At 46.6% G+C, this 56,944-nt stretch carries 61 protein-coding genes, 4 tRNA genes, 2 pseudogenes and 1 CRISPR repeat array (1 of these 68 cut by a window edge); of the genes and pseudogenes, 6 read left to right on the top strand and 61 right to left on the bottom strand.

Annotated elements, in window-relative coordinates:
• The 3 genes from cas9 to cas2 form a co-directional block, all read left to right on the top strand.
• A protein-coding gene (cas9, locus tag ACTHTQ_RS07550) for a type II CRISPR RNA-guided endonuclease Cas9 (RefSeq protein WP_440363558.1) crosses the window boundary here: on the top strand, positions 1-1,820 show its 3' portion. The gene continues 1,429 nt to the left of window position 1, outside the view; the window shows 1,820 of its 3,249 coding nt (coding positions 1,430-3,249); its start codon lies off the left edge, out of view; the stop codon is at positions 1,818-1,820.
• 66 nt (positions 1,821-1,886) lie between these two features.
• Positions 1,887-2,801, top strand: coding sequence for a type II CRISPR-associated endonuclease Cas1 (cas1, locus tag ACTHTQ_RS07545; RefSeq protein WP_440363557.1), 915 nt, complete (start codon positions 1,887-1,889; stop codon positions 2,799-2,801).
• Positions 2,794-3,120 carry a CRISPR-associated endonuclease Cas2 gene (gene cas2 / locus ACTHTQ_RS07540; protein ID WP_033912916.1) on the top strand — a complete coding sequence of 109 codons (327 nt, stop codon included), beginning with the start codon at positions 2,794-2,796 and terminating at the stop codon, positions 3,118-3,120. Before cas1 ends, cas2 begins: the two co-directional genes overlap by 8 nt.
• 63 nt (positions 3,121-3,183) lie before the next feature.
• A CRISPR array of direct repeats spans positions 3,184-4,539; the repeat unit is 36 nt; unit sequence ATTGTAGCACTGCGAAATGAGAAAGGGAGCTACAAC.
• Between the two features lie 46 nt (positions 4,540-4,585).
• Here the strand turns inward: cas2 and rplQ are convergent.
• The 59 genes and pseudogenes from rplQ to def all read right to left on the bottom strand — a co-directional run bounded on the left by rplQ (position 4,586) and on the right by def (position 49,757).
• Positions 4,586-4,960, bottom strand: coding sequence for a 50S ribosomal protein L17 (rplQ, locus tag ACTHTQ_RS07535; protein WP_440363556.1), 375 nt, complete (start codon positions 4,958-4,960; stop codon positions 4,586-4,588).
• A gap of 24 nt (positions 4,961-4,984) precedes the next feature.
• A complete protein-coding gene (locus ACTHTQ_RS07530; RefSeq protein ID WP_003684706.1) occupies positions 4,985-5,971 on the bottom strand; it encodes a DNA-directed RNA polymerase subunit alpha in 987 nt (328 codons plus the stop codon).
• A 25-nt stretch (positions 5,972-5,996) separates the two neighbouring features.
• Positions 5,997-6,617: a 30S ribosomal protein S4 gene (gene rpsD, locus ACTHTQ_RS07525; RefSeq protein WP_003684796.1), complete on the bottom strand. Its 621-nt coding sequence runs from the start codon at positions 6,615-6,617 to the stop codon at positions 5,997-5,999.
• Between the two features lie 19 nt (positions 6,618-6,636).
• Entirely contained in the window at positions 6,637-7,032 is a 396-nt protein-coding gene (rpsK, locus tag ACTHTQ_RS07520) for a 30S ribosomal protein S11 (protein ID WP_002216249.1), read from the bottom strand.
• A 19-nt stretch (positions 7,033-7,051) separates the two neighbouring features.
• Entirely contained in the window at positions 7,052-7,414 is a 363-nt protein-coding gene (rpsM, locus tag ACTHTQ_RS07515) for a 30S ribosomal protein S13 (protein WP_003684758.1), read from the bottom strand.
• A gap of 67 nt (positions 7,415-7,481) precedes the next feature.
• Positions 7,482-7,595, bottom strand: coding sequence for a 50S ribosomal protein L36 (rpmJ, locus tag ACTHTQ_RS07510; RefSeq protein WP_003697674.1), 114 nt, complete (start codon positions 7,593-7,595; stop codon positions 7,482-7,484).
• A gap of 18 nt (positions 7,596-7,613) precedes the next feature.
• Positions 7,614-7,832, bottom strand: a complete 219-nt coding sequence (gene infA / locus ACTHTQ_RS07505; protein WP_003684714.1) for a translation initiation factor IF-1 — start codon at positions 7,830-7,832, stop codon at positions 7,614-7,616.
• A gap of 4 nt (positions 7,833-7,836) precedes the next feature.
• Positions 7,837-9,150, bottom strand: a complete 1,314-nt coding sequence (gene secY, locus ACTHTQ_RS07500; protein ID WP_440363555.1) for a preprotein translocase subunit SecY — start codon at positions 9,148-9,150, stop codon at positions 7,837-7,839.
• Between the two features lie 13 nt (positions 9,151-9,163).
• Positions 9,164-9,598 carry a 50S ribosomal protein L15 gene (gene rplO, locus ACTHTQ_RS07495; protein WP_003684730.1) on the bottom strand — a complete coding sequence of 145 codons (435 nt, stop codon included), beginning with the start codon at positions 9,596-9,598 and terminating at the stop codon, positions 9,164-9,166.
• 1 nt (position 9,599) lies between these two features.
• Positions 9,600-9,785 (bottom strand): 50S ribosomal protein L30, encoded by a 186-nt coding sequence (gene rpmD, locus ACTHTQ_RS07490; protein ID WP_003684808.1) that lies wholly within the window; start codon positions 9,783-9,785, stop codon positions 9,600-9,602.
• Positions 9,778-10,296, bottom strand: a complete 519-nt coding sequence (rpsE, locus tag ACTHTQ_RS07485) for a 30S ribosomal protein S5 (RefSeq protein ID WP_003684704.1) — start codon at positions 10,294-10,296, stop codon at positions 9,778-9,780. Before rpsE ends, rpmD begins: the two co-directional genes overlap by 8 nt.
• 17 nt (positions 10,297-10,313) lie before the next feature.
• Entirely contained in the window at positions 10,314-10,667 is a 354-nt protein-coding gene (rplR, locus tag ACTHTQ_RS07480; RefSeq protein WP_003684709.1) for a 50S ribosomal protein L18, read from the bottom strand.
• A 13-nt stretch (positions 10,668-10,680) separates the two neighbouring features.
• A complete protein-coding gene (rplF, locus tag ACTHTQ_RS07475; protein WP_003684811.1) occupies positions 10,681-11,214 on the bottom strand; it encodes a 50S ribosomal protein L6 in 534 nt (177 codons plus the stop codon).
• 13 nt (positions 11,215-11,227) lie between these two features.
• Positions 11,228-11,620 (bottom strand): 30S ribosomal protein S8, encoded by a 393-nt coding sequence (rpsH, locus tag ACTHTQ_RS07470; RefSeq protein ID WP_003684738.1) that lies wholly within the window; start codon positions 11,618-11,620, stop codon positions 11,228-11,230.
• 14 nt (positions 11,621-11,634) lie between these two features.
• Positions 11,635-11,940, bottom strand: a complete 306-nt coding sequence (gene rpsN, locus ACTHTQ_RS07465) for a 30S ribosomal protein S14 (RefSeq protein ID WP_003684736.1) — start codon at positions 11,938-11,940, stop codon at positions 11,635-11,637.
• A gap of 2 nt (positions 11,941-11,942) precedes the next feature.
• Positions 11,943-12,482 (bottom strand): 50S ribosomal protein L5, encoded by a 540-nt coding sequence (gene rplE / locus ACTHTQ_RS07460; RefSeq protein WP_003684750.1) that lies wholly within the window; start codon positions 12,480-12,482, stop codon positions 11,943-11,945.
• A gap of 9 nt (positions 12,483-12,491) precedes the next feature.
• Complete coding sequence (gene rplX / locus ACTHTQ_RS07455) at positions 12,492-12,815, bottom strand: 50S ribosomal protein L24 (RefSeq protein WP_003684754.1); 324 nt, start codon at positions 12,813-12,815, stop codon at positions 12,492-12,494.
• An 11-nt stretch (positions 12,816-12,826) separates the two neighbouring features.
• Positions 12,827-13,195, bottom strand: a complete 369-nt coding sequence (gene rplN / locus ACTHTQ_RS07450) for a 50S ribosomal protein L14 (RefSeq protein ID WP_002215434.1) — start codon at positions 13,193-13,195, stop codon at positions 12,827-12,829.
• A gap of 227 nt (positions 13,196-13,422) precedes the next feature.
• Positions 13,423-13,686, bottom strand: a complete 264-nt coding sequence (gene rpsQ, locus ACTHTQ_RS07445; RefSeq protein ID WP_003684766.1) for a 30S ribosomal protein S17 — start codon at positions 13,684-13,686, stop codon at positions 13,423-13,425.
• Entirely contained in the window at positions 13,686-13,877 is a 192-nt protein-coding gene (rpmC, locus tag ACTHTQ_RS07440) for a 50S ribosomal protein L29 (protein WP_003684705.1), read from the bottom strand. The genes rpsQ and rpmC overlap by 1 nt, the downstream gene beginning before the upstream one ends.
• On the bottom strand, positions 13,877-14,293 hold the full coding sequence (rplP, locus tag ACTHTQ_RS07435; RefSeq protein ID WP_003684741.1) for a 50S ribosomal protein L16: 417 nt from the start codon (positions 14,291-14,293) through the stop codon (positions 13,877-13,879). Before rplP ends, rpmC begins: the two co-directional genes overlap by 1 nt.
• The gene (rpsC, locus tag ACTHTQ_RS07430; protein WP_049329186.1) at positions 14,277-14,969 is read right to left on the bottom strand and encodes a 30S ribosomal protein S3; all 693 of its coding nucleotides are present in this window, start codon (positions 14,967-14,969) and stop codon (positions 14,277-14,279) included. The genes rplP and rpsC overlap by 17 nt, the downstream gene beginning before the upstream one ends.
• A 9-nt stretch (positions 14,970-14,978) precedes the next feature.
• Entirely contained in the window at positions 14,979-15,308 is a 330-nt protein-coding gene (gene rplV / locus ACTHTQ_RS07425; protein WP_049329185.1) for a 50S ribosomal protein L22, read from the bottom strand.
• An 8-nt stretch (positions 15,309-15,316) separates the two neighbouring features.
• On the bottom strand, positions 15,317-15,595 hold the full coding sequence (gene rpsS / locus ACTHTQ_RS07420) for a 30S ribosomal protein S19 (RefSeq protein ID WP_002215422.1): 279 nt from the start codon (positions 15,593-15,595) through the stop codon (positions 15,317-15,319).
• 5 nt (positions 15,596-15,600) lie between these two features.
• Positions 15,601-16,434 (bottom strand): 50S ribosomal protein L2, encoded by an 834-nt coding sequence (gene rplB / locus ACTHTQ_RS07415; RefSeq protein ID WP_003684813.1) that lies wholly within the window; start codon positions 16,432-16,434, stop codon positions 15,601-15,603.
• A 5-nt stretch (positions 16,435-16,439) separates the two neighbouring features.
• Positions 16,440-16,754, bottom strand: a complete 315-nt coding sequence (rplW, locus tag ACTHTQ_RS07410) for a 50S ribosomal protein L23 (RefSeq protein ID WP_440363554.1) — start codon at positions 16,752-16,754, stop codon at positions 16,440-16,442.
• The gene (gene rplD / locus ACTHTQ_RS07405) at positions 16,751-17,371 is read right to left on the bottom strand and encodes a 50S ribosomal protein L4 (RefSeq protein WP_003684798.1); all 621 of its coding nucleotides are present in this window, start codon (positions 17,369-17,371) and stop codon (positions 16,751-16,753) included. Before rplD ends, rplW begins: the two co-directional genes overlap by 4 nt.
• A complete protein-coding gene (gene rplC / locus ACTHTQ_RS07400; RefSeq protein ID WP_308111879.1) occupies positions 17,371-18,015 on the bottom strand; it encodes a 50S ribosomal protein L3 in 645 nt (214 codons plus the stop codon). Before rplC ends, rplD begins: the two co-directional genes overlap by 1 nt.
• A 250-nt stretch (positions 18,016-18,265) precedes the next feature.
• Positions 18,266-18,577 (bottom strand): 30S ribosomal protein S10, encoded by a 312-nt coding sequence (rpsJ, locus tag ACTHTQ_RS07395; RefSeq protein WP_002642322.1) that lies wholly within the window; start codon positions 18,575-18,577, stop codon positions 18,266-18,268.
• Positions 18,578-18,594: 17 nt separating this feature from the next.
• Positions 18,595-19,779 (bottom strand): elongation factor Tu, encoded by a 1,185-nt coding sequence (gene tuf / locus ACTHTQ_RS07390; protein WP_002215366.1) that lies wholly within the window; start codon positions 19,777-19,779, stop codon positions 18,595-18,597.
• An 88-nt stretch (positions 19,780-19,867) separates the two neighbouring features.
• Positions 19,868-21,973: an elongation factor G gene (gene fusA / locus ACTHTQ_RS07385; RefSeq protein ID WP_004565796.1), complete on the bottom strand. Its 2,106-nt coding sequence runs from the start codon at positions 21,971-21,973 to the stop codon at positions 19,868-19,870.
• Positions 21,974-21,991: 18 nt separating this feature from the next.
• Entirely contained in the window at positions 21,992-22,462 is a 471-nt protein-coding gene (gene rpsG / locus ACTHTQ_RS07380) for a 30S ribosomal protein S7 (protein WP_003745196.1), read from the bottom strand.
• A 117-nt stretch (positions 22,463-22,579) separates the two neighbouring features.
• The gene (gene rpsL, locus ACTHTQ_RS07375; protein WP_002218431.1) at positions 22,580-22,951 is read right to left on the bottom strand and encodes a 30S ribosomal protein S12; all 372 of its coding nucleotides are present in this window, start codon (positions 22,949-22,951) and stop codon (positions 22,580-22,582) included.
• A 329-nt stretch (positions 22,952-23,280) separates the two neighbouring features.
• Entirely contained in the window at positions 23,281-27,456 is a 4,176-nt protein-coding gene (gene rpoC, locus ACTHTQ_RS07370) for a DNA-directed RNA polymerase subunit beta' (RefSeq protein ID WP_049328666.1), read from the bottom strand.
• Between the two features lie 156 nt (positions 27,457-27,612).
• Complete coding sequence (gene rpoB, locus ACTHTQ_RS07365; protein ID WP_440363553.1) at positions 27,613-31,791, bottom strand: DNA-directed RNA polymerase subunit beta; 4,179 nt, start codon at positions 31,789-31,791, stop codon at positions 27,613-27,615.
• 189 nt (positions 31,792-31,980) lie between these two features.
• A complete protein-coding gene (gene rplL, locus ACTHTQ_RS07360) occupies positions 31,981-32,352 on the bottom strand; it encodes a 50S ribosomal protein L7/L12 (RefSeq protein WP_003677916.1) in 372 nt (123 codons plus the stop codon).
• A 57-nt stretch (positions 32,353-32,409) separates the two neighbouring features.
• On the bottom strand, positions 32,410-32,910 hold the full coding sequence (gene rplJ / locus ACTHTQ_RS07355) for a 50S ribosomal protein L10 (protein ID WP_440363552.1): 501 nt from the start codon (positions 32,908-32,910) through the stop codon (positions 32,410-32,412).
• A gap of 225 nt (positions 32,911-33,135) precedes the next feature.
• The gene (rplA, locus tag ACTHTQ_RS07350) at positions 33,136-33,831 is read right to left on the bottom strand and encodes a 50S ribosomal protein L1 (protein ID WP_440363551.1); all 696 of its coding nucleotides are present in this window, start codon (positions 33,829-33,831) and stop codon (positions 33,136-33,138) included.
• A complete protein-coding gene (gene rplK, locus ACTHTQ_RS07345; RefSeq protein ID WP_440363550.1) occupies positions 33,831-34,265 on the bottom strand; it encodes a 50S ribosomal protein L11 in 435 nt (144 codons plus the stop codon). The genes rplA and rplK overlap by 1 nt, the downstream gene beginning before the upstream one ends.
• A gap of 105 nt (positions 34,266-34,370) precedes the next feature.
• Positions 34,371-34,904, bottom strand: coding sequence for a transcription termination/antitermination protein NusG (gene nusG / locus ACTHTQ_RS07340; protein ID WP_003680697.1), 534 nt, complete (start codon positions 34,902-34,904; stop codon positions 34,371-34,373).
• A gap of 2 nt (positions 34,905-34,906) precedes the next feature.
• Positions 34,907-35,182 (bottom strand): preprotein translocase subunit SecE, encoded by a 276-nt coding sequence (gene secE / locus ACTHTQ_RS07335; protein ID WP_003680696.1) that lies wholly within the window; start codon positions 35,180-35,182, stop codon positions 34,907-34,909.
• A 131-nt stretch (positions 35,183-35,313) separates the two neighbouring features.
• A tRNA-Trp gene (locus ACTHTQ_RS07330) sits at positions 35,314-35,389 on the bottom strand.
• Between the two features lie 6 nt (positions 35,390-35,395).
• Positions 35,396-36,580: an elongation factor Tu gene (gene tuf / locus ACTHTQ_RS07325; protein WP_002215366.1), complete on the bottom strand. Its 1,185-nt coding sequence runs from the start codon at positions 36,578-36,580 to the stop codon at positions 35,396-35,398.
• 50 nt (positions 36,581-36,630) lie between these two features.
• Positions 36,631-36,705, bottom strand: a tRNA-Thr gene (locus tag ACTHTQ_RS07320).
• A gap of 9 nt (positions 36,706-36,714) precedes the next feature.
• A tRNA-Gly gene (locus tag ACTHTQ_RS07315) sits at positions 36,715-36,788 on the bottom strand.
• A 32-nt stretch (positions 36,789-36,820) separates the two neighbouring features.
• Positions 36,821-36,904 (bottom strand) — tRNA-Tyr (locus tag ACTHTQ_RS07310).
• Positions 36,905-37,002: 98 nt separating this feature from the next.
• The gene (locus ACTHTQ_RS07305; RefSeq protein WP_003679513.1) at positions 37,003-37,254 is read right to left on the bottom strand and encodes a YfhL family 4Fe-4S dicluster ferredoxin; all 252 of its coding nucleotides are present in this window, start codon (positions 37,252-37,254) and stop codon (positions 37,003-37,005) included.
• 122 nt (positions 37,255-37,376) lie between these two features.
• Positions 37,377-37,949, bottom strand: coding sequence for a 16S rRNA (guanine(966)-N(2))-methyltransferase RsmD (gene rsmD, locus ACTHTQ_RS07300; RefSeq protein ID WP_440363549.1), 573 nt, complete (start codon positions 37,947-37,949; stop codon positions 37,377-37,379).
• Positions 37,950-38,097: 148 nt separating this feature from the next.
• Positions 38,098-40,404, bottom strand: coding sequence for a type I DNA topoisomerase (gene topA / locus ACTHTQ_RS07295; RefSeq protein ID WP_440363548.1), 2,307 nt, complete (start codon positions 40,402-40,404; stop codon positions 38,098-38,100).
• Positions 40,405-40,477: 73 nt separating this feature from the next.
• Entirely contained in the window at positions 40,478-40,933 is a 456-nt protein-coding gene (locus ACTHTQ_RS07290) for a DUF494 family protein (protein ID WP_003679497.1), read from the bottom strand.
• Between the two features lie 24 nt (positions 40,934-40,957).
• Positions 40,958-41,158: pseudogene (locus ACTHTQ_RS07285) on the bottom strand (DNA-processing protein DprA); the annotation flags it as partial.
• Between the two features lie 59 nt (positions 41,159-41,217).
• Positions 41,218-42,148 (bottom strand): annotated as a pseudogene (gene dprA / locus ACTHTQ_RS07280) (DNA-processing protein DprA); the annotation flags it as partial.
• Between the two features lie 234 nt (positions 42,149-42,382).
• Complete coding sequence (locus ACTHTQ_RS07275) at positions 42,383-43,657, bottom strand: sigma-54-dependent transcriptional regulator (RefSeq protein WP_440363547.1); 1,275 nt, start codon at positions 43,655-43,657, stop codon at positions 42,383-42,385.
• Positions 43,644-45,770, bottom strand: a complete 2,127-nt coding sequence (locus tag ACTHTQ_RS07270) for an ATP-binding protein (RefSeq protein WP_440363546.1) — start codon at positions 45,768-45,770, stop codon at positions 43,644-43,646. Before ACTHTQ_RS07270 ends, ACTHTQ_RS07275 begins: the two co-directional genes overlap by 14 nt.
• 9 nt (positions 45,771-45,779) lie before the next feature.
• Positions 45,780-46,367 carry a DUF4390 domain-containing protein gene (locus ACTHTQ_RS07265; protein WP_440363545.1) on the bottom strand — a complete coding sequence of 196 codons (588 nt, stop codon included), beginning with the start codon at positions 46,365-46,367 and terminating at the stop codon, positions 45,780-45,782.
• Positions 46,333-47,592, bottom strand: coding sequence for a 16S rRNA (cytosine(967)-C(5))-methyltransferase RsmB (rsmB, locus tag ACTHTQ_RS07260; protein ID WP_440363544.1), 1,260 nt, complete (start codon positions 47,590-47,592; stop codon positions 46,333-46,335). The genes ACTHTQ_RS07265 and rsmB overlap by 35 nt, the downstream gene beginning before the upstream one ends.
• A 47-nt stretch (positions 47,593-47,639) precedes the next feature.
• Positions 47,640-48,158, bottom strand: a complete 519-nt coding sequence (locus ACTHTQ_RS07255; protein ID WP_371510082.1) for an O-acetyl-ADP-ribose deacetylase — start codon at positions 48,156-48,158, stop codon at positions 47,640-47,642.
• A gap of 33 nt (positions 48,159-48,191) precedes the next feature.
• Positions 48,192-49,118, bottom strand: coding sequence for a methionyl-tRNA formyltransferase (gene fmt / locus ACTHTQ_RS07250; protein ID WP_440363543.1), 927 nt, complete (start codon positions 49,116-49,118; stop codon positions 48,192-48,194).
• A 135-nt stretch (positions 49,119-49,253) separates the two neighbouring features.
• Positions 49,254-49,757, bottom strand: coding sequence for a peptide deformylase (gene def / locus ACTHTQ_RS07245; protein WP_003686244.1), 504 nt, complete (start codon positions 49,755-49,757; stop codon positions 49,254-49,256).
• Between the two features lie 234 nt (positions 49,758-49,991).
• Here def and ACTHTQ_RS07240 point away from each other — a divergent pair, with 234 nt between their 5' ends.
• Positions 49,992-51,257 carry a LysM peptidoglycan-binding domain-containing protein gene (locus ACTHTQ_RS07240; RefSeq protein ID WP_440363542.1) on the top strand — a complete coding sequence of 422 codons (1,266 nt, stop codon included), beginning with the start codon at positions 49,992-49,994 and terminating at the stop codon, positions 51,255-51,257.
• Positions 51,258-51,571: 314 nt separating this feature from the next.
• On the opposite strand, the gene ACTHTQ_RS07235 is transcribed toward ACTHTQ_RS07240, so the two are convergent.
• A complete protein-coding gene (locus ACTHTQ_RS07235; protein ID WP_440363541.1) occupies positions 51,572-52,987 on the bottom strand; it encodes an OmpP1/FadL family transporter in 1,416 nt (471 codons plus the stop codon).
• Positions 52,988-53,198: 211 nt separating this feature from the next.
• On the opposite strand from ACTHTQ_RS07235, the gene ACTHTQ_RS07230 reads away from it, so the two are divergent.
• The gene (locus ACTHTQ_RS07230; RefSeq protein WP_036473251.1) at positions 53,199-53,573 is read left to right on the top strand and encodes a hypothetical protein; all 375 of its coding nucleotides are present in this window, start codon (positions 53,199-53,201) and stop codon (positions 53,571-53,573) included.
• A 14-nt stretch (positions 53,574-53,587) separates the two neighbouring features.
• On the opposite strand, the gene ACTHTQ_RS07225 is transcribed toward ACTHTQ_RS07230, so the two are convergent.
• Positions 53,588-54,025, bottom strand: coding sequence for a hypothetical protein (locus ACTHTQ_RS07225; RefSeq protein WP_036473249.1), 438 nt, complete (start codon positions 54,023-54,025; stop codon positions 53,588-53,590).
• A 287-nt stretch (positions 54,026-54,312) separates the two neighbouring features.
• Here ACTHTQ_RS07225 and ACTHTQ_RS07220 point away from each other — a divergent pair.
• A partial coding sequence (locus ACTHTQ_RS07220; RefSeq protein WP_440363540.1) for an ESPR-type extended signal peptide-containing protein occupies positions 54,313-56,944 on the top strand: 2,632 nt, incomplete at its 3' end.

The raw sequence follows: 56,944 nt of genomic DNA, 5'->3' as shown, positions 1-56,944 counted from the left end.
TCTTGCGCGCCTTATCTCAAGCCAGAAAAGTCATTAACGGCGTGGTTCGGCGTTACGGCTCCCCTGCGCGTATCCATATTGAAACGGCAAGGGAAGTAGGAAAATCGTTTAAAGACCGCAAAGAAATCGAAAAACGCCAAGAAGAAAACCGTAAAGACCGGGAAAAAGCAGCCGCCAAATTCCGAGAGTATTTCCCCAATTTTGTCGGCGAACCCAAATCCAAAGATATTCTGAAACTGCGCCTGTACGAGCAACAACACGGCAAATGCCTGTATTCGGGCAAAGAAATCAGCTTAGGCCGTCTGAACGAAAAAGGCTATGTCGAAATCGACCATGCCCTGCCGTTCTCGCGCACATGGGACGACAGTTTCAACAATAAAGTGCTGGTATTGGGCAGCGAAAACCAGAACAAAGGCAACCAAACCCCTTACGAATACTTCAACGGCAAAGACAACAACCGCGAATGGCAGGAATTTAAAGCGCGTGTCGAAACCAGCCGTTTCCCACGCAGTAAAAAACAACGGATTCTGCTGCAAAAATTCGATGAAGATGGCTTTAAAGAACGCAATCTGAACGATACGCGCTACGTCAACCGTTTCCTGTGCCAATTCGTTGCCGACCATATGCTGCTGACAGGTAAAGGGAAAAGACGTGTCTTTGCATCCAACGGACAAATTACCAATCTGTTGCGCGGCTTTTGGGGATTGCGCAAAGTGCGTGCGGAAAACGACCGCCATCACGCCTTGGACGCCGTCGTCGTTGCCTGCTCGACCGTTGCCATGCAGCAGAAAATTACCCGTTTTGTACGCTATAAAGAGATGAACGCGTTTGACGGCAAAACCATAGATAAAGAAACAGGAGAAGTGCTGCATCAAAAAACACACTTCCCGCAACCTTGGGAATTTTTCGCACAAGAAGTCATGATTCGCGTCTTCGGCAAACCGGACGGCAAATCCGAATTTGAAGAAGCGGATACCCCCGAAAAACTGCGTACCCTGCTCGCAGAAAAATTATCTTCTCGCCCCGAAGCCGTGCACGAATACGTTACGCCACTGTTTGTTTCTCGCGCGCCCAATCGGAAGATGAGCGGGCAAGGCCATATGGAGACCGTCAAATCCGCCAAACGACTGGACGAAGGCATCAGCGTGTTGCGCGTACCGCTGACACAATTAAAACTGAAAGACTTGGAAAAAATGGTCAATCGGGAGCGCGAACATAAGCTATACGAAGGACTGAAAGCACGTTTGAAAGCACATAAAGACGATCCTGCCAAAGCCTTTGCCGAGCCGTTTTACAAATACGATAAAGCAGGCAACCGCACCCAACAGGTAAAAGCCGTACGCGTAGAGCAAGTACAGAAAACCGGCGTATGGGTGCGCAACCACAACGGCATTGCCGACAACGCAACCATGGTGCGCGTAGATGTGTTTGAGAAAGGCGGCAAGTATTATCTGGTCCCGATTTACAGTTGGCAGGTCGCAAAAGGGATTTTGCCGGATAGGGCTGTTGTAGCTTATGCAGATGAAGAGGACTGGACTGTAATAGATGAAAACTTCAGATTTAAATTTGTACTTTATTCGAATGATTTAATAAAAGTAACTGCCAAGAAAAACGTATTCTTTGGTTACTTTGTTAGTCTAAATAGAGCCACAGGAGCGATTGATATCCGTGTACATGACACAGATAGCACCAAAGGGAAAAACGGCATTTTCCAAAGTGTTGGTGTCAAAACCGCCCTTTCATTCCAAAAATACCAAATCGACGAACTCGGCAAAGAAATCAGACCATGCCGTCTGAAAAAACGCCCACCTGTCCGATAAATTAATCTATCCCTGTTTCAGACGGCCTGAAGCAGGGATTTTTTATATCAAAATAAGGGGAAAAACATGACTTGGCGCAGCCTGCTTATTCAAAATGGCGGCAAACTATCCTTGCAACGCCGGCAACTACTGATTCAACAAAACGGCGAGTCCCACACCGTACCATTAGAGGACATCGCCGTTATCATCATTGAAAACCGCGAAACCCTGATTACCGCCCCGCTCTTATCAGCCTTAGCCGAATATGGCACAACCCTGCTGACCTGCGACGAGCAGTTCCTCCCCTGCGGACAATGGCTGCCTTATGCCCAATATCACCGCCAACTTAAAATCCTCAAGCTGCAACTGAACATAAGCGAACCCTTAAAAAAGCAAATCTGGCAACATATCGTCCGCCAAAAAATCCTGAATCAAGCATTTGTCGCAGACGAAACAGGCAATGATCTTGCTGCCAAACGGCTGCGCACTTTGTCATCTGAAGTCCGTTCAGGCGATACAGGAAACCGTGAAGCCCAAGCTGCCGCCCTCTACTTCCAAGCCCTCTTTGGAGAAAAGTTTACTCGCAGTGACAACAATGCCGTCAATGCCGCATTGAACTACACCTACGCCGTACTCCGTGCAGCAGTTGCACGCACCCTGACCTTATATGGCTGGTTGCCTGCATTAGGCTTGTTTCATAGAAGCGAACTAAATCCATTCAACCTCGCCGATGACTTTATCGAACCCTTACGCCCATTGGCTGACCTGGTCATTATACATTTGTATGAACAAGGCCGTCTGAAAACTGATCTGACACCCAATATAAAACAAAACCTTATCAAGACCCTTCACTGTCAAATCTGCGTCGAACAGCAACATTTCAGCACCTTGGCTGCCATAGACCAAATGATTTCCTCATTTCAAGCCAGCGTAACCAATAAAAACGCCAAACAGCTGAAACTGCCTGAAATCTTGCCATTGAAAGAATACCAATATGAGTGAGGCCAAATTTATGAGGATTATTGTCTTCTTCGACCTACCGGTTACCACTGCAGCAAAACGCAAAGCCGCCAATCAATTCCGCCAGTTTCTATTAAAAGATGGATACCAAATGCTCCAGCTTTCCGTATACAGTCGTATTGTCAAAGGCCGCGATTCGTTGCAAAAACACCACAATAGGCTATGTGCAAACCTACCGCAAGAAGGGTCAATTCGCTGTTTGGAAGTAACAGAAAAGCAATATGCCACCATGAAGCTACTGTTGGGAGAGCTAAAAACCCAAGAAAAAAGAGTAAATTCAGACCAACTATTATTATTTTAAGTCCTATTTTTCAGACCAAATAAAATGGGAAACCCTTATAGAATAAGGGTTTCCCGTTGAGGTATTGTAGCACTGCGAAATGAGAAAGGGAGCTACAACAATTTGACTGAAATTTATAAGAACTCTTATATTGTAGCACTGCGAAATGAGAAAGGGAGCTACAACCATATATGCCAAATATGCGTCTTCCCCGTCATTGTAGCACTGCGAAATGAGAAAGGGAGCTACAACACGCGTTAACATAACGTAAATTTGTTAACGATTGTAGCACTGCGAAATGAGAAAGGGAGCTACAACTTATCTAAATTGGATATAACAGGTTTAGGGATTGTAGCACTGCGAAATGAGAAAGGGAGCTACAACCTCAACGCTACAAACCTGCATAGAGTTTGCATTGTAGCACTGCGAAATGAGAAAGGGAGCTACAACACCAAGGTACACCACTGAAAGAAATCACAAATTGTAGCACTGCGAAATGAGAAAGGGAGCTACAACCACGGATATAACGAGCGGCCGGAAACCAAAATTGTAGCACTGCGAAATGAGAAAGGGAGCTACAACACTTCCGCTGCTTGTGCCTGCATAGCCGTAATTGTAGCACTGCGAAATGAGAAAGGGAGCTACAACTTATTATGTGGCGTTTTATATAATCTGATTATTGTAGCACTGCGAAATGAGAAAGGGAGCTACAACACATTTGCCGACGACGTACAAGACGTCAAAATTGTAGCACTGCGAAATGAGAAAGGGAGCTACAACGAAGCTAACACCTTGGCGAATACCTGCTTCATTGTAGCACTGCGAAATGAGAAAGGGAGCTACAACACCGCCGCCGATGATCAGCAGTTTGCCCGGATTGTAGCACTGCGAAATGAGAAAGGGAGCTACAACTTGATGTTCTTTTGCGGCAATTAAAAAAAGATTGTAGCACTGCGAAATGAGAAAGGGAGCTACAACTTGTAGCGTTTGCGCCTTGCAAGGCCTCATATTGTAGCACTGCGAAATGAGAAAGGGAGCTACAACTGTAACGCCTCATGCGCCATAACCTCTTTGATTGTAGCACTGCGAAATGAGAAAGGGAGCTACAACTCCCAACGATATCGATTTGCTTGCGCTGGCATTGTAGCACTGCGAAATGAGAAAGGGAGCTACAACATAAATTGGGCGTATTGCTCAAAGGTTGTAATTGTAGCACTGCGAAATGAGAAAGGGAGCTACAACTGACACACCAGCTTGCCGTATTTTCCCCTCATTGTAGCACTGCGAAATGAGAAAGGGAGCTACAACTTCGCGCGGTCATCCCTGATTTGCGCCGGCATTGTAGCACTGCGAAATGAGAAAGGGAGCTACAACGCCTGATCCTGTCAGCCGTATGAAATCTGAATTGTAGCACTGCGAAATGAGAAAGGGTCTATCCAAATAAAAAAGCACCACCTAAACAGGTAGTGCTTTCATATTAATTTGCTTATTCAGCAGAATTAGCTGCTTTATCAACCAATTCAACCAATGCCAAAGGAGCATTGTCGCCTTTACGGAAACCGTATTTCAGTACACGAACATAGCCGCCGTTACGAGCAGCAAAGCGTGGACCCAATTCGTCAAACAATTTAACTACAACATCACGATCGCGAGTGCGGTCAAAAGCCAAACGACGGTTTGCCAAAGAAGGTTTTTTACCCAAGGTAATCAAGGGCTCAACTACGCGGCGCAATTCTTTTGCTTTAGGCAAAGTTGTCACGATGGTTTCGTGAGTCAACAAGGAATTCGCCATATTGCGCAGCATCGCAGCACGGTGGCTGCTAGTACGGTTTAATTTGCGGTTGCCATTACGATGACGCATGTCATTATCCTTTAATCTTCAAACTTACGGCTTTTCTAAGCCTACAGGCGGCCAAGCTTCTAATTTGGAACCTAATGTCAGACCTTTAGAGGCCAACACTTCTTTGATCTCATTCAAAGATTTACGACCCAAATTAGGGGTCTTGAGAAGCTCGGTTTCAGTACGTTGAATCAAATCGCCAATATAGTAAATATCTTCAGCTTTCAGACAATTAGCTGAACGTACGGTTAATTCCAAATCATCTACAGGACGCAGCAAGATAGGATCGATAGGAGGCGCTTTTTCTTCAACCTCTTCAACCGGAGTACCTTGCAGATCTGCAAAAATAGACATTTGGTCAATTAAGATACGTGCGGCACTACGTACAGCTTCTTCTGGATCAATAGAACCATTGGTTTCAATATCCAAAACCAATTTATCCAAATCCGTGCGTTGCTCTACGCGTGCAGGTTCAACTTCAAAGCTAACACGACTGATGGGCGAAAAGCTCGCATCCAACTGAATCGCACCAATCTGTTTGTTCTCATCACGCAATACGCGACGGCCTGAAACAGATTGATAACCACGACCTTGCTCAACTTTAATTTCCATGTCGATTTGGCCATTGTCAGCCAAGTGGCAAATAACATGTTCAGGATTGATGATTTCCACATCGTGTGGCAAATCAATATCACCGGCTACAACAGCACCGGCACCTGTTTTTTTCAAAGTCAACTGAACTTGGTTACGACCGTGAAGCTTGAATACGATACCTTTAATGTTCAAGAGAACGTCGACAACATCCTCTTGAACACCATCAATAGTAGAGTATTCGTGCAATACGCCGGAAATAACTACTTCAGTTGGGGCAAAGCCATTCATGGATGACAGTAAGATACGACGCAAAGCATTACCTAAAGTATGACCAAAACCACGTTCAAATGGCTGCATAGACACCTTGGCCCGAGTGGAAGACAAAGTATCTACATCGATTTGACGAGGTTTCAAAAATTCGGTTGTGCTATTTTGCATTTAACTGTCCCTCATTGAGCTAGCATTATTTAGAGTAGAACTCTACCACCAGCTGTTCATTAATATCGCCAGACAATTCTGAGCGATCCGGCATATTTTTGAATACGCCTTCCAATTTATCGGCATCAACAGATACCCAGCTTGGCAAGCCAATTTGAGTAGCCAGGCTCAATGCTTCTTGGATACGTACTTGTTTCTTAGCTTTTTCACGAACAGCTACAACATCACCTGCTTTAACTTGGAAAGAAGGGATATTAACAACTTGACCGTTTACAATGATAGCTTTGTGAGAAACCAATTGACGTGCTTCGGCGCGAGTAGAGCCAAAACCCATACGGTAAACGACATTGTCCAAACGAGACTCCAGCAATTGAAGCAGCAATTCACCGGTAGAGCCTTTACGACGATCTGCTTCCGCAAAGTAACGACGGAATTGACGCTCTAATACGCCATAAATACGACGGATTTTTTGTTTTTCACGCAATTGCAAACCGTAGTCTGACAAACGTGGTTTTTTCGCACCGTGTTGACCAGGTGCAGAATCCATTTTACATTTGGAATCCAAAGAGCGACGTGCACTCTTCAAAAACAGATCCGTACCTTCGCGACGTGCTAATTTACATTTAGGGCCAATATAACGTGCCATGTTTTAAATCACTCCAATATTAAATACGACGTTTTTTAGGCGGACGGCAACCGTTATGAGGCAACGGGGTAACGTCAGTAATGCTGGTAATCTTGAAACCAAGAGCGTTTAAAGCACGTACAGAAGATTCGCGACCAGGGCCAGGGCCTTTAATGCGAACTTCTAAATTTTTAACGCCATACTCTTGGGCAACTTTACCAGCTGCTTCTGCTGCAACTTGTGCTGCAAATGGTGTACTTTTACGAGAACCTTTAAAACCAGCGCCGCCAGAGGTAGCCCAAGACAATGCATTGCCTTGACGGTCAGTGATTGTAATGATGGTATTGTTGAAAGATGCATGAACGTGCACAATACCTTCGCTTACGGTTTTACGTACTTTTTTACGTACACGCGAAGCTGTGTTTGCTTTAGCCATTAATCAAATTCCTTAAAATTTATTTCTTACCGGCAATCGCTTTGCGCGGACCTTTACGGGTACGAGCATTTGTGCGAGTGCGTTGACCACGACAAGGCAAGCCACGACGATGACGGAAGCCGCGATAGCAACCCATATCCATCAGTCGTTTAATGCTCATCGTTACTTCACGACGCAAATCGCCTTCAACTTCATATTTAGCAACTTGCTCACGCAAAGCGTCTAATTGAGCCTCGTCCAAATCTTTTGCTTTAGTACTAGGAGCAATATTTGCTGCCTCACAAATCAATTTAGCACGAGTCGCACCAATACCATAAATAGCCTGAAGGCCAATTACGATATGGGCATTATTAGGGATATTTACCCCTGCAATACGAGCCATATTTTTTCCTTTTTAGGGTAAAGTATGTCACTATACCACAAAATCAATAGTTAAGAAAACTAGCTTCTTAACCTTGACGTTGTTTGTGACGTGGGTCAGTACAAATTACGCGAACTACACGATTACGACGAATAATCTTGCAATTGCGACAAATTTTCTTTACAGAAGGTTGTACACGCATTTTATTTCCTTTTATCGTTTATCTTGCTCGGAAAACAATCCGAGCACGGGTTAAATCATAAGGAGTCAATTCAACTGTTACCTTATCACCTGGAGAAATACGGATATAGTGCATCCGCATTTTGCCAGATATATGACCAAGTACTACATGATCATTTTCCAGTTTTACTTTAAATGTTGCATTGGGCAAAGTCTCAAGGATTTCGCCCTGCATCTGTATGGTATCTTCTTTAGCCATAAGCCTACTTACGTGACAAAGATTTCATATCTGGACGACTCATCAAGTCTTCATACTGACTACTCATTCGATATGAATTGATTTGCGTCCTAAAATCCATTGTAACGACAACCAAAATGAGCAGAGATGTTCCACCTAAATAGAAAGGAACTTTCAATGCCGTCGTTAAAAATTCAGGTATCAGACAGATTGTAGTAATATACAAAGCACCAAATAATGTCAGTCTCAGTACAACTTTTTCCAAATATCTAGAGGTTTGCTCACCTGGGCGAATACCCGGCACAAATGCACCACTCTTCTTCAAATTTTCAGCCATCTCTTTAGGGCTAAATACTAAAGCAGTATAGAAATAGCAGAAGAAGATGATAGTTGTGGCAAATAATACAATATACAAAGGCTGTCCGTGTTGCAGCATCGCAGCAACCTTATGAAGAACAGAATTTGTACTATTTGAACCAAACCAACCTAAAAGGGTAGATGGAAATAAAATGATACTGGAAGCAAAAATAGGAGGAATAACACCTGCCATATTTAGCTTGAACGGCATATGAATGCTTTGTCCCGGCATCATTCCAGAGCCAAACTGTCTTTTAGCATAATGCACAGGAACTTTACGCTGAGCACTCTCAAAATAAACTACAGCATAGATCAACAGCAAAATACCAATCACAATTGATACTGCCATCAACATACTCATGGAACCTTGTTCAGTCAAAGTTAACAACCGAACAATACCGGATGGGATACCCGATACAATGCCTGCTGTAATGATTAAAGAAATACCATTACCAATACCACGCTCGGTAATTTGCTCCCCTAACCACATCAGAAACATAGTACCTGTAACCAAACAGACTACTGTAGAAATATGAAACTCAAGCGAAGTTGTTACAACAACACCTTGTTGATAAACAAATGTTGCAACACCAAAGCTTTGCAATACAGCCAATAATACCGTCCCATACCTAGTATACTTCGTAATTATTTTTCTACCAGCCTCACCTTCCTTCTTCAAAGCTTTTAAAGAAGGAACAATCTCAGAAGCAAGCTGAACAATAATCGATGCCGAAATATAAGGCATGATACCAATTGCAAATATACTAAAGCGCTCCAACGAACCACCCGAGAACATATTTAACATTCCGAATATGCCGTTTGCAGCGCCTTCGTATAACTTAGCTAATGCAACAGCATCTACGCCCGGTACCGGTATATGAGCACCAATACGGAAAACGACTAAAGCACCTAAAAGGAACGCCAGACGTTTTTTCAGATCACCAAATTTGGATAATCCTGATAAAGATTGTTGATTAGCCACTGTAGTGCAAGCCTTATTCTTCTACTTTACCACCGGCAGCTTCAATAGCAGCTTTAGCACCTTTAGTAGCTTTTACACCTTTCAAGGTAACTGCTTTTGAGATTTCACCAGAAGCAATAACTTTTACATTAGAAACAGTTGCAGGAATCAGACCAGCTTGTTTAAGAACCAAGACATCAATCTCGTTCACAGCAATCAGATTTAATTCACTCAAACGAACTTCAGCATTTGCGGCAGCAGTCAAAGATTTGAAACCACGTTTCGGCAGACGGCGTTGCAAAGGCATTTGACCGCCTTCAAAACCTACCTTGTGGAAGCCACCAGAACGGCTTTTTTGACCTTTATGACCACGACCACCTGTCTTACCCAAGCCGCTACCAATACCACGGCCTACACGACGACTGGCGCGAGTAGCACCCTCAGCAGGTTGAATAGTATTCAAAAACATATTAAGACTCCACTTTCAACAAGTAGCTGATTTTATTGATCATGCCACGGTTTTCAGGGGTATCCAAAACCTCTACAGTATGTTCACGGCGGCGCAAACCTAAACCACGAGCACATGCACGATGAGATTCAATTGTACCGATCAGGCTCTTAACCAATGTAACTTTAATCTTTTTTTGCTCAGTCATGGTTAGCTCCCAAAATATCTTCTACTGTCAAGCCACGTTTAGCAGCAATATCAGCAGGGGTATACAGTTTAGACAAACCGTCTAATGTAGCGCGTACAATATTGTAAGGATTAGTAGAACCATGTACTTTAGCTGAAATGTTATGAATACCCATAGCATCAAATACTAAACGCATTGGACCACCAGCTTTTACACCGCTACCTTCTTTAGCAGGTTGCATAAATACCTTAGTAGCACCATGACGACCAATAACCTCATGATGAATAGTACCGTTTTTCAAAGGTACTTTAATCATAGAGCGTCGAGCTTGATCCATTGCTTTTTGAACAGCAACTGGTACTTCTTTTGATTTGCCTTTGCCCATACCGATGCGACCATCACCATCACCAACAACAGTCAGTGCGGAGAAAGCCATGATACGACCACCTTTAACTACTTTAGTCACGCGATTAACTGCGACCATCTTTTCAATCAGGCCGTCACCGCGTTCTTCAATTTCATGTTTTGCCATCTGAAAGTCTCCAAATATTAGAAGCTTAAACCATTTTCACGTGCAGCTTCAGCCAAAGCTTTCACACGACCGTGATATTGGAAACCTGAACGGTCAAAAGCAACTTTTTCAACACCCGCTGCTTTAGCTTTTTCAGCAATACGCTTACCAACTACAGCTGCTGCTTCAACGTTACTACCTGATTTCAGGCTACTACGTACTTCAGCTTCCAATGTAGAGGCTTGAGCCAATACTTTATCACCTTCAGCACTAATTACTTGAGCATAAATATGATTATTGCTGCGGAACACACATAATCTTACCATTTTCAAGTCCGCAATACGCGCACGGGTTTTGCGTGCACGACGGAGTCGGGTTGTATGTTTATCCATTAGTGAACCTCAATTATTTTTTCTTGGCTTCTTTCATCACTACTACTTCACCCACATAACGAACACCTTTACCTTTATAAGGCTCAGGAGAACGGAATGCGCGAATTTCAGCAGCGACTTGGCCAACCACTTGTTTATCTGCACCAGTCAAAACGATTTCTGTTTGGCTAGGAGTTTGAACAGAAACACCTTCAGGCATTTCATATACGATTGGATGAGAGAAACCCAAAGACAAGTTCAAAACTTTGCCTTGAGCTTGGGCACGATAACCCACACCAATCAATTGAAGTTTTTTCTCAAAACCTTCAGAAACACCCTTAACCATGTTATTAACCAATGCACGAGCAGTACCAGACATAGCATTAGCCTGTTTACTGTCATTTTTTGCAGCAAAAGTCAATTTACCATCGTTCAGTTCAATAGCAACATCGGAATGCAAAGGAAAAGACAATTCGCCGTTTTTACCTTTGATAACCAATGTATCTGTTCCGAATTTTACTTCTACACCAGCAGGAACAGTCACTGGGTTTTTTGCGACGCGTGACATTTACTTTTCTCCACTAGGCTACGATGCACAACAACTCACCACCAACACCCTCAGAACGGGCTTTGCGATCAGTCATTACACCTTTAGAAGTACTAACAATAGCGACACCCAAGCCATTCATTACGCTAGGGATCTCACTTGATGCTTTGTAAATACGCAAACCTGGACGTGAAACACGTTTAATTTGCTCAATCACAGGACGACCTGCATAGTATTTTAATTGAATTTCCAATACCGGTTTTGCATCAGCAGAAACCGCAAAATCCTCGATATAACCTTCTTCTTTCAGAACTTTTGCAATTGCACATTTCAGTTTTGAGGAAGGCATGGCAACTGCTGCTTTATTAGCACGTTGCGCATTGCGAATACGAGTCAACATATCGGAAATAGGATCATGCATACTCATTATTTATACTCCTATTACCAGCTAGCTTTAACAACACCAGGGATCTCGCCACGCATAGCGATTTCACGGATTTTAATACGGCCCAAACCAAATTTACGGAAAGTGCCACGAGGACGACCTGTTAAAGCACAACGACGACGTTGACGTACAGGTGCTGCATTACGAGGAATGGATTGAAATTTCAAACGTGCTTCAAAACGTTCTTCTTCAGTCGCATTAGCATCATTAATAACAGCGAAAATTGCCTCACGTTTAGCTGCAAACTTTTTCGCCAATGCTTGACGTTTCAGCTCACGATTAATAAGTGCTTTCTTAGCCATGATTATCCTTTAAACGGAAACTTGAACAGTGACAACAAAGCTTTCGCTTCTTCATCAGTTTTTGCAGTAGTTGTAATAGTAATGTTCAAACCACGCAAAGCATCGATTTTATCGTATTCAATTTCCGGGAAAATAATTTGCTCACGAACGCCCATATTGTAATTGCCACGACCATCAAATGATTTACCGCTTACACCACGGAAGTCACGTACGCGAGGCAACGCAATAGTAATCAAACGATCCAAGAATTCAAACATTTGATCACGACGCAATGTTACTTTGCAACCAACTGGATAGTTATCACGGATTTTAAAACCTGCGATAGATTTACGAGCAACAGTAACAACTGGTTTTTGACCAGCAATTTTCTCTAAATCAGAAACAGCATGCTCCATAACTTTTTTATCAGCAACAGCTTCACCCACACCCATATTCAAGGTGATTTTTTCAATACGTGGAACTTCCATTACTGATTTGTAACCAAATTGTTTAACTAATTCAGGAACAACTGTATCTTTATAAAACTCTCTCAAACGAGCCATGTTATCTCCTTATGCTCCAATGATAGAGCCATTTGATTTGAAGAAACGAACGCGTTTAACTTTGCCTTCATTTTCAATCAGCTTAATACCAACACGGTCTGCTTTATTAGTTTCCGGATTCAGGATTGCAATATTAGAAATATCCAAAGGCATTTCTTTAGTAATAATACCACCCTCAATACCACGCATTGGATTAGGTTTTTGATGGCGTTTCACAACATTAACACCCTCAACAACAACTTTATCACCCAACACTCGAACTACTTGACCTTGCTTACCTTTATCTTTACCAGTAATCACTACAACCTGATCGCCTTTAATGATCTTATTCATCGCGCTATTCCTTATAATACTTCAGGCGCCAATGAAACGATTTTCATAAATCGCTCAGTACGCAATTCACGGGTTACCGGACCAAAAATACGGGTACCCAGAGGTTCAAGTTTATTATTCAACAACACAGCAGCATTGTTATCGAATTTAATTAACGCACCATCAGGACGACGTACACCCTTAGCAGTACGAACAACTACCGCATTGTATACATCACCTTTTTTGACACGACCACGTGGGGCTGCATCCTTAACTGCAACTTTAATAATGTCGCCAACAGAAGCGTAGCGACGCTTAGATCCGCCCAATACTTTGATGCACATTACGCGACGCGCACCAGAGTTATCAGCCACATCTAAGATGGTCTGCATTTGAATCATATTAGTACCTTTAAATTAACCAACTTAATTTACCACTTTCATATAACTCGCACCTTACTTTAAGCTGCTTATTAAATGAAACCTTCACGGTTCTAGTAAACCAGTCTTGGATCCCGAAGGGAGAGAAACTTCCATAAGAAGCTGGAAGATAAGAAACGAAGTTTACACGCAAATTAACTTTGCTGCAAGACTTCGTTTCTTATTAAGCTACATTACTGTGTTTTAAATCAAACAGTACGCGCTTTCTCAACCAATTCTTTTACAACCCAAGACTTGGTTTTTGACAAAGGACGAGATTCCTCGATTACCACTACGTCACCAATGCCATATTGATTGTTTTCATCATGAGCATGGATTTTAGTTGATAAACGAATAATTTTACCGTACAGAGGGTGTTTAACTTTACGCTCAACCAATACTGTAACAGTTTTGTCCATTTTGTCGCTTACCACTTTGCCTTGCAAAGTACGAACATTTTTAGCTTCGCTCATTACTTAGCACCTTTTTCAGTTAAAATGGTTTTAATACGAGCAATATCGCGGCGTACACGTTTCAACTCGCTAGATTTACCCAACTGACCGGTTGCATTTTGCATGCGTAAGCCAAACTGAGCTTTCAACAAGTCCAACAAATCAGAGTTTAATTGCTCAATAGATTTGTCTTTCAATTCATTTGCTTTCATTATTGACCCACCTGTCTTACTACAAAGGTTGTAGGAATAGGCAATTTGGCAGCGGCCAATTCAAATGCTTCACGAGCCAAAGACTCAGGAACACCGTCCATTTCGTACAATACCTTGCCTGGTTTAACTTCAGCAATGTAATATTCCACATTACCTTTACCGCCACCCATACGAACTTGGATAGGTTTCTCAGTAATTGGTTTATCAGGGAATACACGAATCCAAATACGACCGCCACGTTTAATATGACGAGTCATAGTACGACGAGCAGCTTCGATTTGGCGGGCAGTCAAACGACCACGGCCTACGGCTTTCAAACCGAACTCACCGAAACTTACTTTGTTACCGCGAGTAGCAATACCGGTGTTACGGCCTTTTTGTTGCTTGCGATATTTCAGTCTAGTTGGCTGCAGCATTACGTCCACCTGCCTTTCTTTGTTTCTTCTCATGCTCAGATTTAGAAGATTTAATATTACCTTCTGTATAAACCCAAACTTTCAGACCCAGTACACCATAAGTAGTGTGTGCTTCGCTAGTTGCATAATCTACGTTCGCACGCAAAGTATGCAAAGGTACACGACCTTCACGGTACCATTCGCTACGAGCAATATCAGCACCATTCAGGCGGCCTGAAGTCATGATCTTGATGCCTTTAGCACCAGAACGCATTGCATTTTGCATTGCACGTTTCATAGCGCGACGGAATTGAACACGTTTTTCAAGCTGCTGGGCAATACCATCAGCAATGATTTGAGCATCCAATTCAGGACGACGAATCTCTTCAATATTTACATGAACAGGCACACCCATCAGAGCTTGCAAGTCACGTTTCAAGATTTCGATATCCTCGCCTTTTTTACCAATAACCACACCTGGACGAGCAGAGTGAATGGTAATACGTGCAGATTTAGCAGGACGTTCAATCACTACGCGACCAACTGAAGCATTAGCCAGTTTTTTACGCAAGTAGTTACGAACATCAATATCTTGTTTCAAAACAGTAGAAAAGTCGGTGCTTTTAGCAAACCATTTTGAAGCCCAGTCTTTAGTTACCGCCAGGCGAAAGCCTGTAGGGTTAATCTTTTGTCCCATAGCTTTTCCTTAGTTGCCCACTGTCACGTTAATATGACAAGTTTGTTTCTCGATGCGGTTACCGCGACCTTTGGCACGAGCTTGGAAACGTTTCAAGCTTGGGCCTTTGTCAACAAAGATAGTTACCACTTTCAGTTCGTCAATGTCGGCACCATTGTTGTGCTCGGCATTGGCGATTGCTGATTCCAATACTTTTTTAATCAGCTCAGCACCTTTTTTAGGGCTGAATGCCAAGATATTCAAAGCTTGGGCAACGTCTTTACCACGAATCAAATCAGCTACCAAACGAACTTTTTGAGCTGAAATACGGGCGTTTTTATGTTGTGCACTTACTCTCATGATTCACCTTATTTCTTTTTAGCCTTTTTATCAGCCAAGTGGCCTTTAAAGGTACGGGTCAATGAGAACTCACCTAATTTATGACCAACCATGTTATCGCTGATGAACACAGGCACGTGAGTGCGACCGTTGTGAACAGCGATAGTCAGACCGATGAAATCAGGCAAAATGGTAGAACGACGTGACCAAGTTTTAATTGGGCGTTTGTCGTTGCTTGCACGAGCAGCATCTACTTTTTTCAGCAAATGCAGGTCTACATATGGGCCTTTTTTTAATGAACGAGCCATACTAATTAACCTTTATTTGAGTAACGACGACGAACAATCATGTTATCCGTGCGTTTGTTATTACGAGTGCGGTAGCCCTTAGCAGGAGTACCCCATGGGCTAACCGGTTCGCGAGCCTCACCAGTACGGCCTTCACCACCACCATGTGGGTGATCAACAGGGTTCATTACAACACCACGAACGGTCGGACGAATACCACGCCAGCGGTTAGCACCAGCTTTACCGATTTTTTTCAGGCTTTGTTCTTCGTTACCAACTTCACCGATAGTTGCACGGCAATTTACGCTAATTTTGCGTACTTCGCCAGAACGCAAACGAACCTGTGCGTAAGCACCTTCTTTTGCAAGCAATACCGCAGAAGCACCAGCAGAACGTGCAATTTGTGCACCTTTACCTGGTTTCATTTCGATACAGTGAATAGTTGTACCAACAGGAATATTGCGGATCGGCAGAGTGTTACCTACTTTGATCGCAGCTTCAGCACCGGAAACCAATACTGCACCGGCTTGAATACCACGAGGAGCAATAATGTAGCGACGCTCACCATCTGCATAGCACAACAGTGCGATAAATGCAGTACGGTTAGGGTCATATTCGATACGCTCTACTTTTGCAGGGATACCGTCTTTGTTACGTTTAAAATCTACGACGCGGTAATGATGTTTATGACCACCACCTTTATGACGGGTAGTGATATGACCATTGTTGTTACGACCGGCAGTAGAATTTTTCTTTTCCAGCAGAGGTGCATAAGGTGCACCTTTGTGCAAACCTTCTGTTACCACGCGAACCATGCCGCGACGGCCTGCAGAGGTCGGCTTCATTTTAACGATTGCCATTTTGTTTATTCCTTATCTGCAGCTGCAGCAGCGGCTTCCAAATCCAACTCTTGACCGGCAGCCAAGCTTACATAAGCCTTTTTAACATCGCTGCGACGACCTAAAGTGCGACCAAAACGTTTAACTTTACCTTTAATGGTAACAGTAGTAACGTCTGCAACTTGAACGCCGAACAGCAGCTCAACAGCCGCTTTAATTTCAGGTTTAGTTGCATTTGCCAAAACTTTAAACGTCATTTGGTTACGTTTTTCAGCCAATACGTTGCTTTTTTCAGAAACGATAGGTTCCAAGATTACTTGAGTCAAACGTTGTTGATTCATACCCATTGCTCCTCTAATTGTGCAACTGCATCTTTAGTGATAACGACTTTTTTGTAACGCAGCAAGCTGTAAGGATCAACTTGTTGAGCTTCCAAAACCAATACGTTAGGCAAGTTGCGTGAAGCCAAGTAAACATTCTCGTCGAGCTGTTTAGTTACAAACAGAACTTGCTCCAAACCCAAATTTTTCACTTGTTCAGCAAAAACTTTAGTTTTAGGAGTTTCAGCAGTCAATGCTTCGATTGCAAACAAACGTTCATCACGAGCCAATTGGGACAAAATAGTCGCCATACCGGCACGGTACATTTTACGGTTCACTTTTTGAGTGAAGTTTTCATCAGGTTTGTTTGGGAATGCACGACCACCTTTACGCCACAGCGGAGAAGAAGTCATACCGGAACGAGCACGGCCGGTACCTTTTTGGCGCCATGGTTTTTTAGTAGAGTGGTTTACTTCGGCACGAGTTTTTTGAGCACGATTACCAGAACGGGCATTTGCTAAGTAAGCAGTAACCAGTTGGTGAACCAGAGCTTCATTGTATTCACGAGCAAACAAAGCATCAGAAACAGCCAAGCTGCCAGATACTTGTCCTTTAGCGTCAATTACTTTCAATTCCATTACGCACCCACTTTCACGCTAGGACGAACCACGACGTCGCTGTTAACCGAACCAGGAACAGCACCTTTAACCAACAAGAGTTGGCGTTCAGCATCAACACGTACAACTTCCAATTTTTGAACAGTTGCTTTAGTGTTACCGTATTGACCTGCCATACGTTTACCAGGGAACACGCGACCAGGGTCTTGTGCCATACCGATAGAACCAGGAACACGGTGAGAACGGGAGTTACCGTGGGAAGTACGTTGAGCACCGAAGTTATGACGTTTGATCGTACCAGAGAAACCTTTACCTTTAGATGTACCGGTTACATCTACCAATTGACCAACTTCAAACATAGAAACAGTAATTTCATCACCGGCTTTCAATTCAGCCAGTTTTTCTTCAGTCAAAGCAAATTCAACCAAACCGCGACCAGCTTCAACACCAGCTTTAGCAAAGTGACCGGCTTCAGTTTTGTTGACACGATTAGCTTTTTTCTGACCAAAGGTAACTTGTATAGCAGTGTAGCCGTCAGTATCTTTGGATTTCACTTGTGTAACGCGGTTGGCAGACATATCTAAAACGGTTACCGGAACAGAAACACCCTGTTCGTCGAACACGCGAGTCATACCAACTTTGCGTCCAACCAGACCTAAAGTCATGATTATTTTCCTTTTAAGTAAAGGGGCGGGCTACGATTGGCCTGCCTTTCAGACAAAGTTAAACTTGATACGGATGTACCAAGTCCGCCATTATAATTGACAAATCAAAGAAATATCAACAAAAATTTCAATTTAACTTCTTAAACCCATCATTTTTTTGGATGAAGTGTTGCCAAATATCTGAAAATTTTCAGACGGCCTAAGAATTTTATAAAAAACCGAACAGCCAAGCTGTTCGGTTTTTCAGTTCTTATTGAACTTTAATTTCTACATCTACACCTGCTGGAAGATCCAGTTTCATCAGTGCATCAGTAGTTTTGTCAGTCCAATCCACGATGTCCATCAGACGCAAGTGGGTACGGATTTCCAATTGCTCACGAGAAGTTTTGTTCACGTGCGGAGAACGCAAGATGTTGAAACGTTCGATTTTAGTTGGCAAAGGAATTGGACCTTTAACAACAGCGCCAGTACGTTTGGCAGTTTCAACGATTTCTTGTGCGGAACGGTCAATCAGACTGTAATCATAAGCTTTCAGGCGGATACGGATTTTTTGGTTTGCCATTTATCAATATCCCTCAATTAAGCGATTACAGAAGAAACCACACCCGCACCTACGGTACGACCACCTTCGCGAATCGCAAAGCGCAGACCTTCTTCCATAGCGATTGGCGCAATCAGTTCTACAGTAATGGTTACGTTCTCACCTGGCATTACCATTTCTACTCCTTCTTCCAAAGTAACTGCACCAGTTACGTCAGTAGTACGGAAGTAGAATTGTGGACGGTAGTTGGCGAAGAACGGAGTATGACGACCACCCTCTTCTTTGCTCAGTACGTATACTTCAGCTTTGAATTTGGTGTGAGGAGTAATGGTACCTGGTTTAGCCAATACTTGACCACGCTCTACGTCTTCACGTTTAGTACCACGCAGCAATACGCCTACGTTGTCACCTGCTTGACCTTCGTCCAGCAGTTTGCGGAACATTTCAACGCCGGTGCAAGTGGTTTTTTGGGTTTCTTTCAGACCTACGATTTCGATCTCGTCACCAACGTGGATGATACCGCGCTCTACGCGACCGGTTACTACTGTACCACGGCCGGAGATAGAGAATACGTCTTCGATAGGCAACAAGAACGGTTTGTCCACAGCACGCTCAGGAGTCGGGATGTAGCTGTCCAATGCAGCAGCCAATTCGAAGATTTTTTCTTCGTAAGCAGCGTCGCCTTCCAAGGCTTTCAGTGCAGAACCTTGTACGATCGGGCAGTCGTCGCCTGGGAAGTCGTAGCTTGACAGCAAGTCACGGATTTCCATTTCAACCAGCTCCAACAGCTCGGCATCGTCAACCATGTCGCATTTGTTCATGAACACGATGATGTAAGGCACGCCTACTTGGCGGGCCAACAGGATGTGTTCGCGGGTTTGCGGCATAGGACCGTCGGCAGCGGAACATACCAAGATTGCGCCGTCCATTTGTGCGGCACCGGTAATCATGTTTTTAACGTAGTCGGCGTGACCCGGGCAGTCTACGTGTGCGTAGTGGCGGGTTTCGGTTTCGTATTCTACGTGTGAGGTATTAATGGTAATACCACGGGCTTTTTCTTCGGGAGCGTTGTCGATTTGATCGTAAGCTTTTGCAGCACCACCGAATTTTTTAGCCAAAATAGTAGTCAAAGCAGCAGTCAGAGTGGTTTTACCATGGTCAACGTGACCGATGGTGCCAACGTTTACGTGCGGTTTGCTACGTTCAAATTTTTCCTTAGCCATGAGCTAATTCCTTTACATTAAAGATCGATTAAAGAACAGAGGCCGTCTGAAAAATCATTTCAGTCTTTCAGACGACCTATTTACCTGATTAGCCTTTACGGGCTTCAGTTACAGCAGCAGCTACGTGGGCAGGAGCTTCAGAATATTTCTTGAACTCCATAGAGTAAGTAGCGCGGCCTTGGGTTGCAGAACGCAGGTCGGTAGAATAACCGAACATTTCTGCCAGAGGTACTTCGGCACGGACTTTTTTACCGCCGATACCGTCATCATCCATACCCAATACAACGCCACGACGACGGTTCAAGTCGCCCATTACGTCACCCATGTATTCTTCAGGGGTTTCCACTTCAACTGCCATGATCGGCTCAAGCAGAGCAGGATTGGCTTTACGCATACCTTCTTTGAAGGCTTGAGAAGCAGCCAATTCGAAGGCCAGTTGAGAGGAGTCAACGTCGTGTGAAGAACCAAAGATCAAACGTACGCGTACGTCAACTACTGGGTAGCCTGCAACGATACCGTTAGGCAGGGTATCGCGGATACCTTTATCGACAGACGGAATGAATTCGCGAGGAATCACACCACCTTTAATTTCATCGATAAATTCGTAACCTGCACCACCCGGCTCCATAGGTTCCATTTTGATCACAACGTGACCGTATTGACCTTTACCACCGGATTGTTTAGCGTGTTTGTATTCGGCTTCGACTTCTTTGCGGATAGTTTCGCGGTAAGCCACTTGAGGCGCACCGATATTTGCTTCCACTCCGAATTCGCGTTTCATACGGTCAACAATAATTTCCAGGTGCAGCTCACCCATACCCGAAATAATGGTTTGACCGGATTCTTCGTCTGTACGAACACGGAAAGACGGGTCTTCTTTAGCCAAACGGTTCAAGGCGATACCCATTTTCTCTTGGTCGGCTTTGGTTTTCGGCTCAACGGCAATATGGATTACCGGCTCAGGGAATTCCATGCGTTCCAAGATAATCGGTGCGCTTTCCGCACACAAGGTTTCACCGGTAGTAACGTCTTTCAGACCGATAGCGGCTGCGATATCACCAGCACGTACTTCTTCAATTTCAGTACGGTCCGCAGCAGTCATTTGTACCAAACGGCCGATACGTTCACGAGTGCCTTTTACAGAGTTCAATACGGTATCACCGGACTTCACGACACCAGAGTAAACGCGGATGAAAGTCAGCTGACCAACGTATTTATCGTTCAACATTTTGAACGCCAATGCAGAGAATTTCTCTTCATCGCTGGCTTGACGGCTGTCGGCTTCTTCAGTGTTAGGATTAACACCTTGAACCGGAGGAATATCGGTAGGAGCTGGCAGCAATTCTACAACTGCGTCCAACATACGTTGAACACCTTTGTTTTTAAATGCAGAACCACACAACATAGGTTGGATTTCGCCTGCCAGAGTACGTTGACGCAATCCGCCTACGATTTCTTCTTCAGTCAGCTCGTCGCCGCCCAAGTATTTATCCATCAATTCTTCGCTGGCTTCTGCTGCAGCTTCAATCATGTTTTGACGCCATTCTTCAGCAGTTTCAACCAACTCAGCAGGAATATCGCCATAGGTAAAGGTTGTACCTTTATCAGCTTCGTTCCAGATGATAGATTTCATTTTCAGCAGGTCAACAACGCCACTGAAGCTGTCTTCTGCACCAACCGGAATTACGATAGGCACAGGGTTTGCGCGCAAACGGGTTTTCATTTGCTCAACAACGCGGAAGAAGTTGGCACCTTGACGGTCCATTTTATTTACAAACGCCAAGCGTGGCACTTGGTATTTGTTGGCTTGACGCCATACGGTTTCAGATTGTGGCTGAACACCGCCCACCGCACAGTAAACCATTACTGCACCATCCAATACACGCATAGAGCGCTCCACCTCTACGGTAAAGTCAACGTGTCCCGGGGTGTCGATGATGTTAAAACGGTGTTCGGGGAATTGTTTCGCCATACCGGACCAGTAGGAAGTTACGGCAGCAGAGGTAATGGTAATACCACGCTCTTGCTCTTGTTCCATGTAGTCGGTAGTAGCCGCACCGTCATGCACCTCGCCCAATTTGTGGGTCAAACCGGTATAGAACAAAATACGTTCTGTAGTAGTGGTTTTACCCGCGTCGATATGGGCGGAAATACCGATGTTGCGGTACAGGCTGATCGGGGTCTTACGAGCCATTTTATTAGCCTTTCAAAATTAGAAACGGAAGTGAGAGAATGCTTTGTTGGCTTCAGCCATGCGGTGTACTTCTTCACGTTTTTTCAACGCACCGCCGCGACCTTCGGACGCATCAATCAACTCGCCTGCCAAACGCAGGTCCATGGATTTCTCACCACGTTTGCGGGCCGCATCGCGAACCCAGCGCATTGCAAGAGCCAAACGGCGTGAAGGACGAACCTCAACAGGAACTTGGTAGTTTGCACCACCTACACGGCGGCTTTTCACTTCCACGATAGGTTTGGCGTTTGCAATGGCTTCGTTGAATACTTCGATTGCTGCTTTGCCGGTTTTTTTCTCGATTTGTTCCAGTGCACCGTAAACGATACGTTCTGCAACAGATTTTTTACCGTCAATCATCAATACGTTCATGAATTTAGTCAGCTCAACGCTGCCGAATTTAGGATCTGGCAGTACGTCACGCTTAGGGACTTCTCTACGTCTTGGCATTTTAATTTCCTTTAATCTATTCAGTTGGGTCAATTCCCATGAATACCCAATTGAGTATTCACTTACTCGGCCGTTGTTCAGCTTAGGCGGCCGACGTGCCTATTTGAGTCCCAATAATTATTTAGGACGCTTAGCACCGTATTTAGAACGGGCTTGTTTACGGTCTTTAACACCTGCAGTATCCAAAGAACCGCGTACAGTGTGGTAACGTACACCTGGCAAGTCTTTTACACGACCGCCGCGAATCAATACGACGCTGTGCTCTTGCAGGTTGTGACCTTCACCGCCGATGTATGAAATTACTTCAAAACCGTTGGTCAGGCGAACTTTACATACTTTACGCAATGCAGAGTTAGGTTTTTTAGGGGTAGTTGTGTATACACGGGTGCACACGCCACGTTTTTGCGGGCAAGCTTCCAGTGCAGGCACTTTGTTTACGTACACAGGCTTTTGACGGCCTTTGCGTACCAATTGGTTAATAGTTGGCATATTTTCTCGTCCTGTTGAGTTAAATACTTGCCGACACCATGTCGACAAGATTGGAATTATATTTTTATTGTAAGGGTTTAGTCAAGCAAATGACTGATAAAGTTTGGTGTTTTCCAATTTATGTCTAAATTTTAGAAACAAAGGCCGTCTGAAACATTCAGATGGCCTTTGGCATTTTAAACAAGTCCGCAATTTGGTTCTCTACTTATTTTCTCCATTGCTTTCCTTATTTATTTAGATGGCCTGAAACTCCACTCTCTTTTATGTCCTCTAAAAAATGAAACCGCAAGCCAGTCTTGCGGTTTCATTTTCACAATAATCCCGAGGGATTATTCGTCTGAAGCTTCGGTTTCAGAAGTTTCTTGATCAGCTTGCTGCCATTGTTGATGACGACTGCGGTGGTAGGTCAAACCTGTACCGGCAGGAATCAAACGACCAACAATCACGTTCTCTTTCAAACCGCGCAGCTCGTCTTGTTTGCCCATAATAGCGGCCTCTGTCAAGACGCGGGTTGTTTCTTGGAACGATGCCGCAGAAATAAAGCTGTCTGTAGACAAGGAAGCTTTGGTAATACCCAGCAACACGTTTTCGTAACGTGCCGGCTCTTTGTCTTCAGCCATGGCTTTTTCATTGGCAAGCATCACATCGCCACGCTCAACTTGCTCACCAGTAATGAACTCTGTATCACCGGAATCAACAATGTTCACTCGACGCAGCATTTGGCGGATGATGACTTCGATGTGTTTATCGGAAATCTTCACACCTTGCAGGCGGTAAACCTCTTGTACCTCTTGAACAATGTAGCGGGCCAATGCTTCGATACCTTGCAGACGCAGAATGTCGTGTGGGTCTACAGCACCGTCTACGATGGTTTCACCGCGGTTTACCACTTGACCGTCGTGTACCAAAATCTGTTTCTCTTTAGAAATCAGGGTTTCGTATGCTACACCGTCTACGTCAGTAATAATCAGACGCTGTTTACCTTTGGTTTCTTTACCGAAGGAAACGGTACCGGTAATTTCTGCCAACATACCTGCATCTTTCGGCACGCGTGCTTCAAACAATTCGGCTACGCGTGGCAGACCACCGGTAATATCGCGGGTTTTAGAAGACGCTTGTGGAATACGCGCCAACACATCACCCTTACCAACCTCCTGACCTTCACGGATGGTAATCACCGCACCGACCGGGAATGCCATAGAAACTGGGGTAGTGGTACCTGGGATGCAAATTTCCAGACCATTTTCATCCAACAGTTTGACAGTTGGACGCAACAGTTTAGAAGCACTAGAGGAACGACGTTTACCGTCAATCACCACCAGAGTAGACAAACCGGTTACATCGTCAGTTTGTTTCGCAACAGTAACACCCTCTTCCACGTTCTCGAATTTCACCGTACCTGCGTGTTCGGTGATCATAGGACGGGTATGCGGATCCCAAGTTGCCAAAGTTTGACCGGCTTTAATGGCTTCGCCGTCTTGTACCAGCAGGATTGCACCGTAAGGCACTTTGTGACGTTCACGTTCGCGACCGATATCGTCGTGAATCACTACTTCACAAGAACGGCCGATGACAACCAATTCGCCTTTGTTGTTGGCAACGTAACGCATTTGGCTGCTGAAACGTGCTGTACCGTTGGATTTGGCTTCTACTTGGCTGGCCGCTGCCGCACGAGATGCCGCACCACCGATGTGGAACGTACGCATGGTCAGCTGAGTACCTGGTTCACCAATGGATTGTGCAGCAATCACACCAACTGCCTCACCGGCGTTAACCAGTTTACCGCGTGCCAAGTCACGACCATAACAGTGTGCACACAGGCCATGACGGGTTTTACAAGTAATCGGCGTACGGACTTTGACTTCATCGACACCGGATTGGTCGATCATATCTACCAGTTTCTCGGTCAACAACGTACCGGCTTCAACCAAAGTCTCGCCAGTCGAAGGATCGACAACATCAGAAGCAGTAACGCGGCCCAAAATACGATCGCGCAAGGCTTCAATCACATCACCGCCTTGTACCACTGCCTTCATCACAAAGCCGTCTGAAGTACCGCAATCGTCTTCAACAACCACCAAGTCTTGGGTTACGTCTACCAAACGACGGGTCAGGTAACCGGAGTTTGCAGTTTTCAACGCGGTATCCGCCAAACCCTTACGCGCACCGTGGGTCGCAATAAAGTATTGCAATACGGTCAGGCCTTCGCGGAAGTTGGAGGTAATAGGCGTTTCAATAATGGAGCCGTCAGGTTTTGCCATCAAACCACGCATACCGGACAACTGTTTAATCTGAGCCGCAGAACCACGGGCACCAGAGTCAGCCATCATGTAAATAGAGTTAAAGGACTCTTGATCAACTTCGTTGCCGTCACGGTCGATGACTTTTTGTTTGGACAGGTTGTCCATCATCGCTTTAGCGATCTTATCGCCGGCACGACCCCAAATATCGACCACTTTATTGTAACGTTCGCCGTTGGTTACCAAACCTTGACGGTATTGGTCTTCGATTTCTTTAACTTCGGCATTAGCTTCAGCCAGCAAGGCTGCTTTTTCTTTCGGAATTTCCATATCGTCAACCGCAATGGAAATACCGCCTTTAGCCGCAAAACCAAAACCGGTATACATCAGGTGGTCGGCGAAAATAACTGTTTCACGCAGGCCGCAAAGACGGAATGATGCGTTAATCAGTTTAGAAATTTCTTTTTTCTTCAGCGCTTTGTTGATGTACTCGAACGGCAGGCCTTTAGGCAAGATTTCGCTCAACAATGCACGGCCGACAGTTGTTTCGTAACGGTTAACGACAGGCTCAAACTCACCTGCTTCGTTTTTCACCCATTCACGCAGACGTACGGTAATTTTCGTACCCAGTTCAACCTGTTTGGTATGGTATGCACGATGCACTTCTTTCACATCGGCAAACAAGCTGCCTTCGCCTTTAGCATTGATACGGTCGCGGGTCATGTAGTACAGACCCAATACGATATCTTGAGAAGGTACGATGATTGGTTCGCCGTTGGCTGGAGACAATACGTTGTTTGAAGCCAGCATCAACGTGCGTGCTTCCATTTGTGCTTCCAAGCTCAATGGAACGTGTACAGCCATTTGGTCACCATCAAAGTCGGCGTTAAATGCGGCACACACCAATGGGTGCAACTGAATCGCTTTACCTTCGATCAGGATAGGTTCGAACGCTTGAATACCCAAACGGTGCAGGGTTGGCGCACGGTTCAGCATAATCGGATGTTCGCGGATTACTTCTTCCAAGATGTCCCATACTTCAGGTACTTCTTGTTCTACCAATTTTTTCGCAGCTTTAACGGTAGAAGCCAAACCTTGTTTTTCCAATTTGTGGAAAATAAATGGTTTGAACAGTTCCAAAGCCATTTTTTTCGGCAGACCACATTGGTGCAGACGCAGGTATGGGCCTACGGTAATCACGGAACGACCAGAGTAGTCCACACGTTTACCCAGCAGGTTTTGACGGAAGCGGCCGCCTTTACCTTTAATCATGTCAGCCAATGATTTCAGCGGACGTTTGTTGGCACCGGTCATGGCTTTACCGCGGCGGCCGTTATCCAACAGAGAGTCAACTGCTTCTTGCAACATACGTTTTTCGTTACGAACGATGATGTCAGGCGCATGCAGTTCCAACAGACGTTTCAGACGGTTGTTACGGTTGATGACGCGGCGGTACAAATCGTTCAAATCGGAAGTGGCAAAACGACCACCATCCAATGGAACCAACGGACGCAAATCAGGCGGCAATACCGGCAGTACATCCATAATCATCCATTCCAGTTTCATACCGGAACGGTGGAAGGCTTCCAATACTTTCAAACGTTTGGCGATTTTTTTGATTTTGGTGTCAGAACCGGTAGATTCCAGCTCTTGACGCAGGATTTCGATTTCGCCGGTAATATCCAAGGTACGCAGCAATTCGCGGATACCTTCTGCACCCATTTTGGCATCGAAGTCGTCGCCGTATTCGTCCAGTTTGTTGTAGTAATCGTCTTCAGTCAGCAATTGACGACGTTGCAACGGAGTCATGCCGGGATCGGTTACCACAAATGCTTCAAAGTACAATACGCGTTCGATATCGCGCAAAGTCATGTCCAGTACCATACCCAAGCGGGAAGGCAGGGATTTCAAGAACCAAATATGGGCAACTGGTGCAGCCAATTCAATGTGGCCCATGCGTTCGCGGCGTACTTTGGACAGGGTCACTTCTACACCACATTTTTCACAGGTTACGCCTTTAAATTTCAAGCGTTTGTATTTACCGCACAAACATTCATAGTCTTTGACCGGGCCAAAGATTTTGGCGCAGAACAGACCGTCGCGCTCAGGTTTGAACGTACGGTAGTTGATGGTTTCAGGTTTTTTAACTTCGCCATAAGACCATGAGCGGATGGTTTCGGGAGAGGCAATACCGATTTTGATGGCATCAAACTCTTCTTCCATGCCGGCAGTTTGCAACGGATTAAATAAGTTCAACAAATTCATTTTTGCTCCTTGAAGGAAGTATTTTTACCGCATGGCGGATTTTCGATATTGGGAAACGGTACTTTCGATTTCAGACGGCCCAAATGCCGATTGCTTCATTCTTATTCTGAAACCGCTTTTTCAGACGACCTTAAAAGGCCGTCTGAAAACTTCTGTTTAGTAACGTTCCAAATCGATATCCAAGCCCAGCGAGCGAATCTCTTTAACCAATACGTTGAAGGATTCAGGCATACCGGCATCGATTTTGTGTTCGCCTTTGACGATGTTCTCGTACATTTTGGTACGGCCGTTCACGTCGTCAGACTTCACAGTCAGCATCTCTTGCAGCGTGTATGCCGCACCGTATGCTTCCAATGCCCAAACCTCCATCTCACCGAAACGTTGGCCACCGAACTGAGCTTTACCGCCCAGAGGCTGCTGGGTAACCAGACTGTATGGACCGGTAGAACGGGCGTGCATTTTTTCGTCAACCAAGTGGTGCAGTTTCAGATAGTGCATCACACCGACTGTAACCTTGCGGTCAAATGCTTCGCCTGAACGGCCGTCATACAGCGTGATTTGAGTTTTACTGTCGTTGAAGCCCAGTTTTTCAACCTCAGGATCTTCGCTTGGGTAAGCCAAGTTCAACATTTCGCGGATTTCAGACTCTTTCGCACCGTCGAATACTGGAGAGGCGAAAGATGCACCTTTACGCAGGTTGGAAGCCAATTCGATGATTTCTTCATCTGTCAGGCTGTCCAAATCTTCTTTCTTACCGCTACCGTTGTAGAGTTTGTTCAAGAATTCACGCAGCTCGCTGGCTTTGCGTTGTTCTTTCAGCATACGGTCGATGCGTTCACCGATACCTTTTGCCGCCCAACCCAAGTGAACTTCCAAAATCTGACCGATGTTCATACGGGAAGGTACGCCCAATGGGTTCAGTACGATGTCTACCGGACGGCCGTCAGCCATGTAAGGCATGTCTTCCACCGGCAGAATGCGTGATACCACACCTTTGTTACCGTGGCGACCCGCCATTTTGTCACCGGCTTGCAGACGGCGTTTGATGGCGATAAATACTTTCACCATTTTTTGTACGCCCGGTTGCAGCTCGTCGCCTTGGGTCAGTTTTTTCTTCTTGATCTCATACAACTCATCCGCTTCTTCGCGTTTTTGTTGCAGGCTCAATTTAATCAGTTCCAACTGTTTGGCCAAATCTTCGTCAGCCAGACGGATGTCAAACCAATCATGTTTGCTGGGCAGGCTTGCCAAATATTCGGTAGTGATTTCACTGCCTTTAGCCAGCTTCATCGGACCACCATTGGCTTTTTGACCAACAATCATACGCTCAATACGGTCGAATGCGTCATTATCGAAAATACGCAATTGATCGCCCAAATCTTGACGGTAACGTTTCAATTCAGAATCAATAATGGATTGAGCACGTTTGTCGCGTTGAATACCTTCACGAGTGAAGACTTGAACGTCGATAACGGTACCGCTCATGCCGGTAGGCATACGCAATGAAGTATCTTTTACGTCAGATGCTTTTTCACCGAAGATAGCACGCAGCAGTTTTTCTTCAGGAGTCAGTTGGGTTTCGCCTTTAGGTGTTACTTTACCTACCAAGACGTCACCGGCTTCTACTTCTGCACCGATATATACGATACCGGATTCATCCAAACGGTTTTGCATACGCTCAGACAAGTTCGGAATATCGCGGGTAATGTCTTCCGCACCCAATTTAGTGTCACGTGCAACAACGTTCAGCTCTTCAATGTGAATCGAAGTGTAACGATCGTCCGCAGCCACTTTTTCTGAAATCAGAATCGAGTCTTCGTAGTTGTAGCCGTTCCATGGCATGAAGGCAATGGTCATGTTTTGACCCAAAGCCAACTCACCCAAGTCGGTAGATGCACCATCGGCCACCAAGTCACCACGTTGCAACACATCGCCTGCTTTTACAGCCGGACGTTGGTTGATGTTGGTAGATTGGTTGGAACGGGTAAATTTAACCAAGTTGTAAATATCGACACCTACTTCACCGGCAGTCGCTTCATCATCATGAACACGAACTACAACGCGGTTGGCATCTACATACTCAACCACACCACCACGGCGGGCAACGATTGCAGTTGCAGAGTCAACGGCAACAGAGCGCTCGATACCGGTACCTACCATTGGTTTTTCAGGACGCAGGCACGGTACGGCCTGACGTTGCATGTTGGCACCCATCAACGCACGGTTCGCGTCATCATGTTCCAAGAATGGAATCAGAGATGCTGCAACGGATACCACTTGACCGGTTGCCACGTCCATATATTGAACACGGTCAGGCGTTGCCATAATGGTTTCGCCTTTTTCACGACAAGTAACCAAGTCGCCAATCAAATTACCGTCTTTGTCCAAGTCAGCATTCGCCTGTGCAATCACATAACGGCCTTCTTCGATAGCAGACAAGTAATCGATTTCTTCAGTTACTTTGCCATTGACAACACGGCGGTAAGGGGTCTCCAAGAAGCCATAATCATTGGTGCGCGCATAAACAGACAGTGAGTTGATCAAACCAATGTTTGGACCCTCAGGTGTTTCAATAGGACATACACGGCCATAATGGGTCGGGTGTACGTCTCGCACCTCAAAGCCTGCACGTTCACGAGTCAAACCGCCAGGGCCCAATGCAGATACACGGCGTTTATGGGTTACTTCAGACAATGGGTTGGTCTGATCCATAAATTGGCTCAATTGGCTGGAGCCGAAGAATTCTTTAATCGCGGCAGAAACAGGTTTTGCATTGATCAAGTCATGCGGCATCAAGTTCTCAGATTCTGCTTGGTTCAAACGCTCTTTAACTGCACGTTCTACACGAGCCAAACCACTGCGGAATTGGTTTTCAGTCAACTCACCCACAGAACGGACACGACGATTACCCAAGTGGTCGATATCGTCTACTTCGCCATGACCGTTACGCAGTTCAACCAATGTAGCAATAGAAGCAACAATGTCTTCAACACTCAGAACGTAACCACCTTTTTCAGCTGCACCAGCCAAAGTTTCGTTCAGCAAACGGCCATACCAAGAGTTTTGTTGTGCTTCAGACAATTTTTGTTCGTATGTGCGCGTATTAAATTTCATACGGCCTACGCGAGACAAATCATAGCTGTCTTCACTAAAGAACAAGCGGTTGAAGAGCTGTTCAACAGCTTCTTCGGTAGGCGGTTCGCCAGGACGCATCATGCGGTAAATCGCTACGCGTGCAGCTTGCTGATCAGCAGTTTCGTCTGTACGCAGAGTGCTGGAGATGTAGCCGCCTTGATCCAATTCATTGATATAAAGGGTCGTAATTTCTTTTACGCCATGGATATCAAGCTTAGCCAACAGTTCTTCTGTAATTTCATCGTTAGCAGAAGCCAATACTTCGCCGGTTTCCGGATCAATCAGGTCAGCAGCCAATGCTTTACCTATCAGGCTTTCTGGCTCTACATCCAGACGAGTCAAGCCTGCATTGGTAATATCACGGATATTTTTCGCAGTAATGCGTTTACCTTTGGCGACCAGTACATTGCCTTCTTTATCCAAGATATGAACTTTGGCAGTTTCACCTTTCAGACGGCCTGCAATCAGATCAGTTTGAACACCGTTTGAAGACAAATAGAAAGTTTCTTTGTCGTAGAAAATATCCAAGATTTGTTCATTGTTGTAGCCCAAAGCTTTCAACAAAATCGTAACCGGCATTTTACGGCGACGGTCGATACGGAAATACAGCAAATCTTTTGGATCAAATTCGAAATCCAACCATGAACCACGGTAAGGAATAATACGAGCAGAGAACAACAGCTTACCGGAAGAATGTGTTTTACCACGGTCATGCTCAAAGAACACGCCTGGAGAACGGTGCAGCTGGGAAACAATCACACGCTCAGTACCATTGATGACAAAAGAGCCACTTGGCGTCATCAATGGGATTTCACCCATATACACTTCGTTTTCACGAACTTCTTTTACAGTCGGCTTAGATGCTTCTTTATCCAAAATCACTAAACGGATACGGGCACGCAATGGAGCCGCGTAAGTAATGCCGCGCAATTGACATTCAGGAATATCGAATAAAGGCTCGCCCAATGTGTAATGCACAAACTCCAAGCGCGCATAACCGTTATGGCTCACAATCGGGAAAATAGAATTAAATGCTGCTTGCAGACCATCATCAGTGCGTTGGTCAAAAGCATTTTCCAGCTGCAAAAATTTCGCATAAGAATCAATTTGGGTTGCCAGCAGGAAAGGAACATCTAAGACATTCTCTCGCTTTGCAAAACTCTTACGGATACGTTTTTTCTCGGTAAACGAATAGCTCATATACACTCCGAAAAGCAATTTTAAATAATAGGCCGTCTGAAACAACGGCATGCATCAACCTGATATTTACATTTATTTGCAATGATTTTATAAAGACTATGCAAATAAATGTAAACAATGCCTGATGCTTATTTCAAGAAGCAAAATAAGGCTGGCAGAAAACTGCCAGCCTTCATAGGAAGCATCAAATTATTTGATTTCGACTTTAGCGCCGGCTTCTTCCAATTGTTTTTGGATGTCTTCAGCTTCAGCTTTAGAAACACCTTCTTTCAGAGTTTTAGGTGCACCGTCAACGATGTCTTTAGCTTCTTTCAGACCCAGGCCAGTGATAGCGCGGACAACTTTAATCACGCCAACTTTTTGATCACCGGCAGAAGCCAATACTACGTCGAATTCAGTTTTTTCTTCAGCAGCAGCTGCACCAGCACCTGCAGGGCCTGCAACTGCAACTGCAGCAGCAGAAACGCCAAATTTTTCTTCAAAAGCTTTAACCAGGTCGTTCAATTCCATTACGGTCAAAGAACCAACGGCTTCCAAAATGTCTTCTTTAGTAATAGCCATGCTATTTATACTCCAAATATTGTATTAAAAATAATTGATTAAATGAAACAAAATCGATTAAGCGGCTTCTTCGCCAGCTTTTTTCTCTGCCAAAGCAGCCAAACCACGTGCAAAGCCTGATACAGGAGCTTGCATAACGAACAACAGTTTGGACAACAGCTCTTCGCGACTTGGAATAGAAGCCAACTCAGCAACCTGAGCAGGATTCATCACTTCGCCATTGTAAGAACCAGCTTTAACGATAATTTTGTCATCTTTTTTCGCGAATTGGTGCAGCACTTTAGCAGCAGCAACAGCATCTTCAGAAGCAGCGTAAACCAATGGACCAACCATTTGATCGGCCAAACCTGCAAATGAAGTACCCTCTACTGCGCGACGAGCCAGAGTATTTTTCAGAACGCGCAAGTAAACGCCTTCTTTACGTGCATTCGCACGAAGCTCGGTCATGCTGGAAACACTGATACCGCGATATTCAGCAACTACGAGAGTTTGAGCGTTAGCAATTGCTGCGCCAATTTCCTCTACGGCCACTTTCTTGGTTTCAATATTGAGACTCAAGGTCTACCTCCCACTGTTTATAAACAGGATACCGAAATGATATCCCACCAGCGCGGTAACCTAAAAAGACATCTTACAAGCAATCTTGCAATGTGTTTCAGGACTACCGTCTGCGTAGGGCAGTTACGATTAAATCTTACGATCCCTACGGTCTTGGACATCTACTTAATTTTAAGTAGCCCAAATTCAGGCAATCCAGAAAATCTGGATCACCTGAAAATTTCTTTAGTTGTTCACGCTTGCAGTATCAACGCGAACACCCAAACCCATAGTGCTGGATACAGCAACTTTTTTCAGGTACTGACCTTTAGCAGCAGCAGGTTTGGCTTTAACGATAGCATCCAGCAACGCATTGAAGTTTTCTTTCAAGTCAGCTTCAGCGAAAGAAGCACGACCGATAGTTGCGTGAACGATACCGGCTTTATCTGTACGGTATTGTACTTGACCTGCTTTTGCATTTTTAACTGCTTCAGCAACGTTAGGAGTAACAGTACCTACTTTAGGGTTTGGCATCAGACCACGAGGACCCAAGATGGTACCCAATTGACCAACGATACGCATTGCATCAGGGGAAGCAATAACAACGTCAAAGTTCAGGTTACCAGCTTTGATTTCAGCAGCCAGATCTTCAAAACCGACAATATCTGCACCAGCTTCTTTAGCAGCATCTGCATTTGCACCTTGAGTAAATACAGCTACGCGAGTTGTTTTACCGGTACCTTTAGGCAGAACGACTGAACCACGAATAACTTGGTCAGATTTACGAGGATCAACACCCAGGTTGATAGATACGTCAACAGACTCGTCAAATTTAGCAGTAGCAGCTTTTTTAACCAAAGCAATTGCTTCATCGATTGCGTACAGTTTGTTAGCTTCAACAGAAGAGCGCAGAGCTTTCAAGCGTTTAGATACTTTAGCCATTATACAACACCCTCCACATCCAAGCCCATTGAGCGAGCAGAGCCGGCGATGGTGCGGACAGCCGCATCCAAGTCAGCAGCAGTCAAATCAGGCTCTTTAGTTTTAGCAATTTCTTCCAACTGAGCGCGGGTCAATTTACCCACTTTGTTAGTCAGAGGATTAGAACTACCTTTTTGCAGACCAGCAGCTTTTTTCAACAAGATAGAAGCTGGTGGGGTTTTCATCACAAATGTGAATGATTTATCTGCAAATGCGGTGATCACGACTGGAATTGGCAAACCAGGTTCCACACCTTGGGTTGCAGCATTAAATGCTTTACAGAATTCCATGATGTTCAAACCACGTTGACCCAAAGCAGGACCAACTGGGGGAGATGGATTGGCTTTACCTGCAGGAATTTGCAGTTTGATGTAGCCGATAATTTTCTTTGCCACTTAAAGGACTCCTAAAAACGGGTATAACGCGGAACCATTCCGCTTCCCAAACAGAATTTGCGATTATATCCGCTTAAAAAAAAATTTTCAAGCGAATTAAACCACTTAAATCTTTTCAACCTGACCGAACTCTAATTCAACCGGTGTTTCACGACCAAAAATCTGAACTGAAACACGCAGTCTATTACGCTCGTAGTTAACCTCATCAACAATCCCATTGAAATCGGCAAATGGACCTTCATTCACACGAACCTGCTGACCAACCTCAAATTCAACTTTTGGTTTTGGCTTCTCAACACCTGTTTTGGCTTGTTGCAAAATAGCATCTGCATCTTTTTGAGAAATTGGGATTGGGCGATTTCCGCTACCACCTACAAAACCATTTACTCGAGGGGTGCTCTTAACCAAGTGCCATGAATCATCGGTCATTTCCATTTCAACCAACACATAGCCTGGATAGAATTTACGCTCACTGATGGTTTTTCGGCCATTCTTGATATCTACCACTTCCTCTACAGGAACGAGAATCTGACCAAAATATTCTTCCATGTTTTCTCGAGCAATGCGCTCTTTCAATGTTTTTTGAACATTTTTCTCGAAACCGGAATAGGCCTGTACCACATACCAACGCTTTGACATCTTTACCCTTTCCTATTTAATAAAACATCAAAAAACAACCATGAAATAATTGTATCTGCCGCATAAATGAAGGCTGCTAAAACTGCAACGAAGATAATCACGAATACAGTCATTTTGACCGCTTCATCGCGACTCGGCCAAACTACCTTCTTAAACTCAGTCCAAGAGCTCTTAAAATATGCAAACAGACCTTCTTTCTTTTCAGGAGCTGGCTTATTACTTACCACAACTTCCTTTTTCTGATGGTCTTCTTTGCGTCCAGACGGATGTTCTGTCATCTTTACTCACTTATCAATACCCCACCCGCCTTCATTTTAGATAGTGGCATTGATCCATTAATTAATTCCAAATAATCTTAAAACTTAAGTACAAAAAAATTAACCGGCACAAGGCCGGTTAATTTTTTATTTGGCAGGCCAAGAGGGTCTCGAACCCCCAACCCTCGGTTTTGGAGACCGATACTCTACCAATTGAGCTATTGGCCTCTAAACTTAAGCGATTACAGAAGAAACCACACCCGCACCTACGGTACGACCACCTTCGCGAATCGCAAAGCGCAGACCTTCTTCCATAGCGATTGGCGCAATCAGTTCTACAGTAATGGTTACGTTCTCACCTGGCATTACCATTTCTACTCCTTCTTCCAAAGTAACTGCACCAGTTACGTCAGTAGTACGGAAGTAGAATTGTGGACGGTAGTTGGCGAAGAACGGAGTATGACGACCACCCTCTTCTTTGCTCAGTACGTATACTTCAGCTTTGAATTTGGTGTGAGGAGTAATGGTACCTGGTTTAGCCAATACTTGACCACGCTCTACGTCTTCACGTTTAGTACCACGCAGCAATACGCCTACGTTGTCACCTGCTTGACCTTCGTCCAGCAGTTTGCGGAACATTTCAACGCCGGTGCAAGTGGTTTTTTGGGTTTCTTTCAGACCTACGATTTCGATCTCGTCACCAACGTGGATGATACCGCGCTCTACGCGACCGGTTACTACTGTACCACGGCCGGAGATAGAGAATACGTCTTCGATAGGCAACAAGAACGGTTTGTCCACAGCACGCTCAGGAGTCGGGATGTAGCTGTCCAATGCAGCAGCCAATTCGAAGATTTTTTCTTCGTAAGCAGCGTCGCCTTCCAAGGCTTTCAGTGCAGAACCTTGTACGATCGGGCAGTCGTCGCCTGGGAAGTCGTAGCTTGACAGCAAGTCACGGATTTCCATTTCAACCAGCTCCAACAGCTCGGCATCGTCAACCATGTCGCATTTGTTCATGAACACGATGATGTAAGGCACGCCTACTTGGCGGGCCAACAGGATGTGTTCGCGGGTTTGCGGCATAGGACCGTCGGCAGCGGAACATACCAAGATTGCGCCGTCCATTTGTGCGGCACCGGTAATCATGTTTTTAACGTAGTCGGCGTGACCCGGGCAGTCTACGTGTGCGTAGTGGCGGGTTTCGGTTTCGTATTCTACGTGTGAGGTATTAATGGTAATACCACGGGCTTTTTCTTCGGGAGCGTTGTCGATTTGATCGTAAGCTTTTGCAGCACCACCGAATTTTTTAGCCAAAATAGTAGTCAAAGCAGCAGTCAGAGTGGTTTTACCATGGTCAACGTGACCGATGGTGCCAACGTTTACGTGCGGTTTGCTACGTTCAAATTTTTCCTTAGCCATGGCAATATCCTATAATCTATAGCTTTTTGAAAGAAAGGGTAATAATGAGATGGTGCCCATGGGCAGATTTGAACTGCCGACCTCTCCCTTACCAAGGGAGTGCTCTACCCCTGAGCTACATGGGCGAAATTGTTTGGAGCGGGTGAAGGGAATCGAACCCTCACCGTAAGCTTGGAAGGCTTCTGCTCTACCATTGAGCTACACCCGCATACTCACTTTTTTGCTCCAAGTAAGAATTTTTGGTGGAGGGAGAAGGATTCGAACCTTCGAAGCTCACGCAACAGATTTACAGTCTGCCCCCTTTGACCGCTCGGGAATCCCTCCAAAAGAGAACGTTAGTTTATTGGCAACTCAGATTTCCGTCAAGATTTTTTTTCATTTATTTCTTTAAAAATATCCAAGCTTTTGCTTTTAAACGCTATTTATTTAAACTGAATGATTTTTTCATACTTAGCCATCAGTTCTTCGTGCGTTTCAGGATGTTCTTCATCGATCAAGATACAGTCGACAGGGCATACCTGTTGGCACTGAGGCTCATCGTAATGGCCTACACATTGTGTACACAAATTTGGATTGATTTCGTAAATTTCTTCACCTTGCGAAATGGCATCATTAGGGCATTCCGGTTCGCACACATCGCAGTTAATGCACTCATCTGTAATAAAGAGCGACATTTCTATTTCCTTTTTTCTTAAATTATCAAAACCGATTGGGCGCGGATTATAGCACAAATGACGTCGGAACAATCCGTTTGAAAGAATGTTTTACACCTTGGGAATGATTCTCAAATTCTATACTATTCAGCGACTTGCGAATAGAGCAACAATTCAAACCTACTCATTCCCGCCTTTCCTTCCCGATAAATTTCCAGCCAATCCGGTTTTTCAGGCAGCTTCCCTGCTTCAATATAGACCATTGCCCCATTTTTCAAGTGGCTTTGCAATCGGATAAACAGATTTTGCCAATCTTCCCATGCAAACGGCGGATCAAGAAACACAACATCAAATTTTTCAGACGGCCTTGTCAGATAAGCCATGCCGTCTGAACACACGATTTCCACCTGTTTCAAACCTAATTCACGGATATTTTTCTGAAGCGTTTGAACAGTTTGGCGGTGGTTATCGACCATTACCACTTTTGCCGCATTACGAGAAGCGGCCTCCATTCCCAAAGCACCACTGCCGCTAAATAAGTCCAATACTGTTTTGCCGGTTAAATCCTGGCCCAGCCAATTAAACAGTTTTTCACGCACGCTGTCAGGCGTCGGACGCAGACCATCTGCGGACAGAAAAGTTAACTTTCTCCCTCTGCATTGCCCGCCAATAATGCGTACTTGATTGGTGTATTTGGAATGTTTGTTGTTTGCCATAATTCTTAAAAGATGCCGAGTTTTCAGACGGCCTCAATTATATAGTGAAACTGCCATCAAGCCGTATTTCACTCTATTCTTTTAGATACAACAAGGCCGTCTGAAAATCATTTTTCAGACGGCCTTTTTCTACCCAAGCTTTAACCAATTATTCCTTCGGTGCAGGCGGTTCGATCTGTTCTTTCCAACCGCATTCTTTTTGCGGGCAGACTTTTTCGACGCCCCAGCGTTTGGTGGTTTTGATGGTTAAAACCGGCCATGCACATTTCGGACAAGTTTCTGCAATGGGCGGATTCCATGTGGCGTAGTTGCAATCCGGATAAGTGCTGCAACTGTAAAACAGTTTGCCGTAGCGGGATTTGCGCTCGACGAGGTTGCCTTTTTTACATTGCGGGCATTGGACACCGGTGTCTTTCGGTTTTTCCAGCGGTTCAACGTGTTTGCATTTCGGATAGTTGGCGCAGCCGATGAATTTGCTGCCGGTGCGGCTGTATTTGTACACTAGGCGACCGCCGCATTTGGGGCACTCGCGCCCGTCGAGTTCGGCTTGCTCGGCTTCGGCTTTGGCGATGCGCTCGGCGGCTTCTTCGGCAGTTTCATTGACATTGCGCGTGTAGCTACACTCGGGATAACCGGCACACGCGACAAAACGACCCATTTTGCCGAATTTGATTTGCAGTTTGTGTTCGCCGCATTTCGGACAGATTTCGTCGAGTTCCTGCGTAGTAAATTTGGCGCGTTCGATGCCCTCTTTTTCTTCCACTTGCTTGATAAACGGCTTCCAAAATTTATCCATCACGGGAATCCATTGGCGTTTGCCGTTGGCAATTTCGTCAAGCTGGTCTTCAAGTTTGGCGGTAAAGTGGTAATCGACATATTGGGCGAAGTGTTCGGTCAAGAATTTATTGACGATGTCGCCTGTGTCGGTGGGCATGAAGCGTTTTTGCTCAAGGGTAACGTATTCGCGGTCTTTGAGCGTGGAAATAATACTGGCGTAGGTTGAAGGACGGCCGATACCGTATTCTTCGAGGGCTTTAACCAGCGTGGCTTCGTTGTAGCGCGGCGGCGGGGTGGTGAAGTGTTGTTCGCCGTAGAGTTTGTCCACGGGCAATTTGTCGCCTTCGCTCATTTCGGGCAGTTTTTTGCTGTCTTCGCCTTCTTCATCGTCGCTGCTTTCTTCGTAAACGCTGAGGAAACCCGCGAAGGTTTGTACTTGTCCGGTTACGCGGAACACGCCTTTGCCGACGGTAATATCGACGGTGGTTTGGTCGAATTTGGCGGGCGTCATCTGACAGGCGACGGTACGCTGCCAAATCATTTGATAGAGTTTGAACTGGTCTGCGCTCAGGAAGGGTTTGACGCTTTCGGGCGTGCGGTACACAGAAGTCGGACGAATGGCTTCGTGCGCTTCTTGGGCGTTTTTGGATTTGGTTTTGTATTGTTTGGCGGCACTCGGCAGATATTCTTTGCCGATTTTGTTTTCGATGTAATGGCGGATTTCGGTTAGCGCTTCATCCGCCAAATTCACACTGTCGGTACGCATATAGGTAATCAGACCGATAGCGCCCTGCCCTACGTCAATACCTTCGTAAAGCTGCTGGGCGGTACGCATGGTGCGGTCGGTGGTAAATCCGAGTTTGCGCACGGCGTCCTGCTGCATGGTGGATGTGGTGAACGGCGCGGTGGGATTGCGGCTGCGCTTTTTCTTTTCAATGGCGGTAACGACGGCTTCTTTGCCTTCGAGTTCTTTCAATACGTCGGCTTGAGCGGCTTCGTTCGGCAGGTCGAACTGTTCGAGTTTCGCACCATTGTATTGGGCGAGTTTGGCGGTAAACTTGCTGCGGCCTTTGTGGCTGTCGAGATGTACCGTCCAATATTCCTGCGCTTCAAACGCGCGGATTTCATTTTCGCGTTCGCAAATCAAACGCAGTGCGGGGCTTTGCACACGGCCTGCACTCAAACCGCGGCGAATTTTTTTCCACAACAATGGCGAGAGGTTGAAACCGACCAAATAGTCCAAAGCGCGACGGGCTTGTTGCGCATCGACCAAGTCCATTTCGATTTCGCGCGGATGGGCAACCGCATCGAGCACGGCGTTTTTGGTGATTTCGTGGAACACGACACGCTGCGGCTTGATGTTTTTCAAGCCGCGTTTGGATTTAAGGATTTCCAAAAGATGCCAAGAAATGGCTTCGCCTTCCCTATCCGGGTCGGTTGCGAGGTAGATGTTTTCAGCTTCTTTGGCACCGGCTACGATGGCATCGACGTGTTTGCTGTTGCGGCTGATCAGTTGGTATTTCATGGCAAAGCCATTGTCGGGATCGACTGCTCCGCTTTTCGGAACCAAATCGCGGACGTGGCCGTAAGACGCCAAGATTTCAAAATCACCGCCCAGATATTTTTTCAGGGTTTTGGCTTTGGACGGGGATTCGACGATTAATAAGTTTTTCGCCATTGTTGTTCTCTTTTGGATGTATTGGGTTTATGTTTCAGACGGCCTTTATTATTGAGGCCGTCTGAAAAAAGGTTTAGTGCATCACGTTTTGTCCGGTCAACGCACTCATCAAGTCGTCGCCAATCAGGACGGGCAACTCGCTTTTGTGCATCCACAACACCAACAATACCAATACTTTGGCGGTATCGAGGGTAATTTCGTCCGATGGAATGTGCATCAGGGCGTGAATGACGATTTCGCGTTGCTCATAAGTAATTGCGTGTTCGGTAACCAAATACTGCATCAAGCCCATGACTTCCTGCGGCAGGTTTTCAGCTTCTTCACGGCAGAATACGCGCAGGGAGTCGCTGTTAAACGGCTCGGCATAGAATTCGGACGTATTGAACAAGACTTCCATCATCATCAATGTATTGCCGATTTCCGTAGCATCAAAACCCGCATCTTCCAAGAGGCGACCCAAGTCCTCCGGAGGCGGACAATTGTCGAAATCTTGGAAGTGTTCGATTAAATAGGCAATGACTTCGGTCATGCTGGTTCCTTAAATATAGATAATTTATGCTTTGACACGCTGATAACGGCCGCCCGGCAAGGTGGCGACGATACCGTCAAGTTCGTATTCCAAAAGCTGTGCGTACACATCTGCCGCTGCCGTATTGGTTTGTTGCGCCAAAATATCGGGGTGTATCGGGTCGTAACCCATTGCTTCCAATAAAGTGCTAGTTGATGGGGCAGCAGATAGGTTTTCAGACGGCCTTTGCGGTTCATCCACTATTGTTTTTGGTTGCAGACGTTTGGTTTGATCGTTTTTCGGTTTGACCGTCTTATTTATAGAATATGATGGAACAGGCGTATTTTGCAATAGCTGCGGACACTCATGGAGAATATCGTCCAGACATTCCACCAATTTTGCCCCGTCTTTAATCAGCTTGTGGCAGCCTTTGCTGTGCGGATTGTCTATCGAACCGGGTACCGCCATCACTTCGCGCCCCATCTCCGCCGCCAATTTGGCAGTAATCAATGAGCCGGATTCCAATGCCGCCTCGACCACCAATGTCAGCTGCGACAACGCGGCAATTAGACGGTTGCGGCGCGGAAAGTTGCCTGCGAACGGACGCGTGTCCAAAGGGAACTCGCTGACAATCAATCCTCTTTCGGCAATTTCATAAGCAAGGTTTTTGTTGGATGGCGGATAAATGCGGTCTATACCGGTTCCCCAGACGGCAATGGTACCGCCATCTGCCTGCAATGCGCCCTGATGGGCGGCGGTATCGATACCCGAAGCCATACCCGATACGACGGGAATGCCTTTTTCGCTCAACGCCCTGCCGAAATCTTTGGCAATCCGCATTGCCTGCGGCGTGGCATGGCGGCTGCCGACAATCGCGGCAGAAGGTGTGTGCAACAGCTCTGCATTGCCGCGTAAAAACAAAACCGGCGGCGGGGTAATGCCTTGTGTCAGCATTTCAGAGAAATCATCATCTTGCAGTAGCAACAGACGGCAACCGTCCTGCATTTCCCATTGTAAAGCGGCTTCGGCAGACCGCTGCGCCAAAGCCCGTTTGTCCGCATTGCGCCACGATTCGGCCGCCTGTTTATGGCGCACCAACACGGCAATTTTATCTGCCGGCGCATTCAAGGCTGCTTGTGCGCTACCGAATTGCTGCAACAGCACCAAAAAACTTTCTGCGCCGATATAGGGCGTAAATGCCAGTTGCAACCAAGCAAAACGCTCGTTTTCCGTCATCAATCTGTTCCCTTTTCGTAATGGTTGTTCAGACGGCCTGAAGTAAATAAAGGCCGTCTAAAAATTTCATTGATATAAAACTTCTGTCGGCTTAAAAGGCAAAATAACCATGCCTAGCCATATCATTATTTTTATAAAGTATTGCTTGTCTAAACACACCGTCAAATGACGATGCCGTCTGAAAAACCTGATGGCTTTCAGACGGCCTTTTTTGTGTTTGAACCGATATTGCGCTTATTCTTCGGATTTGTCGGCGCTGCGGCGCGATACGCTGATACCGAGTTGTTTGAGTTTGCGGTAAAGGTGTGTACGCTCCAAACCGACCTTTTGCGCCACGCGGCTCATATTTTGGCCTTCTTGGGCGATATGGTATTCAAAGTAGCGGCGCTCGACTTCTTCCCTCAATTCGCGCAAAGGCATATTGAAATTGAAGCCGCCGATGATTTCTGCCGCCGTCGCATTTTCCTTCTGACCTAAAGCCACGGCAACGGCCTGCTCATTCACTTCTTTGCCGTCAGATTCCAACATGATGTTTTTCACCGTTTCGGCAAGCTGGTCGTAATTGCCCGGCCAATCGTATTGGCGCAAAACCACCAACGCGCTGTCGCTGAATTTTACCGGCTGGATTTTTTGACTTTCGGCCAAATCGGTCATGATGCGGTTGATTAAAAAGACGATATCGTCCGGCTGGCTGCACAAAGAAGGAACATCGATGCGCTCTTTCAACAGCTCTGCCAGTCTGCCGGTAACGACGTTATCGGCGCTCTCACCGCGTTTAAAACCGCATGAAGCAATCACACGGACATTATAGCGGTCGGCTTTCTCCAGCAAGAAAGCAATGCCGTTTTGGATGTTTTTGCTGTAACGGGCAATATCGCCGACATACAAAATACCGCCTGATGCCTTTTGCAACAGCTCCATCGGCGTATCGACAATGTGTTCGACACGGTCGGTTGCCACCCAAGGCGTACCGCTTTTGTGCAGATAGCGGGCGACAATCTCAAACGGCGAACCTGCCTCACCGGCAAACAACAGTGGGCGGTTGTGTTTGGCAGCCGCTTCAATGCTGCCGTTCATTTCTTGAATGACGGAACTGTTGCCCAATTTGTCCAAAGTCATACCGGAGACCGTCTGAACTTCGCCATGTTTCAAGGCGCGTTCTACTGCGGACAAGAGTTTTTGCAGGGCAATCGGTTTTTCCAGAAAATCGAGTGCGCCGATTTTGGTGGCTTCAACCGCAGTGTCAATGCTGGCATGGCCGCTCATCATCACCACAGGCATATTGAGTTGGCCGTTTTTCGCCCACTCTTTCAACAAAGTGATGCCGTCGCAATCGGGCATCCAAATATCCAGCAACACCATGGCCGGACGCGTTTGATAACGCAATTGGCGCGCTTCTTCGGCATTTTCGGCCAAAGTGACGGTATAGCCTTCGTCTTGAAGGATCTCGGAGAGCAGGTCGCGGATGCCTACTTCATCATCTACAATCAAAATATCACTGCTTCGCATAAGTTTCTGCCATTTCCGGTAAAGCTATTTTGACGCACGCGCCGCCACTGTTCTGATTGCTCAGGCTGATACGGCCGCCATGCTCCTCGATAATTTTTTTCACAACGGGCAAACCAAGTCCCGTTCCTGTCGGTTTGTCGGTAACGTACGGCTCAAAAGCATTGTGCAGCATTTCTTTGCTGAAACCTTTGCCGTTGTTGCAGACGGTCAGGAAAACCTGTCCGCCTTCGCGCCCTGTTTCGACGTTTACTTGCGGCGTTTCGTCCGACTCTGCCGCTTCTGCGGCATTCTTAAATAAGTTATGCAACACTTGGCGCATCGCCGTCGTATCGGCAACAATCGGCAAGGTGTCGGCGCTGAGCCGCGCATTAAACTTGCACACGCCGGCCTCATATAATACCAATACTTCCGACACCAAACCGTTTAAATTTTGTTTTTCTAAATTCAGCGACGGCGCACGCGCATAGTTGCGGAACGCTTCGACCATTTCTTTCAGCGCGGCCACCTGTTTGACGATGGTATCGGTTGAACGGCTGAGAATTTGGGCGTCTTGTTCATCTAGTTTATCATGCAATTTCCATGCCAATCTCTCGGCAGAAAGCTGGATAGGCGTGAGCGGATTGCGGATTTCATGCGCCAAGCGTTTCGCCACTTCGCCCCATGCGGCCTCTTTTTGCGCCCGCATCAAGACGGTAATGTCATCAATCACCATCACCACGCCGTTATCGTTGTCCTCCGGCAGGATGGTGGCCTTGCCCAATAAGATTCGGGCATCATCGGGCGCGGCATATTCGACTTGGACGGGTTTGTCGCTGTCGGCGGTTTCATTAATGGCGGCAAACACATCGGCCAACAGGGTTTGCTGCGGCGATTTGCCGTGCCATTGATGCCAGTTGCTGCCCCACAAAGACACCAGCGAAACGCCCAAAATCTGTTCGGCGGCCTTGTTAAAGGTTTTCAGACGGCCGTCGGCATCCAAAGTAATCACGCCTGTGGTCAAACTTTCCAACACGCATTCCAAATAATGGCGGGCGGCTTCTTCGCGCAAACGGTTGCGCTCGTCCGCCTCTTTGGCAATCGATAACTGCTCGGTCATGTGGTTGAACAACTGGGTCAACCGTCCGAACTCGTCATTGCGGAATACCGGCCGGGTCTGGCTGAAGTCACCCTGAGCCACCGCCCGCGCGCCCTCTGCCAGCGACAACACCGGTGCCACAAAACGGCGGGCAAAATACAAAGCCATCACCAGCGCCAAAAAGATGGCCAACAATGTCGCGACCAAAAGCGTGGACAGGAAAAAGGTTTGCAGGCCTTTTTTGGTATAACTCAGCTCGGCGTATTTGGCGCGGGCCGCTTCAATCAGCGTCGCGTCTTGGGCAACATCTTTCGGAATCGGCTGCCGAAAAAACAACGCATAATCCTGATTTTTATGCGTACCGATCAGCATCCAGCCTTGAGCATACAGCACGCCGCCGATGTTTTCCAAGCTACGCACCGAGCCGGTCTGCTCCAGTTGCTCCCATCCTTCTTTGTTAAGCTCAGGTTGATTTAGTTTCAGGGGATTGATGCTTTTCTCGGCTTTATGGGTAGTCGCGTTATAAAGCGCCAGCTGGGCAAAGTCGGCAGTAAGCGCGGATTTTGCCAGCGCTTGCCCTAAGTTGCCGTCCAGCGAAGCGGCGCTGATTAAGTCGATCTGCACCGGCGTGGCGTTGCTGACAGCGTTGTCCACCGCCAAGTTCAGCGCGGATTTGCTCAAGTTTAAGCTGCGCTCCAATGCCTCATGGGTATCGTTGCCAAACCAAGAATTAATCGTACCGTTAATAAACTGGGCGGAAATACCGAACAAAAACACGCCCGGCAATACGGCAACCAAGGTAAACATCCCCGACAACCGACGCGCAATCTGCGAACCGAACACGCTTTTGCTGTTATCGCGCATCAAAAGCACGACATAGCGTACCAACACCGCGGCCAACACCAGCAACAGCAAGCCGCACAAAGCGACAATCCACCAGAAGTAATCAGACAATACGTTGCTGCTGCCCGTTGCAACAGTCAGACCGTACAACAAAACAACGGCGAATACGGCGGCAATCAGAAGAAAGCGGCGCATGGTTTACTCCTACTCGACCGACAAGGATTTCCAACCCGAATCCAAATGCCAGTTTTTAGACGTCAGGGCATTGATTTGGAACGGTTTGGGCAGCTTGGCAGTTGTCAGCAGCAGGCGGATTTCAGCCTTCGTGTCTTTGGCGGCCACATCACTCAGCGCGCCTTTGGACAAAACCTTCCAATTCGCGACCGCGCCCACTGCGCGCAAGGCGGTTTCAAGCGTGTCGTACTCGGTAGAAAACGTACCGACGGTAACGCGATAACGATTGGTCAGTGGATGGAAGGACAATTTGTATTGAATCGTGCTGTCGTTGTTGAGCAGCTGGTCGAACTTGAATTTATAAGACGCCACGGACGGTGCCGACAGCTGCCAACTTAAATTGAAATGCAGGGGGACGCCCTGTTTGAGTGCTTCTTTAAGCTGATCGGGCAGGTCGGTGCGGAAACGGCTGCTGACGGAAAGCTGTCCGGCATGGGTCAGCTTTGCCTCGGCACGGGTCGCACTGATGCCCTCGCCCGCCGCATTCAACGACACGGCAAGCAAGAGCGGTACAATCAGCGTTTTACTGCTTTTTAATAAGCGCGTAATAAAAGCCATCTTGATGTTTGTTCGGTAAAAGCACATGCGATTCAATCAACTCGGCATCGGCATGGCGGTTAAGGAATTTTTGCAACTGACCGTCGTTTTCTTCGACAAAGACCGAGCAGGTAGCCAGCAACATCCTGCCGTTTTTCGTCAGGGTCTGCCACAGCGCGTCTAATAATGCTTCCTGTTGGCGTGCGGTTTTGACGGCATCGGTCGGCCGGCGCAGCCATTTGACGTCGGGATTGCGCCGCGCCACGCCCGAAGCGGTACACGGCACATCGGCCAAGACAGCGTCAAAGGCCTTGCCATCATACCACGCTGTCAAGTCCTGCGCATCGGCACAAGCCAAAGAGGCCGTTTGAAAGCCTAAACGGTCAAGATTGCTCTTCACCCTGTTCAGACGGCCCTCGTCTATATCCAAAGCGGTAACATGACAATCTGCCAGTTCCAAGATATGGCCCGTCTTACCGCCCGGTGCCGCACAGGCATCGAGAATACGTTCGCCGTCTTTCGGGTTCAACAAATAGGCAGCACGTTGCGCACCAAAATCCTGCACCGACACCAGGCCGTCTGAAAAACCGGGCAGGCGGCTTACCGGCACGGCTTCTTCCAACATCACGGCGTATTCGTCCAACGCTCTGGCCGGAATACCTTCCGCAGCCAGTTTTTCCAAATAGCTTTCGGCATTGCCGTGTCGGCGGTTGACGCGCAAAGTCATCGGCGGATGCGATTGCAACGCGGTGGTGATGTTGTGCCAATGTTTCGGATAATGGTTTCTCAAGTAAGCCACCCACCACAGCGGCAGGTTGTGTTTCGCCACATCGTCTTTTTTGCAGGAAGCCACGAGCTTGTCGCGTTCACGCAAAAAGCGGCGCAAAATCGCATTGGCAAACGAGCGGAACTGGCCGCGGCCGATTTTGGCAATGCTTTCCACCGCTTCATTGACCACGGCATGAGGCGCATTGCGCGTGTAATGCAGTTGGTACATTGCCGCCAAAAGCAGGCTTTCTAGCTGCGGATTGTCAATCGGCTTCTTCAGCATTTGACCAAGCATATACTTCAAACTGCCCAAATAACGCTGACAACCATAGGCAATATCCTGCAACGCGCCGTTTTCCTGCGCCGTCAACTGTGGATGCGCCGTGCGGATTTCCGCCAAAACATCCTGAAGATTGCGCCCTTCGGCAACCGCGGCAACGCTGTCGGCGGCCAGTTTTTGGGCGAGGGACATACTCATATTTTTGCTTTCTGATTCATAATTTGATTTCAAGTGTTCGGCGGATTTCAGACGGCCTGTTCGGCTGCCAGCAATGCCCGGTAATATTCGGCATCTGTTTTGGAAAAACAGCAAAAGATGATTTTTTCCACTGACGGACATTGCGGCAGGGTTTGTTTCAAACTCTCCAAAGCGATACGCGCGGCGGCTTCGGCTGGGAAGCGGTACACACCGGTGCTGATGCACGGAAAGGCGATACTGTGAAGATCGTGTTTCTGAGCAAGCAGCAAGGAATTAGCGTAGGATTGTGCCAATTTGGCCTCTTCATTTTGTTGTCCGCCAAACCATACCGGCCCGACCGTGTGGATGACAAAACGCGCAGGCAAACGATAGCCTTTGGTTATTTTGGCTTCGCCTGTACGGCAACCGCCCAAAGTGCGGCACTCGTCCAGCAGCTCTTTGCCCGCGGCGCGGTGTATCGCACCGTCTACGCCGCCACCGCCCAACAGCGATGAATTGGCAGCATTGACAATCGCATCGACTGCCAATCGGGTAATATCGCCCTCAACCACTTCAAAAACAGCCATTGTTTTCTTTCCTCTACGTTTGTTTCCAGCCTGTTACAAAACCGTTCCAACTTCAATCGTCCGGCCTGCCGCAAATGCCTGTATGCTCATACGTTTGCTGCCGGAAGGCTGCAATTCGGTGATGTTCAGCGCATTTTCACCGCACGCTACCAGCAGGCCGTCTGAAGTGCAGGACAATACTTCGCCCGCCTTACCCTGTTTGGCCACCACTTCGGCTCGCCAGATTTTCATCGGTTTGCCTTGATACTCGACCCACGCGGCAGGAACAGGGTTAAAGGCGCGGATTTTGCGTTCGATAATATGCGCGGACTCGTTCCAATCGATACGCGCTTCTTCCTTGCTCAATTTCTGGGCGTAGGTAACACCTTCGTCAGGCTGCTTAACCGCGTTCAGACGGCCTTCCGCCTGCAGACGCTGCAAGTCGGCAACAATTGCTTCCGCACCCAAATCCATCAACACGTCATGTACTTCGTTTGCAGTATCCGTCGGTTGGATGGCATAGCGGTGTTCGCTGACCACATCGCCGGTATCCAAGCCGATGTCCATCTGCATGATGCACACGCCGGTTTCGGTGTCGCCGGCTTCAATCGCACGTTGAATCGGTGCCGCGCCGCGCCAACGGGGCAACAGTGAAGCGTGGATATTGAGGCAGCCGTGTTTGGGCGTATCCAACACATCCTGCGGCAAAATCAAGCCATACGCAGCCACCACCATCACATCCGCGCCTGTATCTTTGAGCATTTGCAGGGCTTCGGCGTTATTGCGCAACTTTTCCGGCTGCGCCACGGTCAAACCCAATTCCAAGGCAGCCTGTTTGACCGGCGATGCGGTCAACTGCATGCCGCGGCCTTTAGGGCGGTCGGGCTGGGTCAACACCAGCGGAATTTCAAAACCTGCGGCAGCGATGGCTTTCAAGGCGGCGGCGGCAAAATCGGGCGTACCGGCAAAGATGACTTTCATGTTGTGTCCTTGTGGAAATGGTTTGAATGGGCGCGTTGGGCAAACCGTTTCAGTTGAAAAGGCCGTCTGAAAGATTGAAAACCGAAGTCTGCCTTCTGTTTTGTCTTTTCAGACGGCCTTTAAGCGATGCGTAGGTCAGATGGCGTGTTTCTGACGTTTTTTCAGTTTGGTTTTGATGCGGCCTTGTTTCAGCTGCGACAGGTGTTCGACAAACACGATGCCCATCAGGTGGTCCAATTCGTGCTGCACGCAGATTGCCAGCAGGCCGTCTGCTTCCAGCGTGAATTTCTCTCCTTTTTCGTTCAAGGCTTCAACTTTGACGCGCTCGGCACGGGTTACAGTATCGTAAATGCCCGGTACGGACAGACAGCCTTCTTCGTAAGTTGTCTCGCCATCTTTTTCGACAATGACAGGATTAATGAACACGCGCGGCTCGCTGCGGTCTTCGGTTAAATCCATCACGACGATGCGCTCGTGTACGTCGACCTGAGTGGCCGCCAAGCCGATACCGCGTGCTTCGTACATGGTTTCAAACATATCGGCAACCAATGTCTGGATGCGCTCGTCGATTTTTTCAACAGGTTTGGCGACCGTGTGCAAACGCTCGTCGGGGTATTGGAGGATGTTCAGTAAAGCCATAATATTCTCGTTTTATAAAGCTGATGTGTGATTTTCATACAGATTCGGTTTCCGCCGCCACAATCTCCTGTCATGACAGCAACATTCAATGCTAAAATAACGCCGAAAAATGTTAAGATAGCGTGACGGAGGCCGTTCGTTATCGTATTGATGAATGGGCGGCAGTTTCGCAAACTCCAGCCTTCTCTGTTTATCATCTGAAGACAAACCGAATCGATTTCAAGGGGAACGGTTATGCAACAACGTATTATAACCCTGCTTTGCATGGCAGGCATGGCTATTTCTGCCCACACTCAGGCAGCTTCTTTAAAAATCCGCCCCAATGCGCCACAACGCTACGTCGTTAAAAACGGCGATACCTTGTGGGGTATTTCCGGCAAATATCTGTACAGCCCATGGCAATGGAACCGCCTTTGGGGCGCCAACCGCAACGCCATCCGCAATCCGCATCTGATCTATCCGGGTCAGGTGTTGGTTTTACGCTACATCAACGGTCAGCCGCGACTGGGTTTTGAACATGCCCAAACCCGTTCAGACGGCATTCCCGTGATCAAACTGCATCCGCGCGTACGCGAAACTTCCGGCTACGGCATTCCGACCGTCAATGTCAACCTCTACCGCATGTTCATGAAACATCCGCAGATTATCGCTCCGGAAGAAACCGCCAACGCGCCGCGCCTGATTGCCGGCCCCGACAACCGCGTCCTCTACACCCAAGGCAACCGCGTGTACGCATACGGCCTGACCGAACCCGGCCGCTACCTGACCTACCGCGTCAATAAAAACATCACCGACCCGGAAACCGGCAAATTTCTCGGCCAAGAAGTTGTGTTCAGCGGCATCGCCAACACGCTGCCTTACACCGACTCCGCCTTGGAAAACCGCACCGGCGCTTCTGACGAAAAACTCAAAAGCAACGAGTATTACACCCAAGTCAACAAAGCCATGAAGCTGCGCACCCAATCCGCGCAACCTTTGGTTATCGAAGAAGCCGTTTCCGAAATCCGCAAAGACGACTATCTGCTGAAACTGCCCGAAGGCCTCGACAGCTTCAATGTTATGCCTCACGCCCCTGCCCGTCCGATTCAGGCCAAAGTCGTTTCCATCTTCGACGGCGTGGGCGAAGCCGGCCAGTTCCAAACCATTACTTTGGACAAAGGCGAACTCGACGGCTTGGACAAAGGCACTGTGGTCAGCCTCTACAAACGCGGCCGCCAAGTCCGTGTGAATCTGTCCAACAACCTGATTCGCAAGCCGAAAGACAAAGATACGGTTGAATTGGTTTCCATTCCGGCGGAAGAAATCGGTTTGGCAATGGTGTACCGCACATCCGACCATCTGGCATCCGCCATTATTTTGGAAAGCCTGAACAGCGTTTCCATCGGCGATACCGCCTCCGAACCCGGCCGTGATTTGGACAATATGGCCGATGAAAAAACCATGGACAAGCCGGCTGAAGACGAACAAGAAAGAGAAATCGAACTGGAAGTCCGCAGCTGATTGAGCTTTCTTAGCCGCCATCCGGCAAATAAAGGCCGTCTGAAAACCTGTTTTTCAGACGGCCTTTTGATTGTTGCCCATCAAAATAAATAAAATCTGTAACACGCCGTTTTAAAGCGCAAACAATATCCCATGTCTTCAGCTATTTATCAGCTATCCCCTTTTCTATTGTCTTGCCGTTCTGCCATTCCAATCAGCAATATAGAAACCCTAACACGCCATTTATTGCCTGTGGATTGTTCCATCTGTTCCTTCCAATCAAAAAGGCCGTCTGAAATCTTCAGACGGCCTTTTTATCCACAACTCAAATCCGATTATTTGAATTTGTAAGTATATTGCAAGCCCAAGATGTCCGCTTTGTTTTTGAAGCGGGCAGAGGATGCGCCGCGGCTGTCTACGTCGTTGCCGCTGGCTTTGCCTGTGCGGTAAACCGTGTCATTGATGTGGATATGGCTGTACGCCGCATCGATAACATGGTTTTTACCCAGTTGATATTTAGCGCCAACGGAGAACCAGATACGGTTGCCGTCAGGCAGGCTGTTCATACGGTCTTCGGCACTTTTAACCGGTGATTTGTCGAAAGCGATACCGGCACGCAGTTGCAATGGTTCGGTAACTTGGTAAGAGCCGCCGAATGCAACTTTATAAGTGTTGCGCCAGTTAGGCGTGATGACGGTACGGTCAGATTGGCCGTTGACGACTTTTTTGGTGTTTTCAAACACCAGCTCGGCTTTGTTGAAGCGGCTGTGGCGCGTCCAAGTCACATCACCGAACAGGTTGGTTTTGTCGGTAGCGCGGTACATGCCGTGAACGGATAAAGACTCAGGCGTGACGATTTTTACGCTGGCTTTTTCGTTCGGCACATAACCGCGTGCAGCCATTGCACCCAAATCCCAAGCGCGTTTTGCATATGCGCCGTCCGCTTCCCAATCGGCAGTGCCTTTCAACGTATGCGATACTTTGGAACGATAGTTCACACCCACGCGTGCGCGCTCGTTGATGTCCCACATCCACGCCAGTTGGTAGCCGAAGCCCCAATCGTGGCCTTTTACATCGGCATGACCATCAGCTTTGCCGGTTGCATCGACAGCAACGGGACGGCCTGCTTGACGGGAAGCCAAGCCGCTGGCCAACTGGCTGATGGCGCCGGAAGCATCCCAGTCGGAGTATTTGCGCAATTCGGCTTTGGAATATTGGGCAATCAAACCGGCACCGATAGCGTGCTGCTCATTCAGTTTCCACGCGACTACCGGCTCGATGGCGATGGTGGTCAAACCCAGTTTGTTGATGTTGTGGCGCAATACGGAATCTTTTTCGTATTCTGTTGCGGAACCGAAAGGAACGTACACGCCCAAACCCAAAGTCACATCGTCGCTGGCTTTGTACGCGCCATAGACGTGCGGAGCAATAGTGGTTTCGGTAATTTTGCCGCTGGTCGAGCCGCTGACATCGGCACCTGTGCGGAAGTGTTTCGCAGATTCCGCTTCATAATGAATGCTTGGGAAAACGATATTGGCGTTGACGGAAATTTGGCTGCTGTCGATTTTGCTCAAACCGGCTGGATTGTAGAAAATGGTTGAGGCATCGGCGGCTTCGGCGGCGGCGGCGTTGGCCGTGCCTTGTGCGTTAACGGATTGTGTGCCGAAGTGGTAACCGGAAGCTTGGACAGCGGTAGATAAAAGTGCTGTGCTTAAAATAAATGCTGTTTTTTTCAGATTGAAATGAATCATTTTGGTTTACCGTGAAAGTAGCGGACAAAGAAAAAGGCCGTCTGAAACGTCCTTTATTGATTTAGTATAGGTACTCAATTCTATACTACATCGTTATTCTTGCCTATTATTTTCGGTTTTTTACGGTATTATGTAGCAGTTGCACAAAGATTTAACCGATTAAAAACCTTAAAATCCCTATTGAAATTTTAACTCGATAGGGATTTTTATTATGGCGCAAAAGTTGCTGAAATACGAGTTAGTGGAACGCCTGTTAAAGCTAAAAGAAAAGCAAGATGAGCTGACGGTGCAAATGCAGTGTTTGTCACAAGAGATTAACGCATTAGCTCAACCTTATATACCGAAAGAACCAAAACCGCAGCCCTTGATTACGATGCGATTAGTCGCTCAAGTCTTACGTGAAAATCCTGATTGGATGTTTTGTGGGGAGATTGCTGAAAAGAGCTTAGCATTGTTGGGAAAACCACAATTTGTTGATATGGGCGATAAGCACTATAAGACAGTCAATCGAATACTGGTTAAATTGCGTAAAAGAGGAATCGTTGAAAGTGGATTGAAGTTTTGGCGGTTAAAGCCATTAAAATAGCGGTAGAAATACCGCTATTTTTGTTTCAGTCGCCATTTGACATCGGTTACGCCTCTTTCTAGTCGTTCTACTACGCCTTTTGTCAGCCAATGTTTTAACGCGCCACGCACCGAAACCATATGCTTCGGACGAACGATAGGGTCTTGTCTGTCTTTTATTAAGACAATCTCAGTAATTTCATTGACCGTGAAATAATGGTCAGGTTGAGCTTTAAGTACCGCTAAGACCATTGGTCTTAATTTCCCACGGAATCTATGTTTGTAGGTTCGATATGAATAAACCTCAGTATCGTATTCATCGGTTAAGGCTTCATCTTCCATCACTTCAAGAGCATCGTTGAGTTTTTTGATTTTTCGTTCAACTAATTCAAGATGTTCTAGTACCTGTGTTCGTTCACGCTGCAAGCGGTCGATTTTAGCCTGAATTTGGCTAAAGTAGATTTTATTTCCCATTACATTATCAACCTTTCTGCTTGTCTATGATTACCCTGCCAAGCCAAAAGTGTAAACAACACTGTTGATTTCTACACCTATCTTTGAGTGAGAAAAGAGTATAGAATAAGTTACTTTTTTGTGAAACTTTTGTGCACATTTAATTGTCCGCACGGGAATTGCAAAAAAGTATAAAAGTATCAGATTGGTGTGATTGTTTATTTATTAAAGTGTGTTTTTAGCATTTTCTTAAATGAGCAGCGCACTTAGGTTAGATAAATGTATATACAGTAAGGAGATTCACTGTTATGAATAAAATATACAAGATTGTTTGGAATGCGGCCCAGGAGGCTTGGGTTGCCGTATCTGAACTTGCCAAGGGGCATGTAAAAGCCTCTTCTTCAGGCAAAAATGCTAAGCAAAGTACGGTGGTGGAGGAAGAAGGAAGTACCTCTTTTACACTGTATAGCTTAGGTAAAGCGGCTGCAAATGCCATGGTGATTGGTGGCGTTGCGGTAACCTTATTCAGTTTAAGTCAAACGGCTCAAGCCGCTGACAAGCATGAGACAGCTGTTGTCGCTCAGCAAGGGACGAGAGAGAAAGCTCAAGGCCAAGAACCTAATGCATTGCTTGCTTTGGGCAATGACACTTATGCGGGAGGGCGTTCTACTGTTGTTATTGGGGAGTCCTCTAGGCTTAATGGTACGGTTGCTATGGCTCTTGGTAACGGCATTAATATTGATCACGGTATTGCTCCGCAATCTGTGTTTTTGGGGAAATCTATTGATGATAGATATAACCAGGATAAACCGAGAGGCAAAAAACAAAGTCAGTATGTAAAGTCACAAGTTATTGGTAGTGATATCTACTTTGGTGGCCTCACAAATAATAAAGTGGACGGTCTTAATCAAGCTACTCTTATGGGTAATAACATTAAACATTTGTCAGAGGAGCAATCTAACTCTATGATGACTGCCTCTAATTTTGTTTTTAGAGGCATTAAAGCTAAGGATAGTGCAGTGAATGGTCATGGCATTACTGTAAACCTTAATAGCTCTGCTAAGCGTGCTGTGTTGAATCGTTCAAGTATTACCGGTACCAATATTAATATCAATTCTACTGGAGATATCAATGAGATGTTGGTTTCCGGTACTACGATTAGCGTAACTAGACAAAACAACGCTCTTGGAGGGGCTTTAGTTGGTAACAATATCAACTTTGATAGCACAGGTGCAACTGTAAATACAGAGAAGGTTAACTATGTTGGTCAAGATATCAATGTAACAGCCTCATCAACATCTAACCCATTATTTGGTCAAGGAATTGCACTTCATAATTCTAATCTTAGTGGTGCTCCAACCTTCGGTCAGAATATCAAATCAAGCAATTCAGCAATTTCAAACACGTTAACACAAGGTTATAACACTACCTTTAACGGAGCTACGGTAAATGATTCGGTTCTTACAGTGAATAACGCCACTATAACCGGTCGTTTGACTAATGCGACATTAATGGGGCGTGATATTAACACCAGCGGCAATGTTGCTGATACTCAAGTTGTGGGTAACAGAAATACTGTAACAGCTTCGAACACTCAGGTATTGGGCAGCGGCATTACCGCGAATGTCAATAACTCTGTATATTTGGGCGATGGTTCAGAAGTTGAAGCGAAAGGTGTTGGTGAAAAGGTAGCTATAAATATTAAAACGGAGGGGCGTACTGCAGGGACTTCTGATTACCTTGAGCAGTTAATACACGATGGCACACGAGCCAAATTTGCGGGTGGTAGTGGTGTTTCGGGGGCTGTTACGGTTGGTAATGCAACGAATACTCGTCGAATTCAACATGTGGCTCCAGGGTACTATGATGCAAATTCTACCGATGCAGTGAATGGTTCTCAGTTATACGCTGTTGGGCAGTCGGCGGGTAACGCGTACTTTAAAGCAGTTGAAGCGGCGAAAGCAGCGAAGGCGGCAGATGATAAAGCGGTTGCAGCACAAGCACGCGCAGATGCAGCGCATAGCTTAGCAACTACGGCAAATACAACAGCCAATAACGCATTAAACAAAGCGAATACAGCACAAGCACGCGCAGACGCAGCGCATGGCTTAGCAACTACAGCAAATACAGCAGCCAATAACGCATTAAATAAAGCGAATGCAGCAGACGCTAAAGCTGTATCAGCACAAGCAGATGCGACAAAAGCGAAATCAGACGCAGCAGCAGCGAAGAACGATGCAGGTCAAGCTTTAACGAAAGCAGGTGAAGCTAAGACAGCGGCAGCTGCGGCAGACACTAAAGCGGGTCAAGCTAAGACAGCGGCAGCTGCGGCAGACACTAAAGCGGGTCAAGCTTTAACGAAAGCAGGCGAAGCAGCACAAGCGGCAGCGGCAGCAGACACCAAAGCGGGTGAAGCTAAAGGCCGTGCAGACGATGCTTACAATTTAGCAAGTCAAGCAGATACCAAAGCTGATGGTGCGGTAGCGAAAGCTGAAGCGGCAGATGCTAAAGCAGTAGCGGCAGATACCAAAGCGGGTGAAGCTAAAGGCCGTGCAGACGATGCTTACAATTTAGCAAGTCAAGCAGATACCAAAGCTGATGGTGCGGTAGCGAAAGCGGAAGCAGCAGATGCTAAAGCCGGTAAAGCGGCAACAGATGCAGCAGATGCATTAGCGAAAGCAGGCGAAGCTAAAGATGCAGCGAAAGCAGCAGACGATAAAGCTGTAGCGGCAGCAGACGCAGCGAAAGCAGCGGACGACAAAGCAGTAGCAGCAGATACCAAAGCTGATGGTGCGGTAGCGAAAGCGGAAGCAGCAGATGCTAAAGCGGTAGCAGCTGATACTAAAGCCGGTAAAGCGGCAACAGATGCAGCAGATGCATTAGCGAAAGCAGGCGAAGCTAAAGATGCAGCGAAAGCAGCAGACGATAAAGCTGTAGCGG

The sequence above is a fragment of the Neisseria sp. P0020.S003 genome (assembly GCF_051957095.1).
In the GTDB taxonomy this organism is placed as follows: Bacteria; Pseudomonadota; Gammaproteobacteria; order Burkholderiales; family Neisseriaceae; genus Neisseria; species Neisseria subflava.
Note: the sequence above shows the minus strand (reverse complement) of the source record. Positions and strands in the feature narration are given on the sequence as shown.

Coding starts and splice junctions, on each gene's coding strand:
- rpoB (WP_440363553.1), bottom strand. CDS start 31,791: ATGAGCTATTCGTTTACCGAGAAAAAACGTATCCGTAAGAGTTTTGCA.
- infA (WP_003684714.1), bottom strand. CDS start 7,832: ATGGCTAAAGAAGATACCATACAGATGCAGGGCGAAATCCTTGAGACT.
- rpsQ (WP_003684766.1), bottom strand. CDS start 13,686: ATGAGCGAAGCTAAAAATGTTCGTACTTTGCAAGGCAAAGTGGTAAGC.
- rplD (WP_003684798.1), bottom strand. CDS start 17,371: ATGGAATTGAAAGTAATTGACGCTAAAGGACAAGTATCTGGCAGCTTG.
- rpsC (WP_049329186.1), bottom strand. CDS start 14,969: ATGGGACAAAAGATTAACCCTACAGGCTTTCGCCTGGCGGTAACTAAA.
- ACTHTQ_RS07240 (WP_440363542.1), top strand. CDS start 49,992: ATGCAACAACGTATTATAACCCTGCTTTGCATGGCAGGCATGGCTATT.
- ACTHTQ_RS07530 (WP_003684706.1), bottom strand. CDS start 5,971: ATGCAAAATAGCACAACCGAATTTTTGAAACCTCGTCAAATCGATGTA.
- rplN (WP_002215434.1), bottom strand. CDS start 13,195: ATGATTCAAATGCAGACCATCTTAGATGTGGCTGATAACTCTGGTGCG.
- rplB (WP_003684813.1), bottom strand. CDS start 16,434: ATGGCAATCGTTAAAATGAAGCCGACCTCTGCAGGCCGTCGCGGCATG.
- def (WP_003686244.1), bottom strand. CDS start 49,757: ATGGCTTTACTGAACATCCTCCAATACCCCGACGAGCGTTTGCACACG.
- rpsN (WP_003684736.1), bottom strand. CDS start 11,940: ATGGCTAAGAAAGCACTTATTAATCGTGAGCTGAAACGTCAAGCATTG.
- ACTHTQ_RS07265 (WP_440363545.1), bottom strand. CDS start 46,367: ATGGCTTTTATTACGCGCTTATTAAAAAGCAGTAAAACGCTGATTGTA.
- rpsL (WP_002218431.1), bottom strand. CDS start 22,951: ATGCCAACTATTAACCAATTGGTACGCAAAGGCCGTCAAAAGCCTGTG.
- rpsK (WP_002216249.1), bottom strand. CDS start 7,032: ATGGCTAAAGCAAACACAGCTTCGCGTGTACGTAAAAAAGTACGTAAA.
- fmt (WP_440363543.1), bottom strand. CDS start 49,118: ATGAAAGTCATCTTTGCCGGTACGCCCGATTTTGCCGCCGCCGCCTTG.
- rplX (WP_003684754.1), bottom strand. CDS start 12,815: ATGAATAAGATCATTAAAGGCGATCAGGTTGTAGTGATTACTGGTAAA.
- ACTHTQ_RS07255 (WP_371510082.1), bottom strand. CDS start 48,158: ATGGCTGTTTTTGAAGTGGTTGAGGGCGATATTACCCGATTGGCAGTC.
- rpmD (WP_003684808.1), bottom strand. CDS start 9,785: ATGACTGAGCAAAAAAAGATTAAAGTTACATTGGTTAAGAGCCTGATC.
- rplA (WP_440363551.1), bottom strand. CDS start 33,831: ATGGCTAAAGTATCTAAACGCTTGAAAGCTCTGCGCTCTTCTGTTGAA.
- rpsH (WP_003684738.1), bottom strand. CDS start 11,620: ATGAGTATGCATGATCCTATTTCCGATATGTTGACTCGTATTCGCAAT.
- rplO (WP_003684730.1), bottom strand. CDS start 9,598: ATGTTTTTGAATACTATTCAACCTGCTGAGGGTGCTACTCGCGCCAGT.
- rplW (WP_440363554.1), bottom strand. CDS start 16,754: ATGAATCAACAACGTTTGACTCAAGTAATCTTGGAACCTATCGTTTCT.
- rplQ (WP_440363556.1), bottom strand. CDS start 4,960: ATGCGTCATCGTAATGGCAACCGCAAATTAAACCGTACTAGCAGCCAC.
- ACTHTQ_RS07290 (WP_003679497.1), bottom strand. CDS start 40,933: ATGACCGAAGTCATTGCCTATTTAATCGAACACTTCCAAGATTTCGAC.
- cas1 (WP_440363557.1), top strand. CDS start 1,887: ATGACTTGGCGCAGCCTGCTTATTCAAAATGGCGGCAAACTATCCTTG.
- rpmC (WP_003684705.1), bottom strand. CDS start 13,877: ATGAAAGCAAATGAATTGAAAGACAAATCTATTGAGCAATTAAACTCT.
- rpsS (WP_002215422.1), bottom strand. CDS start 15,595: ATGGCTCGTTCATTAAAAAAAGGCCCATATGTAGACCTGCATTTGCTG.
- ACTHTQ_RS07235 (WP_440363541.1), bottom strand. CDS start 52,987: ATGATTCATTTCAATCTGAAAAAAACAGCATTTATTTTAAGCACAGCA.
- ACTHTQ_RS07270 (WP_440363546.1), bottom strand. CDS start 45,770: ATGCGCCGCTTTCTTCTGATTGCCGCCGTATTCGCCGTTGTTTTGTTG.
- rplP (WP_003684741.1), bottom strand. CDS start 14,293: ATGCTGCAGCCAACTAGACTGAAATATCGCAAGCAACAAAAAGGCCGT.
- rpsD (WP_003684796.1), bottom strand. CDS start 6,617: ATGGCACGTTATATTGGCCCTAAATGTAAATTAGCACGTCGCGAAGGT.
- rplL (WP_003677916.1), bottom strand. CDS start 32,352: ATGGCTATTACTAAAGAAGACATTTTGGAAGCCGTTGGTTCTTTGACC.
- rpsM (WP_003684758.1), bottom strand. CDS start 7,414: ATGGCTCGTATTGCAGGGGTAAATATCCCTAATAATGCCCATATCGTA.
- rpmJ (WP_003697674.1), bottom strand. CDS start 7,595: ATGCGTGTACAACCTTCTGTAAAGAAAATTTGTCGCAATTGCAAGATT.
- rsmD (WP_440363549.1), bottom strand. CDS start 37,949: ATGGCAAACAACAAACATTCCAAATACACCAATCAAGTACGCATTATT.
- tuf (WP_002215366.1), bottom strand. CDS start 19,779: ATGGCTAAGGAAAAATTTGAACGTAGCAAACCGCACGTAAACGTTGGC.
- rpsE (WP_003684704.1), bottom strand. CDS start 10,296: ATGGCAAAACATGAAATTGAAGAACGCGGTGACGGCCTGATTGAAAAG.
- rpoC (WP_049328666.1), bottom strand. CDS start 27,456: ATGAATTTGTTGAACTTATTTAATCCGTTGCAAACTGCCGGCATGGAA.
- ACTHTQ_RS07230 (WP_036473251.1), top strand. CDS start 53,199: ATGGCGCAAAAGTTGCTGAAATACGAGTTAGTGGAACGCCTGTTAAAG.
- nusG (WP_003680697.1), bottom strand. CDS start 34,904: ATGTCAAAGCGTTGGTATGTGGTACAGGCCTATTCCGGTTTCGAGAAA.
- ACTHTQ_RS07305 (WP_003679513.1), bottom strand. CDS start 37,254: ATGTCGCTCTTTATTACAGATGAGTGCATTAACTGCGATGTGTGCGAA.
- topA (WP_440363548.1), bottom strand. CDS start 40,404: ATGGCGAAAAACTTATTAATCGTCGAATCCCCGTCCAAAGCCAAAACC.
- rplC (WP_308111879.1), bottom strand. CDS start 18,015: ATGACTTTAGGTCTGGTTGGACGCAAAGTTGGTATGACTCGCGTGTTC.
- rsmB (WP_440363544.1), bottom strand. CDS start 47,592: ATGAGTATGTCCCTCGCCCAAAAACTGGCCGCCGACAGCGTTGCCGCG.
- rplE (WP_003684750.1), bottom strand. CDS start 12,482: ATGGCTCGTTTGAGAGAGTTTTATAAAGATACAGTTGTTCCTGAATTA.
- ACTHTQ_RS07225 (WP_036473249.1), bottom strand. CDS start 54,025: ATGGGAAATAAAATCTACTTTAGCCAAATTCAGGCTAAAATCGACCGC.
- rplF (WP_003684811.1), bottom strand. CDS start 11,214: ATGTCACGCGTCGCAAAAAACCCAGTGACTGTTCCTGCTGGTGTAGAA.
- tuf (WP_002215366.1), bottom strand. CDS start 36,580: ATGGCTAAGGAAAAATTTGAACGTAGCAAACCGCACGTAAACGTTGGC.
- rplV (WP_049329185.1), bottom strand. CDS start 15,308: ATGAGAGTAAGTGCACAACATAAAAACGCCCGTATTTCAGCTCAAAAA.
- rpsJ (WP_002642322.1), bottom strand. CDS start 18,577: ATGGCAAACCAAAAAATCCGTATCCGCCTGAAAGCTTATGATTACAGT.
- secE (WP_003680696.1), bottom strand. CDS start 35,182: ATGACAGAACATCCGTCTGGACGCAAAGAAGACCATCAGAAAAAGGAA.
- rplR (WP_003684709.1), bottom strand. CDS start 10,667: ATGGATAAACATACAACCCGACTCCGTCGTGCACGCAAAACCCGTGCG.
- rpsG (WP_003745196.1), bottom strand. CDS start 22,462: ATGCCAAGACGTAGAGAAGTCCCTAAGCGTGACGTACTGCCAGATCCT.
- cas2 (WP_033912916.1), top strand. CDS start 2,794: ATGAGTGAGGCCAAATTTATGAGGATTATTGTCTTCTTCGACCTACCG.
- fusA (WP_004565796.1), bottom strand. CDS start 21,973: ATGGCTCGTAAGACCCCGATCAGCCTGTACCGCAACATCGGTATTTCC.
- ACTHTQ_RS07275 (WP_440363547.1), bottom strand. CDS start 43,657: ATGCGAAGCAGTGATATTTTGATTGTAGATGATGAAGTAGGCATCCGC.